The organism is Buttiauxella sp. 3AFRM03, from assembly GCF_003675305.1.
In the GTDB taxonomy this organism is placed as follows: Bacteria; Pseudomonadota; Gammaproteobacteria; order Enterobacterales; family Enterobacteriaceae; genus Buttiauxella; species Buttiauxella ferragutiae.
Genome location: NZ_CP033076.1, coordinates 169,564 through 227,234 on the forward strand (window position 1 = coordinate 169,564; position 57,671 = coordinate 227,234).

46 protein-coding genes and 3 pseudogenes (1 of these 49 running past the window's edge) are annotated in these 57,671 nt (G+C 51.8%); 31 read left to right on the forward strand and 18 right to left on the reverse strand.

Annotation, left to right across the window (positions count from 1 at the left end; all coding sequences use genetic code 11):
• Positions 1 to 119 precede the first annotated feature (119 nt).
• Entirely contained in the window at positions 120 to 1,040 is a 921-nt protein-coding gene (locus D8682_RS02070; RefSeq protein WP_121813373.1) for a DUF2157 domain-containing protein, read from the forward strand.
• Between the two features lie 69 nt (positions 1,041 to 1,109).
• Positions 1,110 to 1,403, forward strand: a complete 294-nt coding sequence (locus tag D8682_RS02075; RefSeq protein WP_064547068.1) for a hypothetical protein — start codon at positions 1,110 to 1,112, stop codon at positions 1,401 to 1,403.
• 132 nt (positions 1,404 to 1,535) lie between these two features.
• On the opposite strand, the gene D8682_RS02080 is transcribed toward D8682_RS02075, so the two are convergent.
• Together D8682_RS02080 and ftrA are read right to left on the reverse strand one after the other, a co-directional pair.
• The gene (locus tag D8682_RS02080) at positions 1,536 to 1,910 is read right to left on the reverse strand and encodes an RcnB family protein (RefSeq protein WP_064547066.1); all 375 of its coding nucleotides are present in this window, start codon (positions 1,908 to 1,910) and stop codon (positions 1,536 to 1,538) included.
• Positions 1,911 to 1,980: 70 nt separating this feature from the next.
• The gene (gene ftrA / locus D8682_RS02085; protein ID WP_202914396.1) at positions 1,981 to 3,000 is read right to left on the reverse strand and encodes a transcriptional regulator FtrA; all 1,020 of its coding nucleotides are present in this window, start codon (positions 2,998 to 3,000) and stop codon (positions 1,981 to 1,983) included.
• A gap of 65 nt (positions 3,001 to 3,065) precedes the next feature.
• On the opposite strand from ftrA, the gene D8682_RS02090 reads away from it, so the two are divergent.
• Positions 3,066 to 3,455 carry a rhodanese-like domain-containing protein gene (locus tag D8682_RS02090; RefSeq protein ID WP_121813374.1) on the forward strand — a complete coding sequence of 130 codons (390 nt, stop codon included), beginning with the start codon at positions 3,066 to 3,068 and terminating at the stop codon, positions 3,453 to 3,455.
• A gap of 77 nt (positions 3,456 to 3,532) precedes the next feature.
• Positions 3,533 to 4,033, forward strand: coding sequence for a DUF1993 family protein (locus D8682_RS02095; RefSeq protein WP_121813375.1), 501 nt, complete (start codon positions 3,533 to 3,535; stop codon positions 4,031 to 4,033).
• A gap of 134 nt (positions 4,034 to 4,167) precedes the next feature.
• Here the strand turns inward: D8682_RS02095 and D8682_RS02100 are convergent, their stop codons facing one another.
• Entirely contained in the window at positions 4,168 to 5,085 is a 918-nt protein-coding gene (locus D8682_RS02100; RefSeq protein ID WP_121813376.1) for a bestrophin family protein, read from the reverse strand.
• 241 nt (positions 5,086 to 5,326) lie between these two features.
• Between D8682_RS02100 and D8682_RS02105 the strand changes: the two genes are divergently transcribed.
• Positions 5,327 to 6,439 (forward strand): cobalamin-independent methionine synthase II family protein, encoded by a 1,113-nt coding sequence (locus D8682_RS02105; RefSeq protein ID WP_121813377.1) that lies wholly within the window; start codon positions 5,327 to 5,329, stop codon positions 6,437 to 6,439.
• 69 nt (positions 6,440 to 6,508) lie between these two features.
• On the opposite strand, the gene D8682_RS02110 is transcribed toward D8682_RS02105, so the two are convergent.
• Positions 6,509 to 8,047, reverse strand: a complete 1,539-nt coding sequence (locus D8682_RS02110; RefSeq protein ID WP_121813378.1) for a methyl-accepting chemotaxis protein — start codon at positions 8,045 to 8,047, stop codon at positions 6,509 to 6,511.
• A gap of 187 nt (positions 8,048 to 8,234) precedes the next feature.
• Here D8682_RS02110 and D8682_RS02115 point away from each other — a divergent pair, with 187 nt between their 5' ends.
• Positions 8,235 to 9,521: an esterase-like activity of phytase family protein gene (locus D8682_RS02115; protein WP_121813379.1), complete on the forward strand. Its 1,287-nt coding sequence runs from the start codon at positions 8,235 to 8,237 to the stop codon at positions 9,519 to 9,521.
• Between the two features lie 68 nt (positions 9,522 to 9,589).
• On the opposite strand, the gene D8682_RS02120 is transcribed toward D8682_RS02115, so the two are convergent.
• Positions 9,590 to 10,543: a hypothetical protein gene (locus tag D8682_RS02120; RefSeq protein ID WP_121813380.1), complete on the reverse strand. Its 954-nt coding sequence runs from the start codon at positions 10,541 to 10,543 to the stop codon at positions 9,590 to 9,592.
• A gap of 437 nt (positions 10,544 to 10,980) precedes the next feature.
• On the opposite strand from D8682_RS02120, the gene D8682_RS02125 reads away from it, so the two are divergent.
• Complete coding sequence (locus D8682_RS02125; protein WP_064547028.1) at positions 10,981 to 11,739, forward strand: hypothetical protein; 759 nt, start codon at positions 10,981 to 10,983, stop codon at positions 11,737 to 11,739.
• A gap of 102 nt (positions 11,740 to 11,841) precedes the next feature.
• A complete protein-coding gene (locus tag D8682_RS02130; RefSeq protein ID WP_121813381.1) occupies positions 11,842 to 12,306 on the forward strand; it encodes an NUDIX domain-containing protein in 465 nt (154 codons plus the stop codon).
• 248 nt (positions 12,307 to 12,554) lie between these two features.
• Here the strand turns inward: D8682_RS02130 and D8682_RS02135 are convergent, their stop codons facing one another.
• Entirely contained in the window at positions 12,555 to 13,358 is an 804-nt protein-coding gene (locus tag D8682_RS02135) for a hypothetical protein (RefSeq protein WP_121813382.1), read from the reverse strand.
• A gap of 350 nt (positions 13,359 to 13,708) precedes the next feature.
• Between D8682_RS02135 and D8682_RS02140 the strand changes: the two genes are divergently transcribed.
• Entirely contained in the window at positions 13,709 to 14,488 is a 780-nt protein-coding gene (locus D8682_RS02140) for a hypothetical protein (protein ID WP_064547024.1), read from the forward strand.
• A 233-nt stretch (positions 14,489 to 14,721) separates the two neighbouring features.
• Here D8682_RS02140 and D8682_RS02145 read toward each other — a convergent pair whose 3' ends face one another.
• Complete coding sequence (locus D8682_RS02145) at positions 14,722 to 15,693, reverse strand: LacI family DNA-binding transcriptional regulator (RefSeq protein ID WP_064547022.1); 972 nt, start codon at positions 15,691 to 15,693, stop codon at positions 14,722 to 14,724.
• A 185-nt stretch (positions 15,694 to 15,878) separates the two neighbouring features.
• On the opposite strand from D8682_RS02145, the gene D8682_RS02150 reads away from it, so the two are divergent.
• From D8682_RS02150 to D8682_RS02200, 11 genes are all read left to right on the forward strand, one after another.
• Positions 15,879 to 17,126, forward strand: coding sequence for an MFS transporter (locus D8682_RS02150; protein ID WP_064547020.1), 1,248 nt, complete (start codon positions 15,879 to 15,881; stop codon positions 17,124 to 17,126).
• Complete coding sequence (locus D8682_RS02155) at positions 17,116 to 18,204, forward strand: Gfo/Idh/MocA family protein (RefSeq protein ID WP_121813383.1); 1,089 nt, start codon at positions 17,116 to 17,118, stop codon at positions 18,202 to 18,204. The genes D8682_RS02150 and D8682_RS02155 overlap by 11 nt, the downstream gene beginning before the upstream one ends.
• Positions 18,204 to 19,262, forward strand: coding sequence for a sugar phosphate isomerase/epimerase (locus D8682_RS02160; protein ID WP_121813384.1), 1,059 nt, complete (start codon positions 18,204 to 18,206; stop codon positions 19,260 to 19,262). The genes D8682_RS02155 and D8682_RS02160 overlap by 1 nt, the downstream gene beginning before the upstream one ends.
• 2 nt (positions 19,263 to 19,264) lie before the next feature.
• On the forward strand, positions 19,265 to 20,380 hold the full coding sequence (locus D8682_RS02165; RefSeq protein ID WP_064547014.1) for a Gfo/Idh/MocA family protein: 1,116 nt from the start codon (positions 19,265 to 19,267) through the stop codon (positions 20,378 to 20,380).
• Between the two features lie 178 nt (positions 20,381 to 20,558).
• Positions 20,559 to 21,824, forward strand: coding sequence for an ABC transporter substrate-binding protein (locus D8682_RS02170; protein ID WP_121813385.1), 1,266 nt, complete (start codon positions 20,559 to 20,561; stop codon positions 21,822 to 21,824).
• Positions 21,825 to 22,739, forward strand: a complete 915-nt coding sequence (locus D8682_RS02175) for a carbohydrate ABC transporter permease (protein ID WP_238392809.1) — start codon at positions 21,825 to 21,827, stop codon at positions 22,737 to 22,739.
• The gene (locus D8682_RS02180; RefSeq protein WP_064547008.1) at positions 22,739 to 23,584 is read left to right on the forward strand and encodes a carbohydrate ABC transporter permease; all 846 of its coding nucleotides are present in this window, start codon (positions 22,739 to 22,741) and stop codon (positions 23,582 to 23,584) included. Before D8682_RS02175 ends, D8682_RS02180 begins: the two co-directional genes overlap by 1 nt.
• Positions 23,585 to 23,586: 2 nt before the next feature.
• Positions 23,587 to 24,681 carry an ABC transporter ATP-binding protein gene (locus D8682_RS02185; RefSeq protein ID WP_064547006.1) on the forward strand — a complete coding sequence of 365 codons (1,095 nt, stop codon included), beginning with the start codon at positions 23,587 to 23,589 and terminating at the stop codon, positions 24,679 to 24,681.
• 77 nt (positions 24,682 to 24,758) lie between these two features.
• The gene (locus D8682_RS02190) at positions 24,759 to 26,399 is read left to right on the forward strand and encodes an alpha-glucosidase (RefSeq protein WP_121813386.1); all 1,641 of its coding nucleotides are present in this window, start codon (positions 24,759 to 24,761) and stop codon (positions 26,397 to 26,399) included.
• A 3-nt stretch (positions 26,400 to 26,402) separates the two neighbouring features.
• Positions 26,403 to 28,052: an alpha-glucosidase gene (locus D8682_RS02195; RefSeq protein ID WP_121813387.1), complete on the forward strand. Its 1,650-nt coding sequence runs from the start codon at positions 26,403 to 26,405 to the stop codon at positions 28,050 to 28,052.
• A gap of 173 nt (positions 28,053 to 28,225) precedes the next feature.
• A complete protein-coding gene (locus D8682_RS02200; RefSeq protein ID WP_121813388.1) occupies positions 28,226 to 29,032 on the forward strand; it encodes a YdcF family protein in 807 nt (268 codons plus the stop codon).
• 109 nt (positions 29,033 to 29,141) lie between these two features.
• Here D8682_RS02200 and D8682_RS02205 read toward each other — a convergent pair whose 3' ends face one another.
• The 8 genes from D8682_RS02205 to D8682_RS02240 all read right to left on the reverse strand — a co-directional run bounded on the left by D8682_RS02205 (position 29,142) and on the right by D8682_RS02240 (position 38,103).
• A complete protein-coding gene (locus D8682_RS02205) occupies positions 29,142 to 30,560 on the reverse strand; it encodes an L-fucose/L-arabinose isomerase family protein (protein ID WP_121813389.1) in 1,419 nt (472 codons plus the stop codon).
• A 19-nt stretch (positions 30,561 to 30,579) separates the two neighbouring features.
• Positions 30,580 to 32,070, reverse strand: coding sequence for an FGGY family carbohydrate kinase (locus tag D8682_RS02210; protein WP_121813390.1), 1,491 nt, complete (start codon positions 32,068 to 32,070; stop codon positions 30,580 to 30,582).
• 2 nt (positions 32,071 to 32,072) lie between these two features.
• Entirely contained in the window at positions 32,073 to 33,017 is a 945-nt protein-coding gene (locus D8682_RS02215) for a transketolase family protein (protein WP_064546993.1), read from the reverse strand.
• The gene (locus D8682_RS02220; RefSeq protein ID WP_121813391.1) at positions 33,010 to 33,840 is read right to left on the reverse strand and encodes a transketolase; all 831 of its coding nucleotides are present in this window, start codon (positions 33,838 to 33,840) and stop codon (positions 33,010 to 33,012) included. Before D8682_RS02220 ends, D8682_RS02215 begins: the two co-directional genes overlap by 8 nt.
• A gap of 86 nt (positions 33,841 to 33,926) precedes the next feature.
• The gene (locus D8682_RS02225) at positions 33,927 to 35,027 is read right to left on the reverse strand and encodes an ABC transporter permease (RefSeq protein ID WP_121813392.1); all 1,101 of its coding nucleotides are present in this window, start codon (positions 35,025 to 35,027) and stop codon (positions 33,927 to 33,929) included.
• A gap of 1 nt (position 35,028) precedes the next feature.
• Positions 35,029 to 36,546: a sugar ABC transporter ATP-binding protein gene (locus D8682_RS02230; RefSeq protein WP_083963394.1), complete on the reverse strand. Its 1,518-nt coding sequence runs from the start codon at positions 36,544 to 36,546 to the stop codon at positions 35,029 to 35,031.
• Positions 36,546 to 37,148 (reverse strand): DUF2291 family protein, encoded by a 603-nt coding sequence (locus tag D8682_RS02235; RefSeq protein WP_121813393.1) that lies wholly within the window; start codon positions 37,146 to 37,148, stop codon positions 36,546 to 36,548. The genes D8682_RS02230 and D8682_RS02235 overlap by 1 nt, the downstream gene beginning before the upstream one ends.
• Before the next feature lie 13 nt (positions 37,149 to 37,161).
• On the reverse strand, positions 37,162 to 38,103 hold the full coding sequence (locus tag D8682_RS02240; RefSeq protein ID WP_121813394.1) for a D-ribose ABC transporter substrate-binding protein: 942 nt from the start codon (positions 38,101 to 38,103) through the stop codon (positions 37,162 to 37,164).
• A 211-nt stretch (positions 38,104 to 38,314) separates the two neighbouring features.
• On the opposite strand from D8682_RS02240, the gene D8682_RS02245 reads away from it, so the two are divergent.
• From D8682_RS02245 to D8682_RS02260, 4 genes and pseudogenes are all read left to right on the forward strand, one after another.
• On the forward strand, positions 38,315 to 39,259 hold the full coding sequence (locus D8682_RS02245; protein ID WP_121813395.1) for a sugar-binding transcriptional regulator: 945 nt from the start codon (positions 38,315 to 38,317) through the stop codon (positions 39,257 to 39,259).
• Positions 39,260 to 39,473: 214 nt separating this feature from the next.
• Positions 39,474 to 40,913 (forward strand): aldehyde dehydrogenase, encoded by a 1,440-nt coding sequence (gene aldA / locus D8682_RS02250; protein ID WP_121813396.1) that lies wholly within the window; start codon positions 39,474 to 39,476, stop codon positions 40,911 to 40,913.
• A gap of 292 nt (positions 40,914 to 41,205) precedes the next feature.
• Positions 41,206 to 43,314 (forward strand): type VI secretion system Vgr family protein, encoded by a 2,109-nt coding sequence (locus tag D8682_RS02255; protein WP_121813397.1) that lies wholly within the window; start codon positions 41,206 to 41,208, stop codon positions 43,312 to 43,314.
• Positions 43,315 to 43,370: 56 nt separating this feature from the next.
• Positions 43,371 to 47,057, forward strand: a pseudogene (locus D8682_RS02260) (RHS element core protein); the annotation flags it as partial.
• 868 nt (positions 47,058 to 47,925) lie between these two features.
• Here D8682_RS02260 and D8682_RS02270 read toward each other — a convergent pair.
• A protein-coding gene (locus tag D8682_RS02270) for an IS3 family transposase (RefSeq protein ID WP_121813398.1) occupies positions 47,926 to 49,088 on the reverse strand; the annotation gives its coding sequence in 2 pieces (ribosomal slippage) (positions 47,926 to 48,827 and positions 48,827 to 49,088; 1,164 coding nt in all).
• A gap of 91 nt (positions 49,089 to 49,179) precedes the next feature.
• On the opposite strand from D8682_RS02270, the gene D8682_RS26635 reads away from it, so the two are divergent.
• The 5 genes and pseudogenes from D8682_RS26635 to D8682_RS02295 form a co-directional block, all read left to right on the forward strand.
• Positions 49,180 to 49,749, forward strand: coding sequence for a hypothetical protein (locus D8682_RS26635; RefSeq protein ID WP_162302973.1), 570 nt, complete (start codon positions 49,180 to 49,182; stop codon positions 49,747 to 49,749).
• Positions 49,750 to 49,827: 78 nt separating this feature from the next.
• Positions 49,828 to 50,181, forward strand: a complete 354-nt coding sequence (locus D8682_RS02280) for a hypothetical protein (protein ID WP_121813399.1) — start codon at positions 49,828 to 49,830, stop codon at positions 50,179 to 50,181.
• Between the two features lie 279 nt (positions 50,182 to 50,460).
• Positions 50,461 to 51,450, forward strand: a pseudogene (locus tag D8682_RS02285) (RHS repeat-associated core domain-containing protein); the annotation flags it as partial.
• A complete protein-coding gene (locus D8682_RS02290; protein WP_064546968.1) occupies positions 51,443 to 52,042 on the forward strand; it encodes a hypothetical protein in 600 nt (199 codons plus the stop codon). The pseudogene D8682_RS02285 and the gene D8682_RS02290, both read left to right, overlap by 8 nt.
• 27 nt (positions 52,043 to 52,069) lie before the next feature.
• Positions 52,070 to 52,287: pseudogene (locus D8682_RS02295) on the forward strand (RHS repeat-associated core domain-containing protein); the annotation flags it as partial.
• Here the strand turns inward: D8682_RS02295 and D8682_RS02300 are convergent.
• A protein-coding gene (locus D8682_RS02300; protein ID WP_121813401.1) for an IS3 family transposase occupies positions 52,284 to 53,446 on the reverse strand; the annotation gives its coding sequence in 2 pieces (ribosomal slippage) (positions 52,284 to 53,185 and positions 53,185 to 53,446; 1,164 coding nt in all). The pseudogene D8682_RS02295 and the gene D8682_RS02300 overlap by 4 nt on opposite strands.
• A 259-nt stretch (positions 53,447 to 53,705) precedes the next feature.
• Between D8682_RS02300 and D8682_RS26645 the strand changes: the two genes are divergently transcribed.
• Complete coding sequence (locus D8682_RS26645) at positions 53,706 to 53,978, forward strand: hypothetical protein (protein ID WP_162302974.1); 273 nt, start codon at positions 53,706 to 53,708, stop codon at positions 53,976 to 53,978.
• 617 nt (positions 53,979 to 54,595) lie between these two features.
• On the forward strand, positions 54,596 to 55,657 hold the full coding sequence (locus tag D8682_RS02305; protein ID WP_121813402.1) for a YncE family protein: 1,062 nt from the start codon (positions 54,596 to 54,598) through the stop codon (positions 55,655 to 55,657).
• Positions 55,658 to 55,757: 100 nt separating this feature from the next.
• Here D8682_RS02305 and nifJ read toward each other — a convergent pair whose 3' ends face one another.
• Positions 55,758 to 57,671: the 3' portion of a pyruvate:ferredoxin (flavodoxin) oxidoreductase gene (nifJ, locus tag D8682_RS02310; RefSeq protein ID WP_121813403.1), read on the reverse strand. The gene runs 1,617 nt beyond the window's last position; 1,914 of the gene's 3,531 nt are visible here — the last part of the coding sequence; the start codon falls outside the window, past its right edge; the stop codon is at positions 55,758 to 55,760.

Below are 57,671 nucleotides of genomic sequence, written 5' to 3' on the forward strand. Positions count from 1 at the left end.
GGGCTTCTCCTGAGGCTAAAATTGCATTGAGCGATGTGATGCTTTAGGAAATTGTATATATCCTGGATTACACCAAACTGTTGTAACGTAGTCGATCAAACCAGGTAAGGAAAACCGTAATGAAAGTGACACGCAAGCAGGAAAAAGTCATCCGGCATACGCTTGAAGGCTGGCGCGAAGAAGGGGTGATAGATGAAACCGAGCAACAGCGCCTGCAACAAAATCTTTCGCTACAGCTTTTTGACTGGCAGCACCTGAGCCGTTACGCCTTCTGGATTGCGCTGGCCTGCGCCATTATCGCTATCGGAAGCCTGGTCGCCGACGAATATTTGATGGCGTTGCTGTTCAATTTTGGCTACTTCACTCGCGCTATTATTCTGGCGTTAATTTCCGCCGGGTTATATTTCTGGAGTTTTCGTCGCCAAAAAATCACGCCTGAAAAGCGCTATAGCAACGAAGCGATTCTGTTTATGGGCGTGTTGTTCACCGCGTTATGCCTGTCCCAGGTCGGCATGGCACTCGACACCGGCAGCGGTAACGTCGCGCCACTGTTCTTGCTCGGCTGCGCAATCTATGGCGCCATCGGCTATCTGGGGCGTTCGGGGCTAATCTGGCTGTTTTGCCTGCTGGCAGCCTGCTATTTACTGAAACCCCTCTTGCAGCAGCGAAATCTGTTTAACACCAGCAAAGCGATGGGCTTGTTGTATCTGTTTATCGCGTTATGGATTTTGTCGATCTTTGGCAATTACGACTTCGATATCTGGCAGAGCGTGCGCCAAATTGAACTGCTGCACTGGTCGCTGCTGTTTGCGCTCGCGGCACTGGCGTGTATCTGGATTAGCCTGAAAACCGACGACGGCATGCTGCGAGGTTTTGGGTTAACCTTCCTCGGGATTAATCTTTACACGCGCTATTTCGAACTGTTCTGGGACGGCACCAATAAGGTGATTTTCTTTCTGTTACTGGCCATCTCACTGGCGCTTGTCGGGCGCTATGCCGAGAGAATTTGGCGAGTGGGGGAAGCGGGAAAGTCACACTGAGACTGTCTTTTCTCCTCATCTTTTGCGAGGATAGCGCCAAATTTCGGCTATTAGCAAAAGGGTAACAAAATGGCTAAGCATCCTACGGGCAAGCATCTGCGTGCGCCAATCGTGTTCAACGACAAAAACGTGTTGGTTTATGTGGTGCGCGGTTCAAAAATTGAAGATATGCCAGCAGACGAAGATGAGGACTATCCAGGCGATATGCAGATGCTGATGCCGCAGTTGTCAAAAGAGTTTGATACGGAGTTAAACGAAACTCTGGAAGAGTGCGGGTCGGGCGATGTGATTGTCTTTATGTGTACCACTGACATGATTTTTGAGTACGGTTACTCGAAGATTAAAACCATGCGCAGTGCTTAAACTATTGCCTGCCTGATAAAAGAAAACCCCGGTGGATTACCGGGGTCACTAGACAGGTGTTGTCGGATGGCGCTAGCGCTTATCCGACCTACGAAAAGGTTTAGCATCAGTCTCGGTTTGTTCTGCGGTTACTTAGTGCTGATAAAAAATCTCACCTTTCATAGCGCGTAAAATTTTCCCTTCCGCGTCGCTAATCAACACGTAGTTGCCGCCCATGTACGTCCAGTGGCTACCCGCTTCCGGGGCTGGCAGGTTTCTGATTTTCCAGGCATCAATCTGATAGGGTTTAGTACGGTACAGATCCGGTACGATGTCGCCAATTTTGAATGGCTTATAATCGGCATGGAACTCGGTGATTTCATAAGAGTTTTGTGGTGCAGGGGCCGCAACCGGAGCCTCTGCAGCAGGAGTTGCAACCGGAGCATCTGCTGCCTGAGCGGTCAACGCCATAGGTAAAGAACCGGCCATCAGGGCCGCAGAAAAAAACCACACATTCAATTTACGCATATCTACTCCAGATAAATTCATCTGCTGAACTAATAAAATAATGCCGTTATCTCTATCACGTTGTTTAGCGTCAAGTAATCATTTTTTCGTTACCTGAAGTAAATGCTTTGCGGTATGCCGCGGGAGTGGTCGACAGCTTAGCGCGGAAATGATGGCGCAATGTGGCGGCACTGCCAAAGCCGACACGCTCAGCAATGTCGTCGATGGACAACGTGCTGCTTTCCAGTAAATCACGGCAGCGTGTCAGGCGCATGTTCAGCAACCAGCGTGAGGGTGTGGTGCCGGTAGTCGCGGCAAAACGGCGCAAAAAAGTTCTCGGGCTCATGCCGATAAACGCCGCCAGTGACTCAACGGTATGCTCATCGGCAAGATGACTTTGCAAAAAATCAAATAGCGGGCTGAGGCGCTGGCTTTCATAAGCCGCAGGTATCGGTTGTTCGATAAACTGCGCCTGGCCGCCGACGCGATGTGGCGGCACGACAAGCCTGCGTGCCACGCTGTTGGCGGCAAACTGGCCGTAATCACGCCGCACCAGATGCAAACTCAAATCAATGCCTGCGGCACTGCCAGCGGATGTCAGCACCGAGCCATTATCGATATACAACACATCCGGCATCACCTGAATATCAGGATAACGTTGCTGCAGCTTTTCGGTATAACGCCAGTGCGTTGAGGCCTGTAATCCATTGAGCAAACCGCTGGCTGCCAGCACAAACACACCGGAACAAATCGACATAATCCGTGCGCCACGCGAATGTGCCGCACGTAATGCTGTGCAGAGTTCTTCGGGAACCGGTGCGTCGGCACCGCGCCAGCCTGGTACAATAATGGTTCCGGCCTGTTCCAGCAGAGAAAGCCCACCATCCACCGCCAGGCGAATGCCACCGGTCGCTCTGAGTTCACCAGGTTCAATACCCGCCACCGCAAATCGATACCAGTTATCGCCCATTTCCGGACGCGGCAGGCCAAACACTTCCACTGCCACACCAAATTCAAAGGTGCACAGGCCGTCATACGCTAGTGCAACAACAAGAGGGTTTTGCAAAGGTGTATCCCGAACGATTGTCATGATCTTCACGTTATCTGTCATTTCTGCCATACGTCAAGCTACACGCTGCGCTCTATAGTGAGATCTCACCACTACGAGGAGGTTTTATGAGTCACGTTACTGATTTTCCCGCTGCCGCCCCAGAAATTGCCGCCGCTCATTTTCTTCAGCGCCTGAACCTTGAAACTGATTGCGATGATGTACACAGCGCGATGAAAGAAGGGGATATGGATTTTGTGCTGCTGCATGTTGTCGGCAGCCCTGAAGCTTATGCCCGTCGCCACATTGCTGGAGCGCTACATTTGCCGCATCGTGAAATATCAGCTGAGCGCATGACGCAGTGGCCGGCAGATACCTTGTTTGTGGTTTATTGCGCCGGGCCGCATTGCAACGGAGCAGACCGCGCGGCGCTAAAATTAGCGCGCCTGGGGCGTCCGGTGAAAATAATGATTGGTGGGATTACCGGTTGGGCAGATGAAGGATTTAGCTTCGCCTGAGCGCGGAATTTGCTATCCGTGAGGCGAGAAGTGAGTGTAATCTTGCCATCACTTTGTCATGTCTAAAGGAAGTCACAATGTCGATTTACAGTGAAACTAATGCGCAGTTCATTCTTGGTTTAACCAATTTGTCGGCCATCCTTGAGAAGGCCGCCCGGTGGGCGAAAGAGAACGGCAAATCGGAAGAGAGCCTGCTTACGGCAGCACTTGCAGAAGACATGTATCCGCTGGTGCGCCAGGTGCAAATCACCACCGATATGGCAAAACGTGCCGTTGCACGCCTCGGCCGCGTTGAAGCGCCAGTTATGGAAGATAACGAAACCACGATTGCGCAGCTTCAGGCGCGTATCGAGGCCACCATCGCGTTCATGAAAGGGATTAGCGATGCGCAACTCGATGGTGATGACGAGCGCCAAATTGTGGTGATGGCACGCGAGCACGAACTGCGTTTCACCGCGCGCAACTACGTGTATAAATTTGCCACACCAAACTTCTATTTCCACTTCACCACCGCCTACGACATCCTGCGCCAGGCGGGCGTGCCGTTAGGCAAACGTGATTTTGTGGGCCAAATCTAATCTACCTATACCCTAAATAATTCGAGTTGAGGAAAGGCGGCAAGAGAGCGAATCCCGATGAGCTTAGTCAACTAAGTGAATTGGGTGAGCGAACATAGCCAACGCATCATCAACTCGAAGTATGACGGGTATTGTTAGCTCAGCCGATAATGGCGATTTGGGCGCAACTTCTCGGGCAGATGCTCATTCTCATCCATATCGTGTAAATCCCGCTCAATGGTGTTGCAGATGGCATCCAGCGGCAGGTCATTGTCTTCGGTGCCAAACGGCTCCTCCAGTTCTTCTGCCAGCGTGTCGAGCGAAATAAAGGTGTAGGAAATAAACACCGACAAAAATGGTGTCATGTAGTGCAGGTCGGTGACCAGTGCAAACGGCAGCATGATACAAAACAGATACACAGTGCGATGCAGAATCAGCGTGTAGGCGAACGGGATTGGCGTACCGGCGATGCGCTCACAACCTCCGGCTACCGCCGAAAGATCGTTAAGATGATGATTCAAAGCGCTCCACACCACGTCGGAAATTAAGCCTTGTTTGCGCTTATCGGCTAACCAGTCTCCCATCAACAGCAATACGCGATTACAAGGTGCGTGGCTTTGTATCACCCATTGTAAGTCATCATTGGTGAGGAATTTTTTCAGTGTTTCTTCAGGCGGGCGTTTACGCAATGTCAGCCGCAGAGCATGGCTAAACGCAATCTGCAAATTCACAAACTCCGTGACCTGGTTTTCATGGTTGCCCAGCAGGCTTTTGATCTCGCGTAATAATGAGCGCTGAGTAATCGCCAGTTGCCCCCACAGCGTACGGGCTTCGTTAAAGCGGGCGTAACAGACGCTATTTCTGAAACCCAAAAATATCGCTATCGCCACGCCGAGAATACTGAAGGGCGCGATGGTGAGTTTTATACCGAGCGTTTCATACCACGGTAGAAAGAAAATCACGCTGATCGACAACGCGACATTCAGCAGCAGGCGCGAATAGATTTTTTGTAGAACCGAACCATGCCAGACAAATAAGCGGAATAACCAGTGTTGCTGCGGACGAACAATCATAATCAGGAGGCTCAAAAACAGGACATCATATTTAACGGCAAACTGTGACGCAGATCAACTTACACTTCACACTGGGTTAACAACATGAATTATTTTCAATAACCATGAAAGATCTTCGTTTGTCCTCAAGTCGCGCATCTGCCATTCTCCGTTACATAATATGGCCGTCCAGATGGCTAAATATTCAAGCCATGAATTATCACCTCGCTAAATTAGTTAGCCAGGTCAGCGGAGAAATCACATGCCACACTCTTTGCCACATCGCGCGCCATTCCGTGCCGACATTGTCGGTAGCTTCTTACGCCCAGCCACCATCAAAAACGCCCGTCAGGCATTTGCTGCCGGTGAGATTGACGCCACTCAGTTGCGCAAAGTGGAAGATGACGCCATCCGCGCATCAGTTGAGCAGCAATGCGCTTGTGGCCTGCATGTGGTGACGGATGGCGAGTTCCGCCGCACCTGGTGGCATTTTGACTTTTTTGACGGTCTGCAAGGTGTGGAGCGTTATGAATCTGAGCAGGGCATTCAGTTCAACGGCGTGCAAACCAAAGCGCACAGCGTGCGCGTCATCGGTAAACTGGGTTTTGGTTCGCATCCGATGCTGGAAGATTTCCGCTATCTGAAAAGCATCAGCGGTAACGCAGTGCCGAAAATGACCATTCCAAGCCCGAGTGTGCTGCACTTCCGTGGTGGCCGCAATGCCATCGACAGTACGGTATATCCTGATTTAAAAGAGTATTTTGACGATCTCGCCACCACATGGCGTGATGCAATTCAGGCGTTTTACGCCGCAGGCTGCCGCTATCTGCAACTTGATGACACCGTGTGGGCCTATTTATGTTCCGACGCCCAGCGTGCAGAAATCCGCGCTCGCGGTGATGATCCAGACCAACTCGCACAGATTTATGCGCAAGTGCTGAATAAAGCGCTGGAAGGTAAACCGGACGATTTGACCATCGGCCTGCACGTTTGTCGCGGTAATTTCCGTTCAACGTGGATTTCAGAAGGGGGTTACGAGCCAGTTGCGCAAGTGCTGTTTGGCAGCGTGAACGTCGATGCGTTCTTCCTTGAATACGACAATGATCGTTCGGGCGACTTTGCACCGCTGCGCTTTGTGCGTCCGGGTCATCAGCAGGTGGTTTTAGGTTTGATCACCACCAAGAATGGTGAGCTGGAAAACCCACAATTGATTGAAGACAGAATCAAAGAAGCGGCGAAATATGTCGATATCAACCAAATTTGCCTGAGCCCCCAGTGTGGATTTGCCTCCACCGAAGAGGGCAATAGCCTGACGCCTGAGCAGCAGTGGAATAAAGTTCGTCTGGTGACGGAGCTTGCCCAAAAGGTGTGGTAAACGGTTTTGTCGGATTCGGTGTTGTAGGGTGGATACGCGCTTGCGCGTCATCCACCACTTTCACAATACTTACGCCAGCTTAAACACCGCTACTGTTTCATTTAGCGCCTGTGACTGCTCTTTTAGTGACATCGCCGCAGCGGAAGCTTGTTCCACCAACGCGGCGTTCTGCTGTGTTACCACATCCATTTGCACCACGGCCTGGTTGATTTGCTCAATGCCACGGCTCTGTTCACCGGTAGACACCGCAATCTCTTCCATCAAACTGGTCACTTGCTTAATCGCGTTAGAAATACGCTGCATGCTTTCGCCTGCACGGTTCACCAGGTTGCTGCCAATATTCACCTGCTCGCCAGACAACTCAATTAACTCTTTGATCTCTTTGGCGGCCACGGACGAACGCTGCGCCAGGTTGCGTACTTCAGATGCGACCACGGCAAATCCACGCCCTTGTTCGCCAGCCCGCGCGGCTTCTACCGCTGCATTCAGCGCCAGGATATTGGTCTGGAAAGCGATATCTTCAATGATGCTAATGATATTGTCGATTTTGCTGGAGCTGGATTCAATATTACGCATTGAATCAATCACATCGCTGACGATTTCATTGCCGTCATTAGCCGCAACCAACATGCCGCTTGCCAGTTTATTGGCCTGATGTGAATGGTCAGAGGTCAGTTTCACCGTAACGGTAAGCTGCTCCATACTGGCCGCCGTTTCACCCAGTGATGCCGCCTGTTCTTCGGTTCTGGCAGACAAGTCGGTATTGCCTGCGGCTATCTCTTCAGAGGCGTAAGCCACGGTCTGGCTCGACTCACGTACCTGGCCGATAATACTCGCCAGCGAAACACGCATTTGCTCCAGTTCGCGCATCATCGCGCCAATTTCATCTTTGGCGGTGGCGACAATCGGCGTATGCAGCATGCCGTTAGCAATTTCCGTACAGTGTGATTTCGCCTTATCCAGCTCGTTCAATACCCGTTTTTTCAACAGCCAGAATACTGCGCCAAGAATTACGGCGAACAGCAGGGCAAAAACAGCGATGCTCATCAGGCTCTGATTGAAACTGGCCTGCGCATCCTGGTTTAATTGCTGGGCGTGCTGTTGACGAAATGCCAGCAGTTTATCCAGCGTCACCTCAAATTGCCTGTCGAGTTGTGGCAGTGTAGACGTCACCAGAGCGCGAGCTCGCGCGGCATCGTTGGCTTTCACGGCATCAAGCAACGGTTGCAAACCTTGCTCGCGATAGTTAACAAATGCACTCTGATAAGCATCGCTCAGCACTTGTTCACCTGGTTGTTTCGGTGCATCAAGATATGCCTGAAACGCAGAGTTGGCCTTCACCAACACCCCCTGCGCCCCGGTGAGTGCGGTATTCCCTTGCTCACTCAACCCTTGCTCATGTTCTTCTAACGCTTCCATAGCGCGAACACGCATCGTGCGGCTGTGGTTAATAGGGTCAATGACCGATAACACCACGCGGATCTCGCGGTTGACGTTATCCAGAGATTGATTGCTACGAGTTAATGACCAGATGTTGGATGCAGTGCTAACCAGAAAAATAATCAGTAATGTACTGAAAACTAAAATCGAAAAACGCCTGACGGACATGCGATACCCTTATGTTGAAAAAATAATCTGACTCGTTTCAGCCAGTACAACAAGGTTATCGGCAAGAAGGGCGGGATATTTAGCCACGGAAATAATCACGCCAGAGAATAGTCATATTTGTGTCATGTGGCTGCTTTATATCTTGTAAACCCAAAATGGGTGACCAAAAACAAGAGAAGCGAACAGCATGAAATTAAAACTTTTTGCGTTATTACTGACCTCTTTATTCCCTCTGGCAAGTCAGGCGGCAGATCCGCAAGTTGAACGTTACATTGTCACATTTCCACAAGGTGACCATGTTGAATATCAGGGCGCCTATGCTACTAATTTCCCTGATGGATTGCCGGTTGGCGTGGGATCGGGTTTGCAGTTTATGGGTAAAGAGGGTGACAAGTTGTTTTTTGCCACCGTTACCGATCGCGGCCCCAATGCTGATTCACCAAAAGTCGGCGACAAAGAATCAAAGATTTTTGCCAATCCTAAATACACTCCGCTGCTGATGACCATCCGCGTGGCCGATGGCAAAGCGCTGGCGACTGATGCCCATGCATTGCACGACGAAAACGGCCCAATCAGCGGTTTGCCACTGCCGGAAGGGTTGATTGGTGCGACCAATGAAATCGCGCTCAGCGATACTTTACAGCCATTGTCGAGCGACAAACGCGGGCTGGATACCGAAGGTATTACGCCAGATGGCAAAGGCGGTTACTGGCTGTGCGATGAATACGGTCCGTTCATTATCAACATCGACGGCAAAGGAAAAATCCTCAAAAAATACGGCCCGCAGGCAGAACAAGGCGAGCAGGGTGTTGCGGGTGGATTACCGAATATCCTGAAATGGCGCCAGGCTAACCGTGGTTTTGAAGGTATTACGCGGATGCCTGATGGGCGGATTATTGCGGCGGTGCAAAGCACGCTGGATATCGACGGTAAAAGTAAAAACAGTGCGCAGTTTACTCGGCTGGTGAGCTTCAACCCGGAAACGGGGCAAACCGTGATGTATGGCTACCCAATTGATGTCGATGTTTATAAGAAAGCCAAAGACGCCAAAATTGGCGACATTGTGGCGCTGGACGATAACCGCCTGCTGGTAATCGAACAGGGAGGCGATAAAAACAAAGTAATGCGCAATCTGGTTTATGTCGTCGATCTCAGCCAGGCTAGCGACTTGAGCACATTCGATAAAGAAAAAGCGCCTGAATTTGATGATGCGGCACAACTGACAGCGCGTGGCATCAAACTGGCAGAGAAAAAGCAGGTGGTCGATTTGCGTAAACTCGGCTGGCAGCAAGAGAAAGCTGAAGGTATGACGCTGATCGATAACCAAACCATCGCGGTGATTAATGACAACGATTTCGGTCTGCAATCGGTCGTGGACAAGTCCGATGCCACAAAAGTCTCCATAAAACCGCTGGAGAAACCCGAATCGCAAAACGAGCTGTGGGTGATTAAGTTGTCGGATGCCTTGAAGTAATTATTCGAAATGTGTCGGGTGACGCTAACGCTAACCCGACCTACAAAAACCGCTGTCTTCAACCCGCGTTAAAAACTCATCGCCAATCCTAAACCGTAACCATTGGTGTTATTACCAAACATATAACGCGCCACCAGTCTTGTGCGGGTGATGAAAACATCATAATCACTGCTATCTAGCTCGAACCCTAACCCCATCGACGTCAGGCTATTAAAACCGAGTTGCCCACGTTGCTCCCCCAAATACTCGGTATGTGCCCCTTCCAGAACATAACGTAGCGGCTTATTGAGCAACGTCCAGTCCGAGACAGGTGCACGACGACGCAGATAAACGCCCAGATTTTGCGTGTTGGCCTCGCCTCTGACGGCTTCGGATGTGCTGCCAAAACTGCGCAGAGTCATGTCGGAATAACGCAACTCGATATCGATATCCTGAGGTTTTGAGAACAATTCATAATCGAGCATTAGCGAACCGCCCAAACCATAGGCATTGAGCCGCCCACCATTCAGAAAATCAAAATCTTTATTAGTACGTCGTTTGAAAACATAAGTGCCAATGCGTAGGTCACTGGCCATGGTGCCGAGCATGAAATTGAAGATTGGGCGCAATACCAGGTTGCCACCCCATCTATCGGTATAGACGTGAAAATCCCAGCCAACGCCACCCGTGGCGGTTAGACTGTTCCATTTGGTCGGGATTTTGCGGCTTTGGGTCCCGTCGGAAAGTACAAATTGCGGGTCATAACGGCTGTAACCCATCGTCCCTTCAAGATAGAGAGGGACTTCCTTGCTGATGGTTGCGCCACCGCCGAACTGGGTAATGGATAGCTCTTGCGTCCCGCTGGTACCGTTATCGATATTCAGATCGCTGGCGGTGATATCCGGCCAGACGGTGTAACTCATTAGCGCGAGTACCGCATCAGCATGCTTTTTAGGGCGGCTCGCATCAACGGCATAACTCACCGGGCTGGCTAACGACAGCGCAGCAATAATGGGCAAAGCATAAGAGTACGGCACCGTCATGTTGCTCCCAGTCTCCCCATTGAACGAACATGAGTTCTATGAATGTATTTGCAAGAATACCTTTGTTTTCAGTATAGAAGCCATCAAAATTTTCACGGGGAGATTTGATCTACCTGGTCGGTACTGAATTAATTGGGAATATTACTTGTTAATGGGATGTGACCACAGAATGATTACACTCAAGATATTATTAATAATATTTTTTGTCAGCGGCGAAATTATTGATTTTGATCTGTTATCTTTTTTTTGTTACAAAAATATCAGCGAAAAGATTTAGAAATATCGCTGGTGTCAACTGAAAGTATTATATATGCAGAAAGCCAGCGGAATCATAATTCAATTTCACCAACAATCTTGTTATTGTTAATGACGAAATTAATAGTTTCGATTTTAAAAAATAACATTCCTGATGTTTAATAGTTATTGGAGATGTCATTATGGCTGCAATTACTAAAGCATTGCTTGGTCAAGATCTATCCCCGGAGTTAAGGGATGAGTGCTCAGCTCATCTTGATACTCTCATGGCTCTGGGTCAGTCAAAGACTCAATATTACGCAGAAAAAATAAACACAGATTTATTAGGGGCAGGGCTTGGTACCAATAGAACGTTTCCCATAAGTTCAATACAATCTTTTATTTATCAAACAAAAGCCTTTACGTCAGATAATGCAAAAAATATTACTGACGTTGTGAATAATTCGGTATCAGATTTCGTTGCAGGCGACAATAAATCTGCTGTTGCAACAATAGTTAGTGGGTTTGTCAATATTCTTTTTGGTTCAACTGAGGGTTCTGAAAGCGAAGTACTCAGGTATTGCGCTATTCTTGAAGGTGCATCAATGGTTCGCCTCGATTTTGCTGGGTGGTCACGCACGGTGACATCTACATCATTGAAATCAAAATGCGATAAGGTCAGCTCATTTGTGCTCTACCGTTCAATTGTCGACATGAGCAAAGTCACACTGAATGATTTTATCCAGGTATATCAAGTGACGGTTAAAGCAGAAAATAAAGACATTGATACTGCTGGCATGCTTAAAAAATGCCAGGATCTCTATTATGTATTCAATCCAAAATCAAAACCTCTTAATCACGTATCTGATTTTGCATTAGATCTTGATTCACACGAGCAATTTGAACCATCAGTGGGTCATAAGTCACTAGATGTTTTCAGCAATAAAATAACTTCATTGTAGAAAATACATTTAATTAGCTGAGCATAAGAATCTCCCTCACAGGCAATCTGAGTCTTTGCCTGTGCGGTGAGAGTTGTTCATATATAAATACAGGAATTAATTATGGCTAAAATATATCTCATACTCACTGATCGGAAATACGTGCTCGTTGCCAAAGGTGGCAAGTCGGGAAATCCACCCGAGGAACGCCGTGGATATCATCTCCCCGGCGGGAAATTTGAAAATAGAGATAAAAATAGCTTCGGTACCGTTATTCGTGAGCTTGAAGAAGAAACGGGTATTAAACTTGAAAACCATCAACCATGGGGCAATGAGATTACCCATAAAAAAGCTGTGGGTGCTAAATTTGTTATCGTAGAAACTGAAAACGTACCTGCTTTGGTTGAAGGGTTCAATAATCTCGATGTTTCTAAACGCCCTAAAATAACCAATAAATACGACGAGCCATTTACGGAATTGGTCAGTCTGCCATTAGAAAACTGCTGGAAAGACAAGAATTTTAATTCAGATTATTTGACCGATTATTTTGGTTATGGACTTGAAGAAGCCATGAAAGTACTTGGCTGAGATTAAACTACTTCCCGATAGTTTTGGAGCGTGAGTTTTAACCTTTTTATATAAAGTGTTAGACCCCGAAGGAACGGGGTTTTTTCTGTATGCTGGGCATGTTCAGCATCTCGGGGTGAACTGTCCAGCCGTTTGATTATCGCAGGGTATTGCTCTGATCATGTCCGCTTCTACCTTGAAGCTGCCTACAGCTGCTATGAGGATGGCTAGTTTGTAGAAATATATGGTGGAAAAGTGTTAATTGTTTCTCAAGGTTTTAATTTTCCTAAACCTATTGCGTATGCCTTTTCCAGTGCTGAATAGCTTCCCGGTGCACCATATAGATCGGTTTGAATAGGTATCACCTGGCGACACTGCTGAATTTTTTGCTGAAGGAAGTCAGTTAAAATCTTGTCATCGATAAACTCGCGTCTTTCGACCATACGCCTCGGTAATGTCCAGCGGTCCCAAAATACAACTTTTTCTTCATGGATCAATTTGGCAACCTGAAGCCATGCCTGGAATGTCCCATCTTTAATTCTGTAACTGATAAAATCAAAGGGTTCCAGATTGATATTCGAAGCCCATTCCTGAAGTTTAGCTCCATCTTTTAGCTGCCTAATGCTCTGCAAATAGTAACCAATTTGTTGTTCTGGATTTCCCCATAAACGCATCTCGGTATTATTTTGGTTCAACGTTTGCAATTCAATCAAAATCTCAACGGCATTTTTATATGGAAACCACATTGACCCTTCTGCGGCTCTAAAACGCAGTAACGGGCGGTCATTGACAACTTTTTGGCTAATGCTTTTCACGATAAGTTTCATGTCTAAACCAGGGGGTAACTGCTGCCAACAAGAATCCCAAGGGGAATACAATTGAGCGACAATCCAGATAACATCCCCCGGCTTAATGCGGCTTGCAGGCCCCTGCGTAGACCTTGTTATGTGATAAGTGGGATAATATATAGATTCCGGAGTTTTTTTTCTTGCCGCATAAAATGGCGGGGCAGCAATGTCATCATTTTTTTGAAGAAGGATATCTCTTCTGATGTAATGGATAAAGTGATTCATACGGTCACCCTTTGCAAGATTTAACATATTTAAAGTATCATCTATACCCAAAATAATTCGAGTTGCATGTAGGCGGCAAGGGAGCAAATTCTCAGGGCTTACTTGAGTAAGTGACTGGGATTTATGAGTGCAGCCAACACTCCTGCAACTTGAAGGATGACGGGTATATACAGTCTTTAATACTTCCGCATTAACAAATTAAAAAATTTAAACTTTTGTATGACAGTTTATCCATTGTGCCATTGTAATAGTTAGTTGAGTACCAAGGGGACGCATATGCAGATCATAGATACACCCCTTGATATTATCCAGGGTTATGGGACTAAAATTAACTTGCAAGGTGTAACATCATGGAAACTAACACTGAAAATGAATCATTTATTACAGCTAAACTCCGAAATAAACTGAGTGTTATCGTTGTCTGTATTGTGTTGGCTTTAATTACTGTTTTAAGCGCCACTGCTATTAAAGTTGGCCTGTATGACCCTGATAAAAAGGAATGGTTTGCTCACACTAAAGATATACTTAATATAATTCTTCCTCTTTTGGCAACCTGGATGGGTACTGTGCTGGCATTTTATTATACGCAAAAAAGTATGGATGCTGCGACTCAGCAAACCAATCAGATCATCAGACACTTAACCAGCGATCAAAAACTAAGTGAAATCAGTGCGGAAGATGTAGCTATTGATATGACATCTACTGACGTGACAACTTTAATATTAAAAGATCCTGGAGATGCCGCAAATCTTAATTTACTGAAAAATGTGTTAGAAGAGAAATTGGAAACAACAGGAAGAAATAGGTTGCCTATTATTGATGGCAATGGTGTTGTTCTTTATATACTACATCGTAGTGCAATCGATCAATTTATCATTGATAAACATAAAAGTAATAACTCGGATATAAGAACGTATACCCTCGCTGATTTACTCAGTGATGCGAAATGGAAAGTCATTTTCCAGTCATTTGGGACGATACGTAGAGAAGATAAGCTTTACGCAGCCAAAAAGGCTATGGATACAAATATATATTGTGAGGACGTATTTGGAACTGAAGATGGTACTCGTTCATCTAAAGCGCAATTCTGGTTAACGAACATAACCATTGAACAGCGCTCAATTGTGTGATTACAGAAAAACTTTAGGTGACCATGATGGGACTGACCCGGCCCTATAGTCAGGAATGAGCATTGAACTTCAGATGATGAAGTGCAATGCTCAGCTACCTTATAGACCCAAAATCATTTGAGTTGCATCGCGGCGGCAAGAGAACGAGTCCCGATGAGCTTAGTAAACTAAGTGATTCGGGCGAGTAAGCGTAGCCAACAAAGATGCAACTTGAAGTATGAAGGGTATAGACCTCACACCGACCCCCGCACCACCAGCTTCCAGTCCAGAATCTCATTCACGGTTTCGACTTCCGGGTTATCGATACGCTCGAGTAATAATTGCACGCTGCGTACGCCGAGCTGGTGCATCGGTTGTTCGATGGTGGTGAGAGGAGGGAAGGTCACTGCGCCAAACGGTACGCCATCAAAGCCCATAATCGCCACGTCTTCAGGTACACGCAGGCCTTGCTCATGGGCGTAATGCAGCGCACCACCGGCCAGTGCATCGGATATCGCGAATACCGCATCCGGCGGTTCTGGCAGGGTGAACAGTTCGGCCATTGCCTGCACGCCTGCCTGATATTCAAGGCCATCGGCATACACCACCGCTTGCCAGTTTTTGCCACAGGATGCGCGATAACCCGCTTCACGTTGTTGGGAGTAGAGATAACGCAAATCGCCGTTAATCAAAGCGATGCGTTGGTAACCCGCGCTGTTCAGGTGGTCGACGGCGGCGGCAGCCGCTTTAAAGTTATCAATAGTCACCGACGAGGCACGATAACCGGGGTCGCCTTCACCACATTGTACCCACGGCGAGTCACCAATTAGCGTCGTTAATCCAGGCAAACAACTGACGGCATCCATAGTGATCACACCATCGACCACTTTGCCGCTCAACAGGCGCAAATAGGCCGATTCGCGGGTTAGACGCGATTCAGAATTACACAGCAGAATGTGGTAACCGTGTTTTTCCGCTTCTTCTTCGATACCGCGCACCACGCGGGCGCAGAAGGGGTTGGTGATGTTGGACACCAGCACCAGCAACATGCGGCTGCGTGAAGTGCGCAACTGGCGCGCCAGCAGGTTAGGTTGGTATTCACAAGCCTCAATTGCCGCCAGCACTTTGTCGCGCGTATCGGGTTTCACCGCAGGGTTGCCATTCAGCACCCGGGAAACGGTGGCGGTAGAAACTCCAGCCATTCGCGCCACTTTATCTATCGACATGTTGATCCTTTGCCCGATCGGCTGAATTGTGAACCGCATTCCAGATTTGAATTGATACTACCAAATAATTCACCAGCATGATGGCAAGTTAAATGAAATCGATTACATTTTTATTGAAGTGCGAATGTAATCGATTACAAAAATAACCTCTTACCCTTAAATCAATACTCTGTACCGGAGGATTTATGTCTTCTCAGTCGGCCGTTGGGGCACAAGTGGTCACTCATAAATGGGTGATTCCACGCCTGTCGTTAATGATGTTTCTCGAGTTTTTCGTCTGGGGTGCCTGGTATGTGACCCTCGGCGTGGTGATGGGCAAATACGGCCTGAGCGCATTAATTGGTGATGCGTATTCCACTGGGCCAATCGCCTCGATTTTGTCGCCGTTTGTGCTCGGCATGTTGGTCGACCGTTTCTTTGCCTCGCAAAAGGTGCTCGGCGTGTTGCACCTGGTCGGCGCGGCGTTGTTGTGGTGGCTGCCAGGGATGTTTGAAAGCGGGCAGAGTGGCCTGTTGTGGGTTGTCTTCGCCTACATGCTTTGCTACATGCCAACCATCGCGTTGAGCAATAACGTGGCGTTCCACAGCCTGGCAAACAGCGAAAAAGGGTTTCCGATTGTGCGTGCGTTCGGCACCATCGGCTGGATTGTGGCGGGGCTGATTGTCGGCACCAGCGGTCTTTCAGATAGCACCGGCATCTTCACGCTGGCGGCCATCGCTTCGGTGGTGTTGGGGATCTACAGCTTTACGCTGCCAAATACCCCCGCGCCGGATCGCGGCAAACCGCTTTCAATGCGTGACCTGGTGTGTGCCGACGCTTTTGCGTTGCTCAAACAGCGCCACTTTATGGTGTTTATCATCTGCGCCACGCTGATCTCGATTCCTCTGGCGGCTTATTACGCTTACGCCGCACCGTTTATTTCAGCGGTTGGTTTTGAAAATGTGAGTGGGGTGATGGCGTTTGGTCAGATGTCTGAGCTGCTGTTTATGCTGCTGATTCCCTTCTTCTTCCGTCGTCTGGGCATCAAAATGATGCTGCTGATCGGCATGTTATCGTGGTTCCTGCGCTACGCGATGTTCGCTCTCGGAATTACCGAAGAAACGCGCTGGATGATCTACATCGGCATCATCCTGCACGGGGTCTGTTACGACTTCTTCTTTGTGATTGGCTTTATCTACACCGACAAAGTGGCGGGCAACAAAGTGAAAGGGCAAGCGCAAAGCCTGCTGGTGCTGTTCACCTACGGTCTTGGCATGTTGATTGGTTCGCAAATCAGCGGCGCGGTATTTAACCGCTCAGTGACTGCGAAAGGTGCGGAGGGCTTATTGCAATGGCAACAATTCTGGTGGATGCCAGCGATTGCAGCGGTGGTGATCGCCGCCATCTTCTTCTTCAGCTTCAATTACAAAGAGGGTGAGCAGCATGGCAAATAAGCCGCTGCGCGTGTTGGTTGTGGGCTGCGGGAATATGGGAGCCGCCCACAGCCTCGCGTATCAGCAAGTTGATGAGTTTACGCTCTGCGGGCTGGTGGCTCGCGGAGCGTCAAAAGTTCGCCTCAAAGCACAACTGGCGGCCGACATTCCTCTGTTCGATGATTTGCCGCAGGCAATCAAAGAAACCCAGGCTGATGCGGTGTGCATCGCTACCTGGCCGGATAGCCATGAAGCGCTGGCGCTGACGGCACTGGCGGCAGGTTGCCATGTGTTTCTGGAAAAACCGCTCGCCACCACGGTGAGCGGGGCGAAACGTGTTGTTGCTACCGCGAAACTTGCGGGCAAGAAACTGGTTGTCGGGTACATTCTGCGCCATCACCCTGTCTGGCAGCGGTTTATTCAGCTATCGCACGGGCTGGGCAAACCGCTGGCGATGCGCATGAACCTCAATCAGCAAAGTAGCGGCAGCGCCTGGCACACCCACAAAATGCTGATGCAGTCGCTTTCGCCTATCGTCGATTGCGGTGTGCATTACCTTGACGTGATGTGCCAGATGGCGCAATCCAGTCCGCTGTCGGTGAGTGCGATTGGCGTGCGTTTAAGCGACGAAATCGCGCCAAAACAGTTCAACTACGGCCAGCTTCAGGTGCGTTTTGAAGATAGTTCAGTTGGCTGGTACGAAGCGGGTTGGGGGCCGATGATGAGCCAAACGGCCTTCTTTATTAAAGATGTAATTGGCCCGCAAGGTTCGGTGTCGATCGTGGCGCTCGAAGCCGGGGGCGAAGGGCAATCGGCAAATGTTGAGGCGCACACACGTACCGAATCGTTACGCATTCATCACGCCGAATTAAACGCGCAGGGCGAGTTTGCTCACCAGGATGAATGGGTGACAGCAAGCGATGAACCGGACCATTTTGCCTTGTGCCAACGCGAACAACAGTTTTTTGCCCGTGCCATTTTTGATGATAGCGATTTGTCACTGCATCAGCAGCAGGCGATTGAAAGCCTCGCCGTGGTGCTGGCGGCGGATCTTGCGGTTCGTGAACAACGCACGGTGTTAATTAAGGAGATGTTGTAATGAAAACCCTGAAAGGGCCGTCCATTTTTCTCTCGCAGTTTATTACGGATAAGCCACCATTTAATTCCCTGGAATCCCTTGCCGAGTGGGCGGCGGGGTTAGGTTACAAAGCGCTACAAATCCCAACACACTTACCGCATATTTTTGATCTCGCCAAAGCGGCGCAAAGCCCGGAATACTGTGCAGACATTCGTGCAATGCTGGCAAATGTTGGGCTGGAAATCAGCGAGTTATCGACCCATTTGCAAGGGCAACTGGTGGCCGTGCATCCGGCGTACGATGCGGCATTTGCGGGCTTCGCGCCGCCTGAACTGGCGCACGATGCTAGTGCCCGTCAACAATGGGCAGTCAACAGCCTGAAACAAGCGGCTCGCGCTTCACAAAATTTAGGGCTAAATGCCCACGCGACTTTTTCTGGCGCGCTGGCGTGGCCCTATTTTTACCCGTGGCCGCCACGCAACGAACAACTGCTTGATGAAGCGTTTCGTGAACTGGCTTTCCGCTGGAAACCGATACTGGACAGTTTTGACGAAGCGGGCGTGGATCTGTGTTTTGAGCTACATCCCGGTGAAGATCTGCATGATGGCGTCACCTTTGAGCGTTTTCTGGCGCTGGTCGATAACCACCCGCGTTGCAATATTCTTTACGATCCAAGCCATATGCTGCTGCAACACCTCGATTACCTCGGTTTTATTGACCATTACCACGAGCGAATCAAAGCCTTCCACGTTAAAGACGCCGAGTTTCAAACGTCGGCGAAAAGCGGTGTTTATGCCGGGTATCAGCCGTGGATTGAGCGCCCAGGGCGCTTTCGTTCGCTGGGGGACGGGCAGGTTAATTTCAAGGCAATTTTCAGCAAACTTGCGCAATACGACTATGACGGATGGGCTACGCTTGAATGGGAGTGTTGCCTGAAATCAGGCGATGCGGGGGCGCGCGAAGGGGCCAAATTTATCGCCGATCATATTATTCCGGTTGCCGATTATGCCTTTGACGACTTTGCGCATCACGAAAGCGATGTGTCTGCGGTGCGTCGTATGCTCGGGCTGGAGGGTTAACCATGAAACGGCTACGTTTAGGGATGGTCGGTGGCGGTGAAGGTTCATTTATTGGTGGCGTGCATCGTATTGCGGCAAGGCTTGATGACCAGTTTGAATTAGTCGCCGGTGCATTTTCATCCTCGCCAGAAGTGGCAAAACGCAGCGGTGAAGCGCTGTATGTTGATGCCGGGCGGTGCTACGCCAACTGGCAGGAGATGGCGCAACAAGAAGCCGCTCGTGCCGACGGTATCGAAGTGGTGGCGATTGTCACCCCTAATCATCTGCATGTTCCGGTGGCAAAAGTCTTTTTAGAGCACGGTATTCACGTGATTTGCGATAAACCGCTTGGTGTGACGCTGGCGGAAGCGCAGGCGTTGGCGCAGGTTATCGAAACCAGCGGGTGCCATTTTATTCTCACCCATAACTACAGCGCGTTGCCGATGGTCCGGGAAGCGCGCGCTCGTATTGCCAATAGCGAAATTGGCGATATTCGCGCCATTGAAGTTGAGTATTTGCAGGACTGGCTGAACGACCGGTTAGAACTGACCGATAACAAGCAGGCGAGCTGGCGCGGTAATCCTGCAATGGCTGGCGCTGGGGCGATTGGCGATATTGGTACCCACGCATGGCAACTGGCGGCGTTCGTCTGCGGCATGGAGCCAGAATTAGTGCGTGGCGAACTGCTAACGCGCATTGAAGGGCGGGTGCTGGACGATGAAGTGTACGCCGAAATGCGTTATGCCAATGGTGCAAGAGGGCGTTTGTGGGCAAGCCAGGTGGCACCCGGTTTTGAAAACGACCTGCGTCTGCGCATCGTTGGCAGCAGGGCGACCATCAGCTTCCGTCAGCAACAACCTGAAATCCTTGAAATACATCCGCATCATGGCAATAGTTACGTTGTCACGCGCAATGGTGTCAACAACCACGATTCTGTGCGCCACCAGTGCCGCACACCCGCAGGCCATCCCGAAGGTTATCTGGAAGGATTCGCGCAAATCTACCGTGAAGCCGCGATTAAAATTCGTGGTGGCAAAGCGCCGTTGCTTCCTGGCATCGCCGAAGGACTGGCTGGCATGAAGTTTATCGAAACAGTACGGGAAAGCAGCCATCGCGGTGGCGAATGGCTGGAATGGTGACCAACATCGCGTAGCGTGTCGCGCGCAAAAGTGAAATAAAAAATAGCGATACGTGCACCAGGTCGAGGTTTCGTACAAAGATTAGCCAGCTAAGTTGCTGATGTAGGCGGTTGTTAACTAGCTTTTTTAATGGTGTAGCTGTTTTCCCTCCAGTTTGGTCAAAACAAATGAGGAAGCCATGAAAAAGCTGACGTTAAGTCTGATTACCTTAGCGCTTGCGGGCGTTTCTAACGCTGCGTTTGCTGATACCCTGCGCATGGAATGCCCGATCTCGCCTGGCGGTAAGGAATACTGCAACTACGTCAAAGACCGATTCGAGCAGCAGACCAGCAACAAGCTGGAATTTATCGAGTTCCCTGCGGCGTCTGACGAAAAGCTGGCTTTGTTGCAACAGTTGTTCGCCGCTAAAGATGAGAAAGCGGTCGATTTATTCCAGTCAGATACCATCTGGGTGGGTCTGCTCGATAAGCAAACGCTCGATTTAACCGATGCGGTTGGCGACATGAAAGGGGATTTCTTCCCCGGCCCCTGGGCGAACGATACGGTAAACGGCAAGGTGAAAGCGGTTCCGGCGTATCTCGACACTGGCGTGCTCTATTACCGCAAAGATCTGCTGGAAAAATACAACGAGCAGCCGCCGAAAACCTGGGAAGATCTGACGCGTATCGCCACCAAAATTCAGGAAGAAGAGCGCAAAGCCGGGCACAAAAATTTCTGGGGGATGATCTTCCAGGGCAAGTCGTATGAAGGGCTGACCTGTAACGCGCTGGAGTGGATTGATTCTTACGGCGGCGGCACGTTTATCGACGAAAAAGGGAACGTGACCATTAACAATCCTAAAGCGGCAGCGGCGCTGGATATGGTCGCGGGCTGGATGGGCAAAATCACGCCGAAAGGGGCGTTGGGTTACAAAGAAGAAGAATCTCGAGCGGTATTCCAGAATGGTGACGCGTTGTTTATGCGCAACTGGCCTTACGCCTATTTGCTCTCGCAAGGGGCGGATAGCCCGCTGAAAGGCAAAGTTGGCGTGGCACCTCTGCCTGCGGGGCCTGAGGGCAAATCAGCTAATGCGCTGGGCGGCTGGCAGTGGTCTATCAATGCGAATACCAAAAACAAAGATGCGGCGATTGCGCTGCTGAAAATCCTCACCGATGCTGATTCGCAGAAAATGCAGTTGAAGTATCTCGGTTTTGCACCGACGCGTTCGGCCCTGTATGAAGACAAAGCAGTGCTGGAAGCCGCACCCCATCTGACGTTGTTTAAAGAAATCTTCGCCAACGCGGTACCGCGTCCAGCAACCGCCACCAAAAGCCAGTATCCGCGAGTCTCTAACGCAATCTTCAACGTCACCTTCAAAGTGCTCAATGGCAGTAGCGACGGCAAAACGGCCGTGGCGGATCTGCAAAAACGCCTTGAACGCGTGAAAGGTAAGGACTGGCACTAATTGGCCCGTTCATACCAACAGCGGCGTCGCCGTATCGCGTGGATACTGGTGGCGCCCGCACTCTTGTTACTTGCACTGGCGGCCGGATGGCCACTGGTGCGCACCTTCTTTTTCAGCTTCACCAACGCGATGCTCGATAACCCTTCCGAGTACCAGATGGTGGGGCTGGCGAACTATTACGCCACCCATGACGGCGACAGCAGCGGGGTGCTGGTTGACCCGCTGTGGTGGCAAGCCGTTGGCAATACCTTGTGGTTTACCGTGGTGTCGGTCGGCATCGAGCTGTTTCTTGGCATGTTGCTGGCGCTGTTAATGAACCAGAAGTTTCGCGGCCAGGGCTTAGTCCGCACCGCGATTCTGGTGCCGTGGGCGATTCCTACCATTGTGAGCGCCAAAATGTGGGGCTGGATGTTCCACGACCAGTACGGCGTGGTGAACGATTTGCTGGAAAAAATATTTGGTTATCAGGCACATCTGGCATGGATTGCCGAACCGTCGCTGTCGATGTGGGCGGTGGTGATTGCCGATGTCTGGAAAACCACACCATTTATGGCCCTGATGCTGCTGGCGGCACTGCAACTGATCCCCAACGATCTTTACGAGGCTGCGCGCGTTGATGGTGCCAGCGCGTGGCAGCGTTTCAAGCGCATTACCTTGCCGCTGATTATGCCCGCGATGATTGTGGCGCTGATTTTCCGTGTCATGGACGCGATGCGGATTTTCGACCTGATCTTCGTGCTCACCTCCAATAGTGAAGCCACGATGTCGATTTCCGGTTATGCCCGCGAGCAAATTATCTCTTATCAGGATATGGGGATGGGGTCGGCCGCCTCTGTGCTGGTGTTTATGATGGTAGCGGGCATTGCTGCCTGTTTTATCCGCGTCTCACGCTTAAACGAGAAGGAGAAGCGGTGATGAAAACCACGCGTCGGCAGCGCAAATTTGCGCACAATCTGGTGATTTATGGGGGGGCGACCTGCGCGGTGTTGTTCTGTGTTTTTCCGTTTTATTACGCGATTCTGACCTCGCTGCGCACTGGGCAGGAGCTGTTTTTACCGGCCTACTTCCCGAGTGGTTATCACTGGAGCAACTACGTCACCGCGCTGGTGGCGAACGGTATTGCGCGTAGCTTACTGAACTCGGTACTGGTGGCGACGATAACCGTGGGGATTTGCTTGCTGGTGTCTATTACGGCTTCATTCGCACTGGCGCGGGTGCAGTTTCGCGGGCGTAAATTCCTGTTGTTCACCATTCTGTGTGTCTCGATGTTCCCGCAGGTGGCGGTGCTAACTGGCATGTTCGAGCTGGTGCGTTTTCTTGGGTTATATGATTCGCTTGGCGCACTGGTGTTGTCGTACACCACTTTTTCGCTGCCGTTCACCGTTTGGGTGCTTACCACCTTTATGAAATCGATTCCGGTGGAGCTGGAGGAGGCGGCGATTGTCGACGGCGCGAAAACCTGGACCATTATCCGCCGCGTGTTTGCGCCGATTCTGGCTCCGGCGTTGGTCACTACCGGCTTGCTGGCGTTTATCGGCGCGTGGAATGAATTTATGTTCGCGCTGACGTTTATTATTTCCAGCGATAAACGCACGGTGCCGGTGGCGATCAGTATGTTCAGCGGCGCGTCGACCTTTGAGTTGCCGTGGGGCAGCATTATGGCAGCCTCAGTCATGGTGACGCTGCCGATTATCGTGTTGGTGCTTATCTTCCAGAAACGCATTGTCAGCGGGCTAACCAGTGGGGCGATTAAGGGATAACCATGGCGCAACTTGTGCTCGATAAAATTCAAAAACGCTATAACAGCACTTCGGAAGTGATTAAACCGCTCGATCTGGAAGTGAATAGCGGCGAGTTTGTGGTGGTGGTGGGGCCTTCCGGCTGCGGGAAGTCGACATTACTGCGCATGGTCGCAGGGCTTGAGGAAATCAGCGGCGGCGAGATGCGTATTGACGGCGTTTGCGTTAACGATGATTCGCCGTCGGAACGCGGCATTGGCATGGTGTTCCAGTCTTACGCGCTGTATCCGCACATGACGGTGTATCAGAACATGGCGTTTGCGCTGGAGATGGCGAAACTGCCGGTCAAAATCATCGATGAAAAAGTGCGAGAAAGTGCGCGCATTTTACAGCTTGAGCATTTGCTCGATCGGCGTCCCAAAGATCTCTCCGGCGGCCAGCGCCAGCGTGTGGCTATCGGGCGAGCCATTGTGCGTGAGCCGAGTCTGTTTCTTTTCGATGAGCCGCTCTCAAACCTTGATGCTTCACTGCGCGTGCAAATGCGCATGGAAATCGCCGCCCTGCATAAACGTATCAACGCCACGATATTGTACGTCACTCACGACCAGGTCGAAGCGATGACGCTTGCCGATCGTATAGTGGTGCTTAATCAGGGGCAAATCGAACAGGTGGGTACGCCGCTTGAGCTCTACGACCGCCCGGCGAACGTGTTTGTCGCGCAGTTTATTGGCTCGCCAAAAATGAATTTGATCCACGGTGTGTTAACGCACGGCAGCGCACTGCGTACCGATGTTATGTTGGAGAATCGCCAGGAAATTACGCTGCCGATAAACAGTGCCGGCGTGCCAGAAGGGCAAGCGGTGCAACTGGGTATTCGCCCGGAACACGTCCAGATAACCGAGCTGGTGCAGGCGGATATCGAAGGCGAAGTGTTGTTTGTCGAACAGATGGGCAACGAGACTTTACTGTACGTGAACAGCGGTTACGGTAGCGAACCGTTAGTTATGCGCCATACTTTCAGGCTTGAGATTAAGGCTGACAGACGTATCGGCCTGCGGCTACCGCCGGAAAATTGCTATTTGTTTAATAATGACGGGCGGGCATTTGTGCGAATTTAGCTGATGATTATTGGGGTGGATGACGCGGTTCGTAGGTCGGATAAGCGCAGCGTCATCCGACAAAAAAGGAGAAAAAAGTGGAAAAAAAATGGTGGCACAACGCGGTGGTGTACCAAATCTATCCGCGTAGTTTTATGGACAGCAACGGCGATGGTATCGGCGACATTAACGGCATCATCAGCAAACTCGACTACCTGCAACAGCTCGGCATCAACCTGATTTGGCTCTCGCCGGTTTACCGCTCGCCGATGGACGATAACGGCTACGACATTTCCGATTACGAAGATATAGCCGCTGAATTTGGCACCATGGCGCAGATGGAAACGCTGATCGCGCAGGCCAAACAGCGCGACATTCACATCCTGATGGATCTGGTTGTTAACCACACTTCTGACGAACACCCCTGGTTTATCGAAGCGCTGAAATCGAAAGATAACCCGTATCGCGATTTCTACATCTGGCGCAAACCTGCGGCAGATGGCGGCCCGCCGAACGATTTCCACTCATATTTTGGCGGCAGCGGCTGGGCATTTGATGAAGCCAGCGGCGAATATTATCTACACCAGTTCTCAACACGCCAGCCCGACCTCAACTGGGAAAACCCGCGCGTTCACGCTGAAGTCCACGCCATGATGAACCGCTGGCTGGCGAAAGGCATCGGCGGTTTCCGCATGGACGTTATCGACCTTATCGGTAAAGAAGTCGACGCACAGAAAATGGCGAATGGCAAAAATCTGCACGCTCTGATTCGCCAGATGAATCGCGCCACGTTTGGCAAAGGTGACGCCGTCACGGTGGGTGAAGCCTGGAGCGCCACGCCCGCTGACGCACAGCTTTACAGCGGTGTCGAGCGCGAAGAACTCTCTATGGTTTTCCAGTTCGACCACATCAAACAGTTTTGGGATGAGCACGCCGGGAAATGGCGCAGCAAGCCATTTGAACTGGCGAGTTTCAAAGCGCTCATTGAGAAGTGGCAAACCGCACTGGCGCACCATGGCTGGAATTCGCTGTTCTGGAGCAACCACGATTTACCGCGTGCGGTGTCGAAATTTGGTGACGAAGGCGAGTTCCGTGTGGCTTCGGCCAAAATGCTTGCCACCGCGCTGCATTGCCTGAAAGGCACGCCGTATATTTATCAGGGTGAAGAGATTGGCATGACCAACGTGCGCTACGAAACCATTGATGAATATCGCGATATCGAAAGCCTGAATCTTTATCAAGAGCGGCTGGCGGAAGGTGTCAGCCATGAGGAGATGATGCAGGGGATTCATGCTAACGGGCGTGATAACGCGCGCACGCCGATGCAGTGGGACGATAGCCCGAATGCAGGTTTCACCACCGGAACACCCTGGATTACCGTGAACCCGAATTACCGCGAGATCAATGTCGCGGCGGCCCTCGCCGAACCGGATTCAATTTTGTGGCATTACCAGAAACTGGTGGCGTTGCGTAAACAGTACCCGGTTTTGGTGTACGGCGATTTCCAGCCTGTACTGCGCGAGCATCCGCAGGTTTTTGCCTGGCTAAGAGCACTTGATAGCGAGCGGTTATTGGTCATCAATAATTTCACCGCTGAGCACCTGACGCTCGATATCCCGCATCAGATGCAGAACTGGCACGGCGAATGTTTGATTAGCAACTACGCGCCACGCGATCGGCTTGCTGTCAGTATTGAACTCCAACCTTATGAATCTTTTGCTTTATTAATCGGGAGGTAAACGATGGCGAGCTGGTGGAAAGAGGCGGTGGCCTACCAGATTTATCCGCGCAGTTTTAAAGACAGCAACGGTGATGGCATTGGTGACCTGAACGGCATCACTGAAAAGCTCGATTACCTCAAAGATCTCGGCATCGATCTCATTTGGATCTGCCCGATGTACAAATCGCCTAACGATGATAACGGTTACGACATCAGCGATTATCAGCAAATCATGGCGGAATTTGGCACCATGGCGGATTTCGACCGCCTGCTGGAACAAGCCCACGCGCGTGAGATGCGGTTGATTATCGACCTGGTGGTTAACCACACTTCCGATGAACATCCGTGGTTTCTTGAATCGCGTTCCTCACGTGATAACCCGAAACGTGACTGGTACACCTGGCGCGATGGTAAAAATGGGGCGGAACCCAATAACTGGGAAGGGATTTTTAAAGGTTCAGCCTGGGAATTTGACCCGCACACCGAACAGTATTACCTGCATCTGTTTACCCGTCGCCAGCCGGATCTGAACTGGGAAAACCACGATGTACGCCGCGCGGTGTACGACATGATGCGTTGGTGGCTGGATAAAGGCATCGACGGTTTCCGCATTGACGCCATCGCGCACCTGAAAAAAGAGCCGCTGCTGGCGGACGTGCCGAACCCGGACAAATTGCGTTATGCGCCGTCAATGAAAAGCCATCTTAACTACGACGGGCTGCTGGATTATGTCGATGACATGAGCCGCAATGTGCTCCAGCACTACGATATTGTCACCGTTGGTGAGATGAACGGCCTGAATTCCGAACATGCTGAAGAGTGGGTGGGCGAACATCGTGGGCGGCTCAATATGGTGTTCCAGTTTGAACACGTGCGTTTATGGGAGCCAGAGGCCGGTTTGCGCCCGGAACCGGCGGTCCTGAAAAAGATCTTCACCGCCTGGCAGCAAGCGCTGGAAGGCAGAGGCTGGAATGCGTTGTATGTGGAAAACCACGACCTGACGCGCATTACTTCGCGCTGGGGTGACACCGAGCACCACTGGCGGGAAAGTGCGACCTGCATTGCAGCACTCTATTTCTTAATGCAAGGGACGCCGTTTATCTATCAGGGCCAGGAAATTGGCATGACCAATACCCGCTTCGAGGGGCTGGACGATTTTGATGATGTCTCTGCGAAAAACATGTGGCGCGAGCTGGAAGCTCAGGGCAAAAGTGAAGCTGAAATCATCGCGTTCCTCACCAATACCGGGCGTGATAATTCGCGCACGCCGATGCAGTGGAATGGCTGGCCAAACGCCGGTTTTAGCGATACCGCACCGTGGTTTAAGGTGAATGCCAACCATGAAATGATTAACATCGCCAGCCAGCAGCAAGACCCGGATTCGGTACTGAGTTTTTATCGCGCGTTGATTCAACTGCGTAAACAAGAGCACACGTTAATTTATGGGCGCTACGAGCTGGAGCTGGAAGACCACGAACAAATTTATGCTTATAGACGTGTGCTCGAAGAGTCGGAATTCGTGGTGCTGTGCAATATGTCGGGGAAATCGGCGCGCTGGACGGGGGAGGAATTAGCGCTCGAATGGGCCGAATGTGTGCTGGGGAATTACCCGCAGGTGGATGAACTGTATCGGCTGCATCCGTGGGAGACGCGGGTTTATAAGCTCACCTAAACAAGTTTGTCGGATGACGCTGCTGTATGACCTATGAAAAACGGTTTTGTAGGGGGATAAGCGCCAGCGTCATCCACCGTTTTCGCCACGCTTATTGAAGTCTCAGAGCAACCCTATACAGTAACGGCGCGGCCTGCGGTATGATGTGCGCTGGTTTTTAACAAGGAGGGGTTATGTTGTCGACAACATTTCCAGCTTTGCAGGCCACGACCATTGATTCCATTAATACATTGGGCGAGTGGCTTTCTCACAATGAGTTTGATGCACTGCCCGCGGTGACTGATGGCGAACTGATTATTCTCGCAGGCAATGCCGTCATTCCCACCATTGATGCGGCCTGCGAGCTTGCAGCTAACAGCGAACTGCCGCTGCTCATTACCGGTGGTATTGGGCATTCCACAACCTTTTTATACGCAGCCATCGCTAAACATCCGCGCTATAACACTATCCCAACCACCGGGCGCGCTGAAGCTGCAATCATCAAAGATATTGCTACCCAGTTCTGGAAGATCCCCGCTGAAAAAGTGCTGACGGAAGAGAAGTCCACCAACTGCGGCGAGAACGCACGCTTCACTTATGACTTGATGCAAACGCTGAAAATAACACCTGCGAGCGCGATCGTTATTCAAGATCCCACCATGCAGCGCCGTACCGTCGCGACATTTGAACGTGCCTGGCAGAATGATGCACATCAACCACAGTGGCGCAGCTGGCCGGGGTTTGTGCCGTTGCTGGTCAGTGACGAAACCCAGACTGTATTTCATCCGCATCAAAAAGGATTATGGCCGGTTGAGCGTTACATTTCGCTGGCGCTGGGGGAAATCCCGCGAATCAGAGATGATGCACAGGGCTACGGGCCAAACGGACGTGACTTTATTACCCACGTAGATATTCCGCTGGCAGTGATTAATGCCTGGGAAGTTCTCGCCAGTGATGCCGCGCTGGCACAGTGGATGCACGAGCGTGGTTTATCAATATGAGTGATTTCGGCGGATGACGCTGCGCTTATCCGCCCTACAAAATCAACACAAGAAGCGCATTTGTTGTTTGTAGGGTGGATAAGCGAATGCGCCATCCACCGTTTTCACCTTAACGATGCTGGTAACAGTTCACACCCAAATACTTGCTGAACGCTTCCTGTAATACCGCGCCCGTTGCGGAATGGTTCATGGCGACGTGGTGCTCAAAACCGTTGTTACAAATCCACGCCAGTAAATTCTCCAGATGTGGCACTTCAATGACCGCACGGCAGCCGACGGTATCTAACGGATCGTCAACCGATTGCCCTTCGCCAACATAGGCTTTCACTTCGCCGGTAAAATCATCCGATGACAGACGGAAGTAGGTCAGCGGGCCGCTTTTCAGGCGCCCATGCACCGCGCCACAGGTGTTTTCTTTGCCGACCGTAGTGCCAATGATATCGGCGGTACCCATCGACGGAGATTCCAGGCTGCTGCTGGCAAAGTTCCCGCAGTGGAACAGCACGCATTTGTTGCGATCGTCGCCGAAGTTGTTATTCCAGTCGGCAATCGAGGCCGGGTTAAGCGACGCGCTGGCGAGGGCATACATCGACAACGCGCCCATCACGTCCACTTCGCAGGCGCTTGGCATTAACTGCCCGGACATCACGCTCATAATCGAGCAAACGTTAATGCCGAGGTTTTCCTGAAGCGACGTCCAGCACTGAATCGCCGTGGTGTCGATGTCGTTTGCGACTACCCATTCGCTGATCACCACGAACAGTTTTGCCATCTGGGTTAACTTGTCGGCTGGGATCCCGCTGGCGTCAGCGTTTTCAATTAAGATGCCACGCTTCTCGTGCACCCGCAGATCGTCATCGCTGATGTGTTTGATGCGGGTGAAAATTTCCGACAGGTCGAGGGTTTCAACCGCCACGCCCATTTTTTCGAGCAGTTTTTCGCTGTAGCGCACGGTGTTAAAACTGGCCGGACGCGCACCAATCGCCCCGATGCGCACGCCCTGCATCGATTTCACCACCCGGCAAATTTGCGCAAAACGCTGTAAATCTTGTTCGAACACTTCACCGCTTAGCGCACAAACATGCTGCGTGGTGAGCGTGAAGGGGATGTTGTACTGGCGCAGGTTGTTACACAGGGAGATTTTCCCGCAGAAGCTATCGCGGCGAGTCGCCAGGCCCATTTTGTCGAGGTTGTCCTCTTCGGCTTGAATGAGCACCGGGACTTTCAAACCGGAAAGACGAATCGCTTCTGCCACTGCTTTTTCATCGCCAAAGTTTGGCAGCAGTACCACTACTCCATGAATATCATCACGATGCTGGCGGAACAGTTCGGCACAAACTTTGGCATCCTGACGGGTTTCCACGCCACCGAGATGCGTTTCTCCGTCTTTTAGCATTATCGTTTTGATCCCCAGTTTGCCAAACAGCGCTTCGGCCTGTTCATGCGCCTGCGCCACTAAATAGCTTGGGAAGAACCCGCGGTTTCCGATGATAACGCCGAAAGTTAATTCTTTTGGGATACGAGACATGGCTTCACTCCAGTAAAAGTTAATTCGGCACAAAGCGGCAGCGGGCCACGGCTTCAAGCCACTGTTTATAGTTTTGTTGCATTGCTTTTTGTTGTTCTGCCTGTGGCTGCAAACGCTCGCCACAGTGGGCCAGTGCGGCAAGCGGTGTACCGTCTTGCCACCAACCAAGGGTTTTTCCGGCTAACAGCGTTGCGCCGAGTGCGGAGATTTCAGCAGCGGGTTGAATGATCAACGGGCGTTGCAGTACATCGGCCTGCAACTGCATCAACCAGCGATTTTGGGTGGCGGTGCCATCAACGCACAGCGACTCAAGGTGCTCGCCGGTTGCCTGTTCCATCGCGAAAAAGACATCGGCAATTTGATAGACCAGCGACTCCAGTGCGGCTCGCGCCAGCACTGCAGGGGTGGCGGCGTCCGTCAGGCCACAAATCATGCCGCGTGCGTGGAGATCCCACCACGGCGCACCCAGCCCGGAAAGCGCAGGCACGTAATAGACGCCCTGGTTACTTTGTGCGGATTGCGCAAGCCGGGTCAGTTCTGCCGGGTCGTTGATGCCCAGCATTTTCCCAAGCCATGCGGCACCCGAGCCGGTATGGGTGATGTTGCCTTCCAGCGCGTAATTCAGCTCGCCGTCGTGCCAGGCAAGCGTGGTGCTCAGGCGATTGCTGCGGTTTGCCGGTTCGGGAAGCGAAAGCATCAATGACGAGCCGGTACCATAAGTGGCTTTCACCACCTGCCCGCAAACGCTGCGTTGGGCGTAGAGTGCCGCATGTGAATCACCGATCAGTGCCAGCACCGGCGTACCGATCGGCAAGCCTGGAATGGTGTTGATTTGTACTTCACCGTGGTGCCCGGCAGAAGGGCGCACTTCAGCAAGTGCTGCACGCGGAATACCGAATAATTGCAGCAGTTCGTCGTCCCATTCGCCCCGGTAAATATTAAACAGCTGCGTGCGGGCCGCATTCGAGTAGTCGGTGGTAAACGAGTGTCCGGCAGTCAGTTGCCAGTTCAACCAGGAATCGATGGTTCCGATACACAGCTCACCCGCTGCGGCGCGTTTCACTCCGTCTGGAATGGCGTCGAGCAGGGCGCGGATTTTCGCCGCCGGGAATAACGGGTCGACGGGCAGGCCAGTAAGACGGGTGATAAGCTCGCCATGGCCCTGCGCTAAAAGTTGCTCACACGTTTGTTCTGAGCGGCGATCCTGCCAGCTCACGACGGGCGTGAGTGGTTTACCATCATGGCGCTGCCACACCAACACGGATTCACGCTGGTTGCTTATCGCAATGCCTGCGATGGTGGCGGAGCCAAGTTGTGGCAGGCAGCCGCTTAACGCTTCGCAAACGGCTTGCCACAATGCAATTGGGTCTTGTTCTGCAAGCCCTGGTGCCGGGTGCGTCATTGCCACGCCGACACTGCAACGGGCACAGATTTCCCCGTTGCTATTCACCGCCACCACTTTGGCGTTGGTGGTGCCCTCATCAATAGCCAGAATTACCGGGCTGGACATGGCTATGCTCCTTTGCAAAGCGCTGTGGCGGAACGTGTGACCCCTGCGGCATCAATTCCATGATGAGCACGCATCTCCTTGCGATCCGCCGCAATAGCATAGCTACCGTCTGCAATACCGAGCCGCAACAAAGGGATGCCACACCCGGCCTCCGCTAACACTTCCGCGACCAGGCTGCCGACACCGCCATTCACGTTGTGCTCTTCAACGGTTATCACATGGCGTGAATTTTTAAGCATGGTGAGAAGTTGCGCGGTATCGCAAGGGCGAATAGATGGAACGTTGATCACCGCCGCATTAATACCTAAATCGGCGAGTTGTGCCGCAGCCGTAACGATTTCATGCACCGTTGAACCCATTGCCACTAAGGCCACATCGTCGCCTTCGCGCAGTTGCTCAACTGCTCCTGGTTTGAACTGGTAATCCGCATCGTGCAGTTCCGGCAGGGCTTTCCCATCGAGGCGAATATAAACCGGGCCAACGTGTTCCAGTGCGTAGTCAATAATCTGGCGGCATTCAATCGGGCAGGATGGCGCGTAGATTTCAATGTTGCCAAAACCGCGCAGCACGGCGATGTCGTCAATGCTGTGGTGGGTGCTGGCGAGCGGGCCATAACTGGCTCCGGCATTGAGGCCAAACAGTTTGACGTTGCTGTTGTTGTAGCAAACGTCGACTTTGATCTGCTCATTGGCGCGCGAGATTAAAAACGGAGCCGCATTGCAAGTGACGGCTATTTTCCCGCCCATCGACAGGCCGACCGCGGTTCCCACCAGCGTCTGTTCGGCAATCCCAACGTTCACCAGTCGGTCAGGAAACTGTTTTATAAAGGGGGATATTTTTGCCGTAGAGGTTGAGTCGGCAACGACCGGCACCAGGTCTACGCCGCGTTCGACGGCGTCAATAAAGGCATTCACCATTACGGTTGCCAGGTGTTCGCTATTACTCATCTTTCAGTTCCTCCAGCGCCAGTTCGATTTCGTCACCTTTCGGTATCCGGTGGTGCCATTCCGCGCGTCCCTGAATAAAGGAGATGCCCGCGCCTTTGGTGGTGTTGGCAATCACGACGTGCGGTTTACCCTGTGGCTGTAACCCTTCAAGGGTGGCGACCACATCAGCCATGTCATTGCCGCGACATTCGGTCACTTCCATGCCGAACGCGCGCCATTTCTCATCGAGCGGGTCGGTATTGAGGATCTCTTTGGTCGAGCCTGCGAGTTGCAGATTGTTTTTGTCGTTAATAATGATCAGGTTATCGAGCTGGTAATGCGCCGCGACTAACGCCGCTTCCCAGTTGCTGCCTTCTGCCAGCTCGCCATCGCCGGTCACCACAAAGACGCGACGTTTGCTGTTGTTGCGTTTGGCGGCCAGCGCAATGCCAACGGCGACCGGCAGACCGTGGCCCAGAGCGCCAGTGTTAAGCTCCACACCAGGCGTTTTGTGTTTCACCGGGTGGCCGGGCAGGTGAGAGTCGGCATGCTGATAAGTCGGCAGCCACTCCACAGGAATAAACCCGGCTTCAGCCAGCACACAGTAATAACCGCCAACCGCATGGCCTTTGGACTGAATGTAGATGTCACGTTCGTCGCTGTTAATCAGTTGCGGCGAACAATTCAGTATCCGGAAGTACAGGGCGGTTAAGATCTCCACCTGTGATAAATCGGCCCCGGTATGGCCGCCAGCCGGGCTGTTGGCATTGAGCAGGACGATGCGGCGACGGACGGCGCGTGCTCTTTTTTCCAGATCCGTAACTGACAGTGCGAACGGATTCATAGTGTTACCTCTTGCATTAAAAATCATAGATGAATAATTATTCCGTGCGGGTAAAAAAATACCCGCCGTTGAGGATTTGTGATGCGCTACACTTTCCCGCTACTTTCCATGATGGCTTTCTGGGCCACGACCGCCGCTTTTTGCTGCATGCGGTTTTGCATCTGGTCGATGATGACCGCCACAATAATCACGATGCCTTTGATGACCATTTGCCAGAATTCACTTACGCCCATCATCACCAGGCCGTCAGCCAGAAAACCAATCACGAATGCACCGACCAGCGTGCCAAGAATGGTGCCGCGCCCGCCAGCCAGCGACGTTCCGCCGAGCACCACAGCGGCGATGGCGTTCATCTCAAAGGCCGTGCCGTTTGCCGGGTGGCTGGCAACCAGCTGCGCGGAAACCACAATCCCGGCGATGGCGGCGCAAAAACCGGACAGCGTGTAGACCCAAATTTTCACCTGGCGGACTTTGACACCGGACAGTTCAGCGGCGCGTTCGTTATCACCAATGGCGTAAACATGGCGGCCAAAGGGCAGGCGGCGAGCGACATAGGCAATGGCGACGGCCAGCACAATCATCATCCAGATAGCCCACGGAATACCGAACAGCGTGCCGGAGCCAATCAGGTCAAAACCGGTATTGCCGAGTTGTGGGTTACCGGAAAGTCCGGGGAAGGTTTCACCGCCCGAGGTCAACATGGCGGCCCCGCGCAAGATGTACATGGTGCCGAGGGTGCAGATAAACGGCGCGACGTTGTAGCGGGTGATAATCCAGCCGTTGGCCGCGCCAATCAGCCCGCCAACCAGCAGCACCAGCGGCACAATCACCCACACACTTGGGAAGATAGCGATGCCGAACATCGGCAGCACAATACCTTTGGTTATCAGCCAACCGGCAATCATGCCGCATAGCCCAAGCGTGGCGCCTATCGACAAATCAATGCCCGCCGTGATGATGACAAAGGTGATGCCGAGCGCCAGGAAAGCGTTGATAGCAATGTGTTTAATCATGATCACCAGGCTGCCCATGGCGAGGAAATCTGGCACCATGATGGCGAAGAAGCCGACAATCAAAAACAACGCAATAAAGGTGCGCAGTTTGAGCAGTAACAGCAGCAGATTTTCCCGCGAGCTAAACGGCGAGCCTGGTCTGGCGTTGAGCGCGACAGTATCATTCGTTTTCATATCAGAACCCTTGTGCACTAGCGGAAACCAATGCCGATTCTTCGGCGTGTTCGCGGGGAATATCAGCGGTAATTTTCCCGCCTGACATCACCAGAATGCGGTCGGAAACCGCCATGATCTCTTTGAGATCGGAGGTGGAAAACACCACCGCAATCCCTTGCTCCGAGAGCTGAACCATCATGCGGAACACGTCGGCTTTTGCGCCAACGTCGATTCCACGCGTCGGTTCATCGAGCAGTAGCAGTTTCGGGTTGGTCAACAGCGAGCGGCCAATCACCACTTTTTGCTGGTTCCCGCCGCTCAACGCCTGAATTTCCACATCAGGTGAGGAGACTTTTATCGATAAGTTGCCGATGGTGCTGGCCACCACCGCCGTTTCATCAAGCTGCGAAATCGCAAAACCACGCTGTAAACGCCGCCATAAACTGGCAATCGTCAGGTTGCTGGCGACCGACGATATCGGGAAAATCCCGGTACGTTTACGGTCTTCCGGCACCAGACTCATTCCCATACGGATGCGTTCGGCGGTGGCAAGGCGCGGCGGCACCGGTTTGCTGTCGAGCCATAATTTGCCGAGGTAATTGCGTTGTGTACCCAACAGGCATTCGAACAATTCCGTGCGCCCGGCCCCCATCAGCCCATAAATGCCGACGATTTCACCTGCGCGTACCTGAAAACTGACGTCGTTCACCACCGTGTTTCCCGCAGAATTGACGCAGGTGATGTGTTCGGCCTCAAGTATTGCTGCTCCAAAATTGCGACCGGGTTTCAGGAAACTGGATACTGGTTCGCTGCCGAGCATTTCGCGCACAATCCATGGCACGTCGATATCACACACCTGCGCTTCGGCCTGGAATTTGCCATCGCGTAAAATGGTTATCACGTCGCCAATCGCCATTAATTCTTCCAGGCGATGCGAGATATAAATAATGGTGACGCCCTGGCGGGTGAGTTCGCGAATCACCCGGAACAGAATTTCCACTTCGGTTTTACTGAGTGCCGAGGTCGGTTCGTCAAGAATCAAGATGTCGGCGTCTTCGGCCAGTGCTTTGGCGATTTCAACCAGTTGCTGTTGGCCGACTTTCAGGTTTGCCACAATCTCTTTCGGCGAAATCGGCTGATCCAGGCGCTTGAGCAATTCCGCGCTGCGTGCCTGTTGCGTGGCTTCATCAATGGGCGACAAACCGTGTTGCAGTTCGCGCCCGAGGAAAATGTTTTCGGCAACCGTCAGGTTTTCGAACAGGTTCAGCTCCTGGTGAACCATGCCGATGCCATGCGCGGCGGCCTGGCGGGTGCTATTAAATTGCACCACTTCACCATTCAGGCGGATTTCACCCACACTCGGTTGCTGAACGCCCGCCAGAATCTTCATTAGCGTCGATTTGCCCGCCCCGTTTTCACCGATGATGACGTTCACTTTGCCGCGCCAGACGTTGTAATCAATGTTGTCCAGCGCCACGGTGCCGGGGAACAGCATCGAAATGCCACGGGTGCGCAGAATGATCGGATCTTGCGACATTATGGTTGCCCCCGTTCCAGTGAAACTGCTGCGGCATCGCTCAAGGTACCGTTGCGCAGGGTGACGGCCATCACCACCGTGATGGGTTGTTGTTGCCAGCTTTCATCAACTTTCGGCAAGTGTTTTGCCGCTTCGCGGTTGTAGGCTTTTGAGAGCTGCGCAAACTGCACCTGATTGGTGAAATCTTCGAACTTGTAGCCAGTCGCATCACGGATTGCGTTACCACGAATCATCGGCCCGACCTGCACTTGCAGTGGCTGATCATTAACGGTGACGGTCAATGTGCGTTCACGTTCGTTAGCCAGAGACACGCTGTCGACTTTGCCCTGAACCTTCACGAATACGCTTTCGTTATTGGCGCTGGCGGCACGGGTTTTCAGCGCGCTGCTGTCCAGCGCTTGTGTCTGCGCAGGCGTCATCACTTTGTTGTTCCAGGTTTGTTGCGCTATCTGCGCGGGTGTCTGGTTGGCGAAACTCGCTTTCGCATTGGGATCTGCAGGAATAATCGGTTGCCCGTTTTCATCCAGATCCACCACCCGGCAGGCAGTGAGCAACAGGGCACTGCAACATAACAGGCCAATACCCCATTGTTTGAGCGACATACAGCCTCCCGGATTACTTAGCCAGCTTGAAGGTTTTCAGCATCGATGCATTGCTGTCGTCAATTAACACGCAGTCCATCAGCTGTTTTTCCTGCAATTGCGGTTTGCCGTTTTTCAGGTAGAAATCGGCTTGCACCACGGCCATTTGTGCTTGTTCCCAACCGGGTTGCAGCACGGTGGCTTTGATATTGCTCTTCGCGATAATCGAATCGCGCACGTAGTCGCTACCGTCAAAACCCACCACGATGACATTGGTTTTCCCGGCGGCTTTTAAGGCGGCTTCTGCGCCAAGCGCCATGGTGTCGTTACCGGAGATCACGCCAACGATGTCGGGCTGAGTCTGCAAAATGGACTCCATGCGGGTGAAGGCTTCGGTCTGACTCCAGTTAGCGGTTTGCTGCGCCACCATTTTCATATCCGGGTAGTCGTCGAGAATGTCGTGGTAGCCCTGTGAACGCACATGGGCGTTGGTATCTGACTGGCGGCCCAGCAGTTCAACATATTTGCCTTTGCCGTTAAGCAATTTGGCAAATTTATCAGCACCCAACTGCGCACCTTGATAGTTATTGGAAACAATCTGCGCCACGGCCACGCCGGTTTTGTTGATTTCACGGTCGATAAGGAACGTCGGTACTCCGGCGGCTTTCGCTTTTTCCAGCGGGCCGACGGTGGCATCTGCACCGGCGTTATCGAGAATGATGGCTTTCGCTTTACGGGCGATAGCGGTTTCAATCAGCTGGTTTTGTTTGTTTACATCATCGTCATGAGAGGCAACCAGCGTGGTGTAACCCAGCTCTTTTGCCTTCGCCATCGCACCGTCGGCTTCGGCTTTAAAGAATGGGTTGTCATGCGATGGGGTAATAATGGCAATCAGCCCATTATCAGCAGCATAGAGATTGGCAGATGAAGCAAGCAGTGCAGCAACGAGTGAGGTCTTGACCAGGGTAAATTTCATTTTTATCTCCACATTGAATATATATTCAAACATGATTTATTATTCAATGTAACGATATGCCCCGCTTATGGTTCTGTCCATGTGGAATCGATCAAAATGATAAAAAGGCGAATGTGATCACAAATCGTACGAATTAACGGTAAAAGGAATGCTGTCTTGTTATTTATGCAGGGTTGAATAAAAATATCAGGTAGAGAAACAGGAGGCGCTCATGTCAAAGCAGGACGAACAACGTTTGTTGGTCAAGATCGCGACGCTCTACTTTGTAGAAGGGATGAAGCAGTCAGAAATCGCCGGGTTATTGCACCTGTCGCAGTCATTTGTCTCACGCGCCATCACACGCTGCCAGAAAGAGGGTGTGGTAAAGATCAGTGTTATCCAGCCCGCTAATATTTTTCTTTCGCTCGAACAGGCGCTGGAGAAAAAATACGGAATTCGCCAGGCGATTGTGGTGGATGTCGACGAGTCGGCACCCGCCGCGCAAATCAAGCATGCGATTGGCAGTGCTGCCGCGCATTATGTCGAAACGCGTTTGCGGCCAAACGATTTGGTCGGTATCTCTTCCTGGAGTTCGACCATTCGTGCGATGGTCGATGAGCTGCACCCGCAGAGCATTAAAGCGCGCGGCGTGATTCAACTGCTCGGCGGCGTGGGGCCGAACGGTAACGTGCAAGCAACCATTCTGACGCAAAACCTGGCGGCACAACTCGATTGCCCGGCCTGGCTGCTGCCATCGCAAAGTATTGAGCATTCCGTTGAAGAGCGAGCAAAACTGGTCGCCAGCGATGATGTCGCCGAAGTGGTGAATAAATTCGCCGAAGTGGACGTGGCTATTCTCGGTATCGGTGAGCTTGAGCCGTCTCAGCTGCTGAAAAACTCAGGCAACTATTATGGCGAAGCGATGCTGAAAACCCTGGCCGAACGCGGTGCGGTGGGGGATATCTGCCTGCATTATTTCAATGCGCAGGGCGAGCCGGTTTTGAGCAAAGAAGAAGACCCGGTTATCGGCATGGAGCTCAGCCAGGTCCGCGACTGCCCGCATGTAGTGGCGCTTGCAGGCGGAAATGACAAGGCTAATGCCATTCGTGGTGCACTACACGGCGGCTATATCGACGTGCTGATCACCGACTACCCGACCGCCAGCCAACTGCTGTAATTCCCCTTTGATGACCGTTTTCAGGTGAGCACGCTGAAAACGGTCATTTTCAACTTTCTGAGTTGCCGCGAAATCGTTTTATTTCCGGCGTTTTTATTGAGAACCATCACAGAACATGACCATTTTGCCCGAATGACTATTTTTGCTACCTAAAGTATTCACATGCTATTTACATCTATGAAACATAACAGCAGTGAACGCGAAGGAGCCAGTCATGACAGCACCTGTACAACACCCAATGTATATTGATGGTCAATTTGTTCAATGGCAGGGCGATAAGTGGATTGATGTGATCAATCCTGCTACTGAAGCACTGATTTCACGTATTCCTGATGGGGGAGCCCAGCAAGCTCGCGATGCCATTGACGCGGCAGCAAAAGCGCAAGCGGGTTGGGAAGCATTGCCCGCCATTGAACGTGCCGGATGGCTGCGTAAAATTTCTGCCGGTATTCGCGAACGAGCGAAATCAATCAGCGCGCTGATTGTGGCGGAAGGTGGCAAAACCCAACAACTGGCGGAAGTGGAAGTGGCCTTCACCGCGGATTATATCGACTACATGTCCGAGTGGGCGCGCCGTTACGAAGGCGAAATTCTGCAAAGTGACCGCCCGGGTGAAAATATTCTGGTGTTTAAACGAGCGTTAGGCGTCACCACCGGTATTTTGCCGTGGAACTTCCCGTTCTTCCTGATTGCCCGCAAACTTGCCCCCGCGCTGATTACTGGCAACACCATCGTTATCAAACCGAGCGAATTCACGCCAAACAACGCTATCGCTTTTGCGGAAATTGTCCACGATATCGGGCTGCCAAAAGGGGTGTTTAACCTAGTTCTGGGGCGCGGTGAAACGGTAGGGCAAGAATTAGCGGGCAACCCGAAAGTGGCGATGGTCAGCATGACTGGCAGCGTTGGCGCGGGTGAGAAAATCATGGCGGCAGCGGCCAAAAACATCACCAAGGTGTGCCTGGAATTAGGCGGCAAAGCACCTGCTATTGTGATGGACGATGCCGATCTTGATATCGCGGTGAAAGCGATTGTTGATTCACGGATGATCAACACCGGGCAGGTATGCAACTGTGTGGAGCGTGTGTATGTGCAAAAGGGTATTTACGACGAATTTATTACTCGCCTGAGCGAGGCCTTTAAACAGGTGAGTTTTGGTGACACTGGCGAGCGTAACGATGTTTCGATGGGGCCATTGATTAACGCCGCAGCACTTGAACGTGTCGAGCAGAAAGTGGCGCGTGCGGTCAGCGAAGGCGCGCGTGTGGTGCTGGGCGGTAAAGCACCAGAAGGGAAAGGGTATTTCTACCCGCCAACGCTGCTGGTGGATGTGCGCCAGGAAATGGCAATTATGCACGATGAAACCTTCGGCCCGGTACTGCCTGTCACGACGTTTGAAACGCTGGAGCAAGCACTTGAGATGGCTAATGACAGCGATTACGGATTGACATCCTCGGTGTATACGCGTGATTTAAATGTCGCGATGAAAGCGATTAAAGGGCTGAAATTCGGCGAAACCTACGTCAACCGTGAAAACTTTGAAGCAATGCAAGGTTTCCACGCGGGCTGGCGTAAATCGGGTATTGGTGGTGCCGATGGCCGCCACGGACTGAATGAGTATCTGCAAACGCAAATGGTCTATTTGCAGGTGTAATGATTTGTTATACAGGGAAGCTACGGCTTCCCTGTACTCCTCGCACCTGACTCCTTGTCCGCCGTTTGGATTTAAGTCAAAACGATTAATTCACAGCCCGAATTCATTTGTTGGATTCATATCTATAACTAATTAAACTATTGATATATAAGTTATATTTTTGTCTATTTTTTGATTTTCAACCTGAAAAACTGACCGCGGTCACACTATAAAAAACCAGACTGCTTATTCTTCTTCACCTGTTAACCATGTTTATCATTTGTCCGGCAGCGCGTCGGCACAGGGAAGAATTATGTCAGTAAAAGGACTGCGTTTTACGCTACAGGTGGCGGGGCTTGAGCCGGACACCTTTGCGGTGGTGAGTTTCTTCCTCCGCCAGCATTATTCCTCCTCCTTCATCCTCGACGTCGATGTTGCCAGCGACTCCTTCCGCCAGACTGCCGAACAGTTACTCGAGCAGAATGCCACGCTGACGGTCTGGCAGGGTGCCACCGCCGTGCGCCATGTCAGCGGCATGATTGCCACCTTCGGCATGAGCGAGAACAACGGCTGGCAGATGCGCTACCGTTTCCGCATTCATCCTCCCCTGTGGCGCTGCGGCCTGCGCCAGAACTTCCGTATTTTTCAGCAGCAGGATATCCGAACCATCACCGCCACGTTGCTGGCGGAAAACGGCGTCACGGACTGGACCTCCTCCTTTTATGAGAGCCATCCGGCACGGGAATTCTGCGTTCAGTACGGGGAAACTGACCTGGATTTTCTGGCAAGACTGTGGGCCGAGGAAGGCATCAGCTTCTTCGATGACGCCTCAGCGCAGGTGCAGAAACTGACGCTGTGTGATGACGCAGCTGGACTGGTCCGCGCAGAAAATACCTTTCCCTTTAACCCGAATACCCCGGACGTGACCAGGGAGTGCATCAGCGTGTTTCGTTACGAAGCGAACGTGCTGCCGTCTTCGGTCATGAGCCAGGATTACACCTTTAAGGTACCGGACTGGCCGGGGAGGTATAACCACAAGGCCGACAGCCTGAACGGCCAGCGCGCACAGTATGAAATTTATGATTATCCGGGGCGTTTCAAGGATGAGCAGCACGGCCGGGATTTTACCCGTTACAAAACCGAGGGCTGCCGCAATCAGGCGGAAACTGCCACGGGGACCAGCACGTCAGCGACGTTATGGCCGGGGGTGCGTTTCACCCTTTCCGGTCACCCGATAAAGGCCCAGAACCGGGAATGGCAGGTGGTGAGCAGTATCCTGACCGGTGACCAGCCGCAGGCGCTGCATGGCAGTCGCGGCGAGGGCACCACCCTCATCAACCAGTTCAGTGTGATGCCCGCCACACGCACCTGGCGTCCGGCCCCGCGCTTCAAACCGAAAGTCGATGGCCCGCAGAATGCGGTGGTGACCGGCCCGCCGGGGGAGGAGATTTTCTGCGACGAACACGGGCGGGTGCGGGTGAAATTCCGCTGGGACCGTTATCACGGCGGCACGGAAGACAGCTCGTGCTGGATACGGGTGTCACAGGGGTGGGCCGGTGCCGGGTTTGGTCACCTGGCGATACCGCGTGTCGGCCAGGAAGTGATAGTCGATTTCCTCAACGGTGACCCGGACCAGCCGATAGTGATGGGGCGGACTTATCATGAATTTAACGGTTCACCGGGAGACCTGCCGGGAACGAAAACGCAGATGACCCTCCGCTCAAAAACCTACAAGGGCAGCGGGTTTAACGAACTGCGCTTTGATGACGCGACCTCAGCGGAGCAGCTGTACCTCCATGCGCAGAAGAACATGGACACTGAAGTGCTCAATAACCGCACCACCGATGTGAAAGTCAACCATAGCGAAACCATCGGTGGCAACCAGGTCATCACCGTGAAGCAAAACCAGCTGCAGACGGTGGTGCAAAACCAGAAAGAAATCGTGGGGCAAAACCAGAGTATCACCGTCGGCCAGAACCAGTCGGAGACGGTGGGTATTGTCCGCGCGCTGACCGTGGGGCTGGCTTACCAGACCACCGTCGGGGGCGTGATGAACACCTCGGTGGCGCTGACGCAGTCCTCACAGGTGGGGATACAGAAATCGCTGGTGGTCGGTAAGGGGTATCACGTCAGCGTCGGGGAGAATGTCACCTTCACGGTGGGTAAAAACCGCACCGAGAGCACCGGCAAGGTGGCGGTGTATTCCGCAGGTGAGCATCTGGAACTGCGCTGCGGGATGGCGAGGCTGGTGCTGACGAAGGACGGGAAAATCTTCCTCAACGGCACCGCCATTAATCTGCAGGGTGTGCAGAGCGTCAGCGGCGATGCCCTGATGATTAACTGGAACTGCGGTCTGACGGACAATCAGCCGGAAGCACCGGAGGCGGACAGCAGCCAGCCGCCGGACATGCGGCAGTTCTGAACGGCAGCCCCGCGTAACCATCAATTTTCAGTTCATGTAAACAAAAGGATTTGTGTATGACCGGTAAACCCGCGGCACGGATGGGTGACATGACGGCAATGGGCGGCCCGATAGTTCAGGGCTCCGCAGGGGTGATGATTGGCGCGCCAACCGGGGTGGCCTGCTCGGTGTGCCCGGGCGGCAGAACCTCCGGCCACCCGGTGAACCCGCTGCTGGGGGCCAAGGTGCTGCCCGGTGAAACCGACCTTGCCCTGCCGGGGCCGCTGCCGCTGGTGCTTTCCCGTACCTACAGCAGTTATCAGACCCGGACGCCGGCACCGGTGGGCGTGTTTGGCCCCGGCTGGAAAGCGCCTTTTGATGTGCATCTGCAGATACGCGATAACGCCCTGATACTCAATGACAACGGCGGCAGAAGCCTGCACTTTACTCCGTTGTTTCCGGGGGAGGTGGCGCTCAGCCGCAGTGAATCCCTCTGGCTGGCGCGGGGGGGCGTGGCCGCCCTGCAGGATAACCACCCGCTGTATGCCCTCTGGCGGGCACTCCCGGAAGACCTTCGCCTGAGCCCCCATCGCTACCTCGCCACCAGCAGCCCGCAGGGGCCGTGGTGGGTGCTCGGCGGGTGTGAGCGTATTCCCGGCGTCGACGAGGTGCTGCCCGCGCCGCTGCCGCCGTACCGGATACTGACCGGACTGGTGGATAATGTCGGGCGCAGGATGACCTTTCACCGTGAGGTTGCCGGTGAATTCAGCGGTGACATCACCGGTGTCACCGATGGCGCAGGCCGCCGCTTCCGGCTGGTGCTGACCACGCAGGCACAGCGCGCAGAACAGGCCCGGAAACAAAAACAGCCGCCTTTCCCGGAGGCGTTGCCCGCCACCGGTTACGGCACCGACACCGGCGTGCGCCTGGCGGAAGTGTGGCTCACCCGAGACCCGCTTTACCCGGATAACCTGCCGGCTGAGCCGCTGGTGCGCTATCACTATTCCCCGCGGGGCGAGCTGGCCGGGGTGGACGACCGCAGCGGCACCGCCGTGCGCGGCTTCACGTATGATGCACTGCATTCCGGAAGGATGGTGGCGCACCGTTACGCCGGTCGCCCGGAGATGCGTTATGTCTATGACGCTGACGGGCGGGTGACGGAACAGCGCAACCCCGCAGGGCTAAGCTACACCTACCGCTATGAGCAGAATCGCGTCACCACCACCGACAGCCTGAACCGCCGCGAGGTGCTGCACACCGACGGTGAAGGCGGCATGAGACGGGTGGTCAAACAGGAATTTGCCGACGGCAGCCTCACCCGCAGCGAGTTCGATCCGGCCGGCAGACTGGTGGCGCAGACGGATGCGGCGGGACGCACAACGCAGTACCGGCTGAGCCCCGGCAGCGGCCAGCTGACGGAGACCGTCGCCCCGGATGGCCGCCGCACGGCGTTTTACTACAACCGCCAGCAGCAACTGACCAGCACGGTTCACCCGGACGGCCTGAAAAGCCGGCGTGACTATGATGAGCACGGCAGGCTGACCGGCGAAGTGCAGCGGGACGGCACTCAGACGCGTTATGGTTATGATGATCCGCACAGCGAATATCCGACCACCCGCGACGATGCCACCGGCAGCCGCCAGATGAGCTGGAGTCGCTACGGCCAGCTTCTGACGTACACCGACTGCTCGGGCTATGAAACCCGCTATGAATATGACCGGTTCGGGCAACTGAGTGCCGTGCATCAGGAAGAAGGCCTCAGCCGCTACCTGGCTTACGATGCGCGCGGCAGGCTGGTCAGTCAGCAGGATGCGCAGGGCAGGCAGACGCGTTATGAATACAACGTCGCCGGTGACCTCACCGCCGTGATGTCCCCGGATGGCCGCCGCACCACCACGGCGTATGATGCGTGGGGTAACGTGGTCAGCACCACCCAGGGCGGGCTGACACGCCGGATGGAGCACGACCCGGCCGGGCGTGTCACGGCACTGATGAACGAGAACGGTGCCACCACCACCTTTGGGTACGATGTGCTGGACCGGCTGACGCAGGAAAGCGGCTTTGACGGCAGAACGCAGCGTTACCACTACGGCCCCACCGGGCAGCTCATCCGCAGCGAAGATGAACAGCTTGTCACGCACTGGCATTACGATGAGGCAGACCGCCTGACACACCGCACGGTGAATGACGAACCGGCAGAACAGTGGGGCTACAACGAACGGGGCTGGCTGGCGGACATCAGCCATCTCAGCGCCGGACAGCAGGTGGCGGTTCACTACGGTTACGACAGCCGGGGGCGGCTTATCAGTGAGCGCCAGACGGTGCATGATCCGGCAACGCAGGCGCTGCTCTGGCAGCACGAGACAAAACAGGCCTACAGTGAGCAGGGGCTGATGAACCGGTTTAAGCCGGATAACCTGCCGCCGGTGGCGTGGCTGACCTACGGCAGCGGGTATCTGGCAGGCATGAAGTTCGGTGACTCGCCGCTGATGGATTTCACCCGTGACCGCCTGCACCGCGAGACACAGCGCACCTTCGGGGATTATGAACTGACAACGGCCTGGACCCCCGCCGGGCAGTTACAGCACCATCACCTGAGCCTCCCTCAGCTTAACCGCGATTACGGCTGGAATGCAGACGGGCAGCTGACCGGTATCCGTGGGGCGCATGAGCAGCGCGATTACCGGTATGACGGAGCCGGACGGTTACTCAGCACACAGATAACCTCCGCGCAGCATACGCTGTCGCAACTGACCCTGAGCGACCCGGCGGGCAACCGGGTGGCGGACAGGAAGACCTTCCCGGCACTGCCGCAGAGCTGGCCGGCTAACCGCATCAGCGAAGATGCGCACTGTTTTTACCATTACGACCGCTACGGCAGGCTGACTGAAAAGGACGAACGGCGCATCCACCCGCAGGGCAGCATCACGCACCACTATAGCTATGACCACCAGCACCGGCTGACGCATTACCGGCGGATGCAGAACGGCAACATGCTGACAGAGAGCCGTTATGCTTATGATCCGCTGGGCCGCCGCATCCGCAAACAGGTGTGGCAGGGTGAGGCATATGATGGCGGCTGGTACGTGCCGACAGAGCCGGCGGAAAGCGTGTGGTACGGCCAGGAGGGCGACCGCCTGACCACCACGCAGACGGATAAGTCACGTATCCAGACGGTGTACCTGCCGGGAAGTTTCACGCCTCTGCTGCGGGTGGAGACGGCAACAGCTGCGCTGGAAAAAACCGTACGCCGCACGCTGGCGGAGAAACTGCAGCAGGACGCGGGGCTGGTGCTGATGCCGGAACTGGTGACGCTGCTGGATAACCTGGAGCGGGAGCTGCGCAGCGGCCAGCTCAGTGACCAGAGCCGCCAGTGGCTGACGCAGTGCGGGCTGAGCGTGGAGCAGATGGAAAACCAGCTGGAGCCGGAACACACCCCGGAGAGAAAAATCCATCTTTACCACTGCGACCACCGGGGACTGCCGCTGACACTGATTGATGAAGCAGGAGCGATAGCCTGGCAGGCCGAATACGATGAATGGGGCAATCAGCTGGCAGAGGAGAACCCGCATCATCTGCAACAGCTCATTCGTCTGCCGGGCCAGCAGGCTGATGAGGAGACGGGATTGTATTACAACCGCCACCGTTATTATGACCCGCAACAGGGGCGGTATATTACCCAGGATCCTATTGGGTTGGCGGGTGGGATGAATTTGTATGTTTATCCACTGAATCCAAACAAGAATATTGATCCTTTAGGATTAGAACCATTTACTGGTATTGATATGGGGGCAGGGATCAATGAACGAGCTTCTCTGGGTGAATGGATGACTGGGCATGGGGATTCTCCGGAGGAAATAAGTAAAGCTATGGCGCCATTTTTACCACCAAATCCTATGTCAAGAGAGTGTCGGGCATCTGGAACAGCTGCGTTAGGTACTGGTGTATCAGGATCTGTTTCAGCTAATGAAAATACAGGTGTTAGTGGGCTTGGCAGCATTCCAGTTGCTGCTGTTGGCGCACGCGCAAGTGCGACATGTGGGCTGAAATTTAGAGACCCTAAAGCTAAGGATTTAAAAGCAGCTGCTGGCTTTTCTATTGGATTCGGAATTGCAAGTATTGAGATAATGCAGACATCAACATGGCCAGAAGTATACATTGGTGCTGGGCCTGGGGCTGGCCCAGAACTTAAAATCCCATACAATCCTAATGTATCTGTACCATTTTTCTAGGTAGGGTAAATATGTGTGAAGAAATTAGAATTGCCAGAATTATTGTGTTCTTTATTATATTTTCATTGGCTTTAATTGCCGTCTTTTCAGGAATGAATTTTTGCAAGAGGAAAAACATAGATTTTAATACAATCACTGGTATGTTTGAAATGTATGCTCGGGTATTTAAATTTGAAGATAAGATGTTTTCTTTCTTGATGCTAATTTGCATGTACGGAGGTGCTTTGCTCGGGATAATTATGATCGGTATCAGTTTTTGGGCCGAAGGGAAAGGATGTGTGTTCCCAACGCAACATAATAAATAACCATCAATGCAGAGGTGTTAGTGTAACTTAAAAGGTCTGGAGAGTATTTTGTACGGAAGGATATGTGATCCTACCCACGTAATGCAGACACGGCCCTAAGCGAGATTCAGATTTTCAAATTGTTCCGGGCTGAGTCCGCCACAGGCACTGTGGCGACGCCACCGATTGTAATCACACTCGATATAATTAAACACCGTCGTCCGCATCATTTCCCGGCTGATAAAGCGTTCACCGTGGATACATTCGACTTTCAGTGAGTGGAAGAAGCTTTCTGCACAGGCATTATCGTAACAACAACCCTTTGCACTCATGCTACCGCGCAGGTTATGCCGCTTCAGTAGCGCCTGATAATCCGCTGAGCAGTACTGCCCACCACGGTCGGTGTGAACGATGACATTTTCCGGGTGCTTACGTCGCCACAACGCCATCTGTAGCGCATCGCAGGCCAGCTGTGCCGTCATCCGCGATGACATTGACCAGCCGATAACAGCACGTGACCACAGATCGATGACGACAGCCAGATATAGCCAGCCTTCATCAGTACGTAAGTAGGTGATGTCACCCGACCATTTCTGGTTTGGACCGCTGGCGTAAAAATCCTGCTTCAGCAGGTTCTCCGACACCGGCAGGTCATGCTCGCGGTAACTGACCGGGCTGAACTTCCGTGACGCTTTCGCCCGAAGCCCCTGACGACGCAGGCTGGCTGCCACGGTTTTCACGCTGAAGCGGTAACCCTGAGCATGCAGTTCATCGGTCAGGCGCGGTGCGCCGTAGCGCTGTTTTGCCCGGTGAAAAGCCTCGTGCACGGCGCTGTCACAACTCAGACGGAACTGCTGGCGTGAGTTTAGCCTCGCACGCCGCTGAGCCCACGCATACCAGCCGCTGCGGGCCACCCGGAGGACGCGACACATGGCTTTGATGCTGAACTCAGCCTGATGTTTTTCAATAAAGACATACTTCATTTCAGGCGCTTCGCGAAGTATGTCGCGGCCTTTTGGAGAATGGCCAGCTCCTCGTCCCGTTCCGCCAGCTGGCGTTTGAGACGAGCATTTTCAGCAGCGAGTTCATTTTCACGCTCAGAGGATGAGAGCTGTTGCTGCTGTTTACTGCGCCAGTTATAAAGTTGCGATTCATACAGGCTGAGTTCACGGGCAGCGGCAGCAACACCGATGCGTTCAGCGAGTTTCAGGGCTTCACTGCGAAATTCAGGGGAATGCTGTTTACGGGGCTTTTTGCTGGTTGATACTGTTCTTGTCATGTGAGTCACCTCTGGTTGAGAGTTTACTCACTTAGTCTCGTGTCCACTATTCGCGGGTAGGATCAATGTTGGGTTGAGGGGTGGGTGGAATTTGTATGCATATCCGCTGGATCCAGTTAAGGGAGTAGATCCATTAGGGCTGATTACATTTAGTGGTGCATTTGGTAAGGAGGCTGGTTCAGCAGTGAATGCTGCTTCCGAAGGCTATATGTCATACGAAGAAGCATCGGCAACAATAGATGCGGCAAATGGACCAACATATTCACCATTACTATTTTCAGTTAGTGCTGATGCCGGCGTATCTGGTTATGGAGTATTTGGTGGAAGTTTTTCTGGTGGAGTTCTTACCGGAAATGGCGATAAAGGATTGGATTTATGTTCGTATCTTATGGCATGTCAGGGAGTTGGGGGCGGTGCTGAGGGTGCTATTTCTCTATCAGGTACTATCAGTAATGCACCTCCCAGCAGTGGCATGACTATTCTTTCCGGGGCAACGACCGATGTTGGCTTTATTATTAATGGTTCTGCGACTGGCTTGGTTGAAATAAATGGCAGTAATGGTCCTATAAATCTTTCTGCTACCCTTGCTGCTGGGGTGGGAGGGGGAACATTCTCAGGTGGTATAACTTGCCAACAATATACTCGCTGTATAGTTAATTGAGATAAATATTATGATTAATAGAAAGATATTGTATTGCTTTGTTTTTTTCTGCCTTTAGTAGGGTGTAATGATACTAATGTGAATATTGCTAAAGAGAAAGTGCAAGAATTTCATGTTAAATACAATGAAAAAGAATTTGATGTTATTTATGATGCAATTTTGTCTAAAGAGTTTAAAGAATCTATGAATAGGGATAATGGCATTCCATTTATGAGCAATGTGTATGATATATTTGGGGGTTATCAGAATAGTGAATTAAAAAAAACTAACGTAATCACAGGGTTTATTGGTGGTGAAAAAATAGAATTATTTTATTATTCTAACTATAAAAAATATACCGTAAATGAATTATTTGTTCTGAAAAAAGAAAATGATAGTTATAAAATAATTAAAGTAGAATATTCTAATACTCAAGTGAGGAGTGGTAAATAGATTTCATAGCATTGATAACATATGTGAATTTACCATGTTCTAATGAAAATACATGATCAATTGACAATGTTTAACTGATGACAAATAGAGATAAGCTGAATCAGAAAATACGGCCCGCTGCAGAGAGTATTTTTCAGTTCATGTAAACAAAAGGATTTATGTATGACCGGTAAACCCGCGGCACGGTGGGCGACATGACGGCAACAGCCGCGCTGGAAAAAGCCGTACGCTGGCGGAGAAACTGCAGCAGGACGCGGGGCTGGGTGCTGATGCAGTGGCCAGCTCAGTGACCAGAGCCGCCAGTGGCTGACGCAGTGCGGGCTGAGCGTGGAGCAGATGGAAAAGCAGCTGGAGCCGGAACACACGCCGGAAAGAAAAATCCATCTTTACCACTGCGACCACCGGGGACTGCCGCTGATTGATGAAACCGGAGCGATAGCCTGGCAGGCAGAATACGATGAATGGGGCAATCAGCTGGCGGAGGAGAACCCGTATCATCTGCAACAGCTCATTCGTCTGCCGGGTCAGCAGGCTGATGAAGAGACGGGATTGTATTACAACCGCCACCGTTATTATGACCCGCAACAGGGGCGGTATATTACCCAGGATCCTATTGGGTTGAATGGTGGGTGGAATTTATATTGCTATACATCGAATCCAGTACAGCAAAGTGACCCATTAGGTCTTAGTGATAATTGGGGAACCTTTTTTTCATTGGGAACTGTAGGTGGAGTTGACTATGGCGAAGCCGCGGAGTCTGCAGGACCCCGTTTATCATCTGATGAATCGGTTAGAGCATTAAGCAATATGGCATCCACTGAAGGAGCGTGGACTCCAGGTTCTGAATATGCAAAAGCATGGGCAATTAATACGCCAATTATTGGGTTGACAGCTATATATGGGCCAGCGGCATCTTTAGTGAATATTTTAAAGAGTAGCACCATTTTTTGTTCTGCAAATGTAACATATCAATTGGTTGAATATGGAGAGGTAAATCCTTCTGATGCTTTCGCCGCTGCATTGACCGGCGTTTTCTATTCTGGACGTTCACTTGGTGCCAATACATTGATCGCCTCAGGGATTGCTTATTTGAATACTGGGAGTAACGGTGGCGCTGTCGGTGCAGGGACTGGATCATTCGTAAGTGGTCTTCTGGGGAAAATACCTTTGTTGTCAAATGTTATTGGTGATTATGCGACAGGATTAATTTCTGAAGGCACCAGTGATAATGTGGGGAGTTCAATGAAAAAGGATAATGACAATGATTAAAATTTATTTTTTTAAACGCTGTAATAATTTCAATGAAAATATTTCCATGGCCTCATACATATTGATATCTGCTTTGTCAGCTTTCCTTGCTATTATTGTGGTAATTGGCGCAATCTATTACTTTAATGGGGCGCGGGGGCATTATGATGGCGGGTATACACTAAAGGTTTTAAAATTAATTTTCATAAGCGGTTTTTTTGCAATTCTTTATAGTTCTGTGACATTTTATTTTGATAAGAGAAAGGTTAAGGGGGTGATTAATGAATTTAAACATGAATACAATAATATGGATTGTGATAAAGGAATGTGTGTTACAAGGAGTATGGATGAAAAATCTATTCCTGACACCTTGAAAGAAATTAAAAAAAGACAAGTTCATGATAGAGAGTTGAGAGAATTAAACATTCAGTCTATAAGTGTTACAGTGACAGGGATAAATATGAGGAGAATGGAATACAGGGTTTTTTGTATTTCCATGTACTCTTCAGAGCGAAGTGAGAATATTTACTTTAATTTTTATACAATAAATAGCGGAGATCTAATGTTGAGGAATATAGAATACTCAGTTGATATTGTACAGGTTGAAGTGTGAGATTAAGCGGGAGAATGACTGGCGTAATGGGGCAACCAGCTGGCGGAGGAGAACCCGAGTTGATCCGTCTGCCGGACCAACAGGCTGATGAGGAGACGGGGTTATATTACAACCGCCATCGTTATTATGACCCGCAACAGGGGCGATATATTACCCAGGATCCGATTGGGCTGGCGGGTGGGTGGAATGGGTATACAGATCCACTGAATCCTGATCCTACCCACGTAATGCAGACACGGCCCTAAGCGAGATTCAGATTTTCAAATTGTTCCGGGCTGAGTCCGCCACAGGCACTGTGGCGACGCCACCGATTGTAATCACACTCGATATAATTAAACACCGTCGTCCGCATCATTTCCCGGCTGATAAAGCGTTCACCGTGGATACATTCGACTTTCAGTGAGTGGAAGAAGCTTTCTGCACAGGCATTATCGTAACAACAACCCTTTGCACTCATGCTACCGCGCAGGTTATGCCGCTTCAGTAGCGCCTGATAATCCGCTGAGCAGTACTGCCCACCACGGTCGGTGTGAACGATGACATTTTCCGGGTGCTTACGTCGCCACAACGCCATCTGTAGCGCATCGCAGGCCAGCTGTGCCGTCATCCGCGATGACATTGACCAGCCGATAACAGCACGTGACCACAGATCGATGACGACAGCCAGATATAGCCAGCCTTCATCAGTACGTAAGTAGGTGATGTCACCCGACCATTTCTGGTTTGGACCGCTGGCGTAAAAATCCTGCTTCAGCAGGTTCTCCGACACCGGCAGGTCATGCTCGCGGTAACTGACCGGGCTGAACTTCCGTGACGCTTTCGCCCGAAGCCCCTGACGACGCAGGCTGGCTGCCACGGTTTTCACGCTGAAGCGGTAACCCTGAGCATGCAGTTCATCGGTCAGGCGCGGTGCGCCGTAGCGCTGTTTTGCCCGGTGAAAAGCCTCGTGCACGGCGCTGTCACAACTCAGACGGAACTGCTGGCGTGAGTTTAGCCTCGCACGCCGCTGAGCCCACGCATACCAGCCGCTGCGGGCCACCCGGAGGACGCGACACATGGCTTTGATGCTGAACTCAGCCTGATGTTTTTCAATAAAGACATACTTCATTTCAGGCGCTTCGCGAAGTATGTCGCGGCCTTTTGGAGAATGGCCAGCTCCTCGTCCCGTTCCGCCAGCTGGCGTTTGAGACGAGCATTTTCAGCAGCGAGTTCATTTTCACGCTCAGAGGATGAGAGCTGTTGCTGCTGTTTACTGCGCCAGTTATAAAGTTGCGATTCATACAGGCTGAGTTCACGGGCAGCGGCAGCAACACCGATGCGTTCAGCGAGTTTCAGGGCTTCACTGCGAAATTCAGGGGAATGCTGTTTACGGGGCTTTTTGCTGGTTGATACTGTTTTTGTCATGTGAGTCACCTCTGGTTGAGAGTTTACTCACTTAGTCTCGTGTCCACTATTCGCGGGTAGGATCATCCTACTAAGTATATAGATCCATTGGGATTAACTAAAACCGCTCAGTCGTATATCGTTAGTAGAGATCTAGCAGCTCTTGGTGATGAGGCTAGATCTCGTTGGAATCCACTTACACATACGTTTACAGTAACGACAGATGGTCAGGGAATATATTGCATACGTATAGTTGGGGGAATGATGAAAATTTAAAAGGGTGGAATTTAGATCAACCATCGATATAAAAACAGCCAGAGAAGCATTGGATAATGATTTGGCCAAGCCAACACTGGCCGAAAATTATTGTGTGGAACAGGTATATAATGAATTAAATAAGAAAGAAAGTGAACATATAAATTTATTCATTGCAAGGAATTGTAAGCAAGAAACAAATAAATTATTATTGGAAGCAATGTCTATTTGTACTAATGGCCGTTGGGGAGCGTCACCGTTTCCACCGAAACCAGGTATATATGGGTATTCATATTGATTATGAAAAATATATTTTTGAGTTTGTTAATCGGCGCTGGTGTTAGCATAGTTTCTGTTATTATCTATACGGAATTCATTAGCTTATATGGTAAGGGGTGTTATTTTTTCTATGTTAAATTATTTTTTGCATTGAGTATTATTGGTGGTGGAGGGGGGGGTCTATTGCATTTTATACACAATAAAAAAGGAAGGTTTTATTTGTAGTGTTGCTTACGGAACCCTCACCTCGTTTATGATATTTTTTTTGATCGGGTTTATTATTGTAAATACTTATGGGTCATAGCTTTCAATAATTAAAAGAAATGGATCGAAAAATGGTCATGATCGCAGGTAAGTCGTACTGATAAATGCTTAGGACGGCACTGACTGGCGGGCAGAACTGAACCCGTGGGGCAGCAGTATTTAATGATTTTGCCGATTCTTTGGTTTGTCGTTCCTGGCAAAGGTTGCCTTGTGATGGTGGTTAATTAAGTTGATTAACCCTTGTGTCATTCCATTTAAATGAGAATCATTTACTTTTGTTGGCGGAAATGATAATAATTATCAACAGTGCTTTGAGCTATAGCTAATATCCTGTTAGTTATAGCTTTTTACTTACTATTGATAAGGATATTCATGTCTGCTTTACCACAAACTCGTTTACGCGTACTGCCTGCATTAATGCTTTCCAGCCTGCTGTTTTCCACTTCATTATTTGCTGATACCTCGTTTACCGTTGAAAGAAAACCGGTCGGTAAAGGCGCGTATGAAATGGCCTATAGTGCGGATCAATCGGCCTTGTACGTTGCCACTTCGCAAAGCCGCAAACTGGATAAAGGCGGGGTGGTTTATCGTCTTGACCCGGCAACCCTCGAAGTGACGCAGGCGATTCATAACAACCTGAAGCCGTTTGGTGTGGCGCTTAATAAAACCACCGGCACCTTGTTCCTGGGTAACACCACCAGCAGCGCGGTGACCGCCATCAACAGCAAAACAGGGGATGTGATTAAGTCATTGGTGGTTGATGAAACCAAACGTAGCGAAACGGTGCGCCCGCTGGCTCCACGCCAGTTAGTGGTCAACGAGGCTACCAACACGCTGTATATGGGCGGGTTGGGGGAGTCCAGCGTGTTGTGGGTGATTGATGGGGCGACGCTTGAGTTGCGCGATACGATTAAAGATCTCGGCAAAATGGCGACGGGGCTGGCGATTGATGCGAAAGCATCGCGCATTTACATGACCAACGCCGACAACGAATTTATCGTTATCGACAGCAAAACGGACAAAGTGGTCTCGCGGACTAAGCTGGAAACCGAAGGTGAGCATTTCTATCTGAATATTGCGCTGGATAAGGCAAACAACCGTGCGTTTATCAGCGATTCAAAATCCCCGCAATTGTTGGTTGTGGATACCAAAACCAGCAAAGTGCTGAACAAAGTGGATGTGCCGCTGGGTCTGGATGTGTTGTTCAACCCGACGCGCAACGAAGTCTACGTGACGCATCGCAAAGCCGGTAAAGTCAGCGTGATTGATGCGAAAAGCTACAAAGTGCTGGAGACTATCGACACGCCAGCCCTGCCAAACAGCCTTGCACTTTCGCCGGATGGGCAACAGTTGTTTGTTAGCGTGAAGCAGCCGGGCAGCCGCGAAAAAGAGCCGACCAGCCCGGATGATATTTTACGTATTAGTTTTAACTAAGCTGTGATGAAAATGGTGGATGACGCTAATCGCTTATCCACCCTACAAAGCCAAAATCGTAGGTCGGATTAGCGCAGCGACATCCGACATTTTCACGGACTCACTCGCTGTCCGCTTTCTCCGCTTTGCCTGCCATTTGCGCCAGGAAATCGTAGCTTTTTTGCAAATCTGCAGCGGCATCTTTCCAAAGCTGTTCGGCAACTTCTGGCTGCTGCGCGTTCAGGCGGCGGAAGCGCTGTTCTTTCATTAGCGTATCGGCCAGCGCATCAGACGGCGGACGCGAATCCAGCGCCAGCGGCAATTTACCTTCGTCGGCACGACGCGGATCATAGCGATAAAGTGGCCAAAAACCCGTTGCGGTGAGCTGGCGCATTTGATCATGGCTGAGTGCCAAATCGTAGCCGTGTTCTTCGCAAGGGCTGTAGGCGATTATCAGCGACGGGCCGGGATAAGATTCGGCTTCCTGAATCGCTTTCACGGTTTGGTTAAGTTGTGCGCCGAGTGAAATCTGCGCCACATAAACATGCCCGTACATCATCATGCTAACGCCGAGATCTTTACGCGCTTTACGCTTGCCGTGTTCGCCAAACTTAGTGACTGCACCCAGCGGTGTCGCTTTCGATGCCTGGCCGCCAGTGTTGGAGTAGCACTGGGTATCCAGCACCAGAATATTGACGTTTTCGGTCAGGCTTAACACATGATCCAGGCCGCCAAAACCGATGTCATACGCCCAGCCGTCACCACCAATCAGCCAGATAGATTTTTCAACCATGGCGTCAGCGTCGGTGATTAACTGGCGCGCGTCCGGGTCGTCGATATTCGCCAGATGTTTGCGCAGTTCAATAACCTGCTCGCGGCGCACTTCTGGCGTGGCTTGAGCATGCAGTTGTTCGTTGAGTTCGGCGGGCAGTTGGTCAGCGAACTTACCAACCAGACGCATCACGCGGGCGCGATGTTGATCGACTGTCAGGCGGAAACCGAGCCCAAATTCGGCGTTGTCTTCAAACAGCGAGTTCGCCCAGGCCGGGCCGCGCCCGTTGGCATCGGTGGTGTACGGTGTAGACGGCAAGTTACCGCCATAAATCGATGAACAACCGGTGGCGTTGGCAATCAACATGCGGTCGCCATACAGTTGGGTGAGCAGTTTGATATACGGCGTTTCACCGCAGCCGGAACACGCGCCGGAGTATTCAAACAGCGGTTGAAGCAGCTGTGAAGTACGGATATCGATGCGCTCGAGGCTGGTGCGATCCATTTCCGGCAGACTGAGGAAGAAGTCGTAATTCTCTTTTTCTTCTTCAACGTGCTCAAGGCGCGACATCATATTGATGGCCTTGATTTCCGGGTTCTGGCGGTCTTTCGCCGGACAAACTTCGACGCACAAGTTACAGCCGGTGCAATCTTCAGGTGCTACCTGCAATACGTATTTCTGCCCACGCATATCGCGGGATTTCACATCCAGCGATTGCAATCCGGCAGGGGCGTTTTCCATCGCTTCAGGTTGCACCACTTTGGCACGAATGGCCGAATGCGGGCAGGCGGCAACGCAGTGGTTACACTGGGTACAAATATCTGGCTTCCAGATGGGGATTTCTTCGGCGATGTTGCGTTTTTCCCACTGCGTGGTGCCCATCGGCCAGGTGCCGTCTGGCGGCAGCGCGGAAACAGGTAGCGCGTCGCCGAGTCCTGCAAGCATCGCGGCGGTGACGGTTTTGACGAAATCAGGTGCCGCATCGGAAACCACTGGTGGGCGCATTGGGCTGCTTTCGTTCACTTCCTGCAATGTTACTTCAGCCAGCGATTCACGCGCCAGGGCTAATGCCTGCCAGTTACGTTCCACCAGTTCCTGGCCTTTGCTGCTGTAGCTTTTGGCAATGGCACCTTGCAGTTCTGCCAGTGCGCTGTCGCCAGGCAGGATATTGGTCAGATGGAAGAATGCCATCTGCATGACGGTGTTGATACGCGCGCCAAGCTGGCATTCACGGGCGATTTTTGCCGCATTGACCACAAAGAA

What these genes read in the sequence shown, in the direction of transcription:
- D8682_RS02205 (WP_121813389.1), bottom strand. Translation starts at nt 30,560, where the DNA reads ATGTCTCGTATCCCAAAAGAATTAACTTTCGGCGTTATCATCGGAAAC.
- D8682_RS02195 (WP_121813387.1), top strand. Translation starts at nt 26,403, where the DNA reads ATGGCGAGCTGGTGGAAAGAGGCGGTGGCCTACCAGATTTATCCGCGC.
- D8682_RS02080 (WP_064547066.1), bottom strand. Translation starts at nt 1,910, where the DNA reads ATGCGTAAATTGAATGTGTGGTTTTTTTCTGCGGCCCTGATGGCCGGT.
- ftrA (WP_202914396.1), bottom strand. Translation starts at nt 3,000, where the DNA reads ATGACAGATAACGTGAAGATCATGACAATCGTTCGGGATACACCTTTG.
- D8682_RS02220 (WP_121813391.1), bottom strand. Translation starts at nt 33,840, where the DNA reads ATGAATCCGTTCGCACTGTCAGTTACGGATCTGGAAAAAAGAGCACGC.
- D8682_RS02200 (WP_121813388.1), top strand. Translation starts at nt 28,226, where the DNA reads ATGTTGTCGACAACATTTCCAGCTTTGCAGGCCACGACCATTGATTCC.
- D8682_RS02090 (WP_121813374.1), top strand. Translation starts at nt 3,066, where the DNA reads ATGAGTCACGTTACTGATTTTCCCGCTGCCGCCCCAGAAATTGCCGCC.
- D8682_RS02225 (WP_121813392.1), bottom strand. Translation starts at nt 35,027, where the DNA reads ATGAAAACGAATGATACTGTCGCGCTCAACGCCAGACCAGGCTCGCCG.
- D8682_RS02170 (WP_121813385.1), top strand. Translation starts at nt 20,559, where the DNA reads ATGAAAAAGCTGACGTTAAGTCTGATTACCTTAGCGCTTGCGGGCGTT.
- D8682_RS02180 (WP_064547008.1), top strand. Translation starts at nt 22,739, where the DNA reads ATGAAAACCACGCGTCGGCAGCGCAAATTTGCGCACAATCTGGTGATT.
- D8682_RS02240 (WP_121813394.1), bottom strand. Translation starts at nt 38,103, where the DNA reads ATGAAATTTACCCTGGTCAAGACCTCACTCGTTGCTGCACTGCTTGCT.
- D8682_RS02210 (WP_121813390.1), bottom strand. Translation starts at nt 32,070, where the DNA reads ATGTCCAGCCCGGTAATTCTGGCTATTGATGAGGGCACCACCAACGCC.
- D8682_RS02100 (WP_121813376.1), bottom strand. Translation starts at nt 5,085, where the DNA reads ATGATTGTTCGTCCGCAGCAACACTGGTTATTCCGCTTATTTGTCTGG.
- D8682_RS02215 (WP_064546993.1), bottom strand. Translation starts at nt 33,017, where the DNA reads ATGAGTAATAGCGAACACCTGGCAACCGTAATGGTGAATGCCTTTATT.
- aldA (WP_121813396.1), top strand. Translation starts at nt 39,474, where the DNA reads ATGACAGCACCTGTACAACACCCAATGTATATTGATGGTCAATTTGTT.
- D8682_RS02160 (WP_121813384.1), top strand. Translation starts at nt 18,204, where the DNA reads ATGAAAACCCTGAAAGGGCCGTCCATTTTTCTCTCGCAGTTTATTACG.
- D8682_RS02120 (WP_121813380.1), bottom strand. Translation starts at nt 10,543, where the DNA reads ATGACGGTGCCGTACTCTTATGCTTTGCCCATTATTGCTGCGCTGTCG.
- D8682_RS02125 (WP_064547028.1), top strand. Translation starts at nt 10,981, where the DNA reads ATGGCTGCAATTACTAAAGCATTGCTTGGTCAAGATCTATCCCCGGAG.
- D8682_RS02135 (WP_121813382.1), bottom strand. Translation starts at nt 13,358, where the DNA reads ATGAATCACTTTATCCATTACATCAGAAGAGATATCCTTCTTCAAAAA.
- D8682_RS02290 (WP_064546968.1), top strand. Translation starts at nt 51,443, where the DNA reads ATGATTAAAATTTATTTTTTTAAACGCTGTAATAATTTCAATGAAAAT.
- D8682_RS02095 (WP_121813375.1), top strand. Translation starts at nt 3,533, where the DNA reads ATGTCGATTTACAGTGAAACTAATGCGCAGTTCATTCTTGGTTTAACC.
- D8682_RS02165 (WP_064547014.1), top strand. Translation starts at nt 19,265, where the DNA reads ATGAAACGGCTACGTTTAGGGATGGTCGGTGGCGGTGAAGGTTCATTT.
- D8682_RS02075 (WP_064547068.1), top strand. Translation starts at nt 1,110, where the DNA reads ATGGCTAAGCATCCTACGGGCAAGCATCTGCGTGCGCCAATCGTGTTC.
- D8682_RS02140 (WP_064547024.1), top strand. Translation starts at nt 13,709, where the DNA reads ATGGAAACTAACACTGAAAATGAATCATTTATTACAGCTAAACTCCGA.
- D8682_RS02255 (WP_121813397.1), top strand. Translation starts at nt 41,206, where the DNA reads ATGTCAGTAAAAGGACTGCGTTTTACGCTACAGGTGGCGGGGCTTGAG.
- D8682_RS02145 (WP_064547022.1), bottom strand. Translation starts at nt 15,693, where the DNA reads ATGTCGATAGATAAAGTGGCGCGAATGGCTGGAGTTTCTACCGCCACC.
- D8682_RS02150 (WP_064547020.1), top strand. Translation starts at nt 15,879, where the DNA reads ATGTCTTCTCAGTCGGCCGTTGGGGCACAAGTGGTCACTCATAAATGG.
- D8682_RS02130 (WP_121813381.1), top strand. Translation starts at nt 11,842, where the DNA reads ATGGCTAAAATATATCTCATACTCACTGATCGGAAATACGTGCTCGTT.
- D8682_RS02115 (WP_121813379.1), top strand. Translation starts at nt 8,235, where the DNA reads ATGAAATTAAAACTTTTTGCGTTATTACTGACCTCTTTATTCCCTCTG.
- D8682_RS02110 (WP_121813378.1), bottom strand. Translation starts at nt 8,047, where the DNA reads ATGTCCGTCAGGCGTTTTTCGATTTTAGTTTTCAGTACATTACTGATT.
- D8682_RS02155 (WP_121813383.1), top strand. Translation starts at nt 17,116, where the DNA reads ATGGCAAATAAGCCGCTGCGCGTGTTGGTTGTGGGCTGCGGGAATATG.
- D8682_RS02105 (WP_121813377.1), top strand. Translation starts at nt 5,327, where the DNA reads ATGCCACACTCTTTGCCACATCGCGCGCCATTCCGTGCCGACATTGTC.
- D8682_RS02245 (WP_121813395.1), top strand. Translation starts at nt 38,315, where the DNA reads ATGTCAAAGCAGGACGAACAACGTTTGTTGGTCAAGATCGCGACGCTC.
- D8682_RS02230 (WP_083963394.1), bottom strand. Translation starts at nt 36,546, where the DNA reads ATGTCGCAAGATCCGATCATTCTGCGCACCCGTGGCATTTCGATGCTG.
- D8682_RS02070 (WP_121813373.1), top strand. Translation starts at nt 120, where the DNA reads ATGAAAGTGACACGCAAGCAGGAAAAAGTCATCCGGCATACGCTTGAA.
- D8682_RS02235 (WP_121813393.1), bottom strand. Translation starts at nt 37,148, where the DNA reads ATGTCGCTCAAACAATGGGGTATTGGCCTGTTATGTTGCAGTGCCCTG.
- D8682_RS02185 (WP_064547006.1), top strand. Translation starts at nt 23,587, where the DNA reads ATGGCGCAACTTGTGCTCGATAAAATTCAAAAACGCTATAACAGCACT.
- D8682_RS02305 (WP_121813402.1), top strand. Translation starts at nt 54,596, where the DNA reads ATGTCTGCTTTACCACAAACTCGTTTACGCGTACTGCCTGCATTAATG.